The 55,412-nt window shown below is 65.4% G+C and carries 51 protein-coding genes and 3 pseudogenes; 27 read left to right on the top strand and 27 right to left on the bottom strand.

Annotated elements, in window-relative coordinates:
- Positions 1 to 18: 18 nt before the first annotated feature.
- From AC3WL8_RS19510 to AC3WL8_RS19500, 3 genes are read right to left on the bottom strand one after another with little or no spacing between them, the layout of a single operon-like run.
- Positions 19 to 243: a DUF3820 family protein gene (locus tag AC3WL8_RS19510; RefSeq protein WP_013952607.1), complete on the bottom strand. Its 225-nt coding sequence runs from the start codon at positions 241 to 243 to the stop codon at positions 19 to 21.
- Between the two features lie 38 nt (positions 244 to 281).
- Positions 282 to 509, bottom strand: a complete 228-nt coding sequence (locus AC3WL8_RS19505; protein WP_492378679.1) for a hypothetical protein — start codon at positions 507 to 509, stop codon at positions 282 to 284.
- A complete protein-coding gene (locus AC3WL8_RS19500) occupies positions 478 to 966 on the bottom strand; it encodes a porin (RefSeq protein WP_211981115.1) in 489 nt (162 codons plus the stop codon). The genes AC3WL8_RS19505 and AC3WL8_RS19500 overlap by 32 nt, the downstream gene beginning before the upstream one ends.
- Positions 967 to 1,215: 249 nt before the next feature.
- On the opposite strand from AC3WL8_RS19500, the gene AC3WL8_RS19495 reads away from it, so the two are divergent.
- Positions 1,216 to 1,377, top strand: a complete 162-nt coding sequence (locus AC3WL8_RS19495; RefSeq protein WP_492378657.1) for a hypothetical protein — start codon at positions 1,216 to 1,218, stop codon at positions 1,375 to 1,377.
- Positions 1,378 to 1,684: 307 nt separating this feature from the next.
- A pseudogene (locus AC3WL8_RS19490) lies at positions 1,685 to 1,747 on the top strand (hypothetical protein); the annotation flags it as partial.
- Positions 1,748 to 1,880: 133 nt separating this feature from the next.
- On the opposite strand, the gene AC3WL8_RS19485 reads toward AC3WL8_RS19490, so the two are convergent.
- Positions 1,881 to 2,786, bottom strand: coding sequence for a LysR family transcriptional regulator (locus AC3WL8_RS19485; protein ID WP_013952610.1), 906 nt, complete (start codon positions 2,784 to 2,786; stop codon positions 1,881 to 1,883).
- A 116-nt stretch (positions 2,787 to 2,902) separates the two neighbouring features.
- Here AC3WL8_RS19485 and AC3WL8_RS19480 point away from each other — a divergent pair, with 116 nt between their 5' ends.
- Both AC3WL8_RS19480 and AC3WL8_RS19475 read left to right on the top strand, forming a co-directional pair.
- On the top strand, positions 2,903 to 4,099 hold the full coding sequence (locus AC3WL8_RS19480) for a CaiB/BaiF CoA transferase family protein (protein ID WP_211981118.1): 1,197 nt from the start codon (positions 2,903 to 2,905) through the stop codon (positions 4,097 to 4,099).
- Complete coding sequence (locus tag AC3WL8_RS19475) at positions 4,092 to 5,231, top strand: acyl-CoA dehydrogenase family protein (RefSeq protein ID WP_211981120.1); 1,140 nt, start codon at positions 4,092 to 4,094, stop codon at positions 5,229 to 5,231. The genes AC3WL8_RS19480 and AC3WL8_RS19475 overlap by 8 nt, the downstream gene beginning before the upstream one ends.
- Positions 5,232 to 5,258: 27 nt before the next feature.
- On the opposite strand, the gene AC3WL8_RS19470 is transcribed toward AC3WL8_RS19475, so the two are convergent.
- Positions 5,259 to 5,804 carry a ProQ/FinO family protein gene (locus AC3WL8_RS19470; protein WP_041228589.1) on the bottom strand — a complete coding sequence of 182 codons (546 nt, stop codon included), beginning with the start codon at positions 5,802 to 5,804 and terminating at the stop codon, positions 5,259 to 5,261.
- A 217-nt stretch (positions 5,805 to 6,021) separates the two neighbouring features.
- Here AC3WL8_RS19470 and AC3WL8_RS19465 point away from each other — a divergent pair, with 217 nt between their 5' ends.
- Positions 6,022 to 7,923, top strand: coding sequence for a potassium transporter Kup (locus AC3WL8_RS19465; RefSeq protein ID WP_013952614.1), 1,902 nt, complete (start codon positions 6,022 to 6,024; stop codon positions 7,921 to 7,923).
- On the opposite strand, the gene AC3WL8_RS19460 is transcribed toward AC3WL8_RS19465, so the two are convergent.
- Together AC3WL8_RS19460 and AC3WL8_RS19455 are read right to left on the bottom strand one after the other, a co-directional pair.
- Complete coding sequence (locus AC3WL8_RS19460; RefSeq protein WP_492378656.1) at positions 7,920 to 8,960, bottom strand: ribonuclease Z; 1,041 nt, start codon at positions 8,958 to 8,960, stop codon at positions 7,920 to 7,922. The genes AC3WL8_RS19465 and AC3WL8_RS19460 overlap by 4 nt on opposite strands.
- A gap of 63 nt (positions 8,961 to 9,023) precedes the next feature.
- On the bottom strand, positions 9,024 to 9,365 hold the full coding sequence (locus AC3WL8_RS19455) for a hypothetical protein (RefSeq protein WP_492378655.1): 342 nt from the start codon (positions 9,363 to 9,365) through the stop codon (positions 9,024 to 9,026).
- Between the two features lie 249 nt (positions 9,366 to 9,614).
- On the opposite strand from AC3WL8_RS19455, the gene AC3WL8_RS19450 reads away from it, so the two are divergent.
- Positions 9,615 to 9,830 carry a CDGSH iron-sulfur domain-containing protein gene (locus tag AC3WL8_RS19450; RefSeq protein ID WP_041228590.1) on the top strand — a complete coding sequence of 72 codons (216 nt, stop codon included), beginning with the start codon at positions 9,615 to 9,617 and terminating at the stop codon, positions 9,828 to 9,830.
- A gap of 37 nt (positions 9,831 to 9,867) precedes the next feature.
- On the opposite strand, the pseudogene AC3WL8_RS19445 reads toward AC3WL8_RS19450, so the two are convergent.
- Positions 9,868 to 9,996, bottom strand: a pseudogene (locus tag AC3WL8_RS19445) (cytosine deaminase); the annotation flags it as partial.
- Between the two features lie 134 nt (positions 9,997 to 10,130).
- Complete coding sequence (gene pdxR, locus AC3WL8_RS19440) at positions 10,131 to 11,645, bottom strand: MocR-like pyridoxine biosynthesis transcription factor PdxR (protein WP_041228591.1); 1,515 nt, start codon at positions 11,643 to 11,645, stop codon at positions 10,131 to 10,133.
- A 134-nt stretch (positions 11,646 to 11,779) separates the two neighbouring features.
- Here pdxR and AC3WL8_RS19435 point away from each other — a divergent pair, with 134 nt between their 5' ends.
- The 4 genes from AC3WL8_RS19435 to AC3WL8_RS19420 all read left to right on the top strand — a co-directional run bounded on the left by AC3WL8_RS19435 (position 11,780) and on the right by AC3WL8_RS19420 (position 17,414).
- Entirely contained in the window at positions 11,780 to 13,051 is a 1,272-nt protein-coding gene (locus tag AC3WL8_RS19435) for a 4-aminobutyrate--2-oxoglutarate transaminase (RefSeq protein ID WP_211981125.1), read from the top strand.
- Positions 13,052 to 13,060: 9 nt separating this feature from the next.
- Complete coding sequence (locus AC3WL8_RS19430) at positions 13,061 to 14,512, top strand: NAD-dependent succinate-semialdehyde dehydrogenase (protein WP_492378654.1); 1,452 nt, start codon at positions 13,061 to 13,063, stop codon at positions 14,510 to 14,512.
- A gap of 269 nt (positions 14,513 to 14,781) precedes the next feature.
- Entirely contained in the window at positions 14,782 to 15,759 is a 978-nt protein-coding gene (locus tag AC3WL8_RS19425; RefSeq protein WP_211981126.1) for a Bug family tripartite tricarboxylate transporter substrate binding protein, read from the top strand.
- 65 nt (positions 15,760 to 15,824) lie between these two features.
- Positions 15,825 to 17,414: a gamma-glutamyltransferase family protein gene (locus tag AC3WL8_RS19420; RefSeq protein WP_153955871.1), complete on the top strand. Its 1,590-nt coding sequence runs from the start codon at positions 15,825 to 15,827 to the stop codon at positions 17,412 to 17,414.
- Positions 17,415 to 17,431: 17 nt separating this feature from the next.
- Here AC3WL8_RS19420 and AC3WL8_RS19415 read toward each other — a convergent pair whose 3' ends face one another.
- Both AC3WL8_RS19415 and AC3WL8_RS19410 read right to left on the bottom strand, forming a co-directional pair.
- Positions 17,432 to 18,025: a hypothetical protein gene (locus AC3WL8_RS19415; RefSeq protein ID WP_211981129.1), complete on the bottom strand. Its 594-nt coding sequence runs from the start codon at positions 18,023 to 18,025 to the stop codon at positions 17,432 to 17,434.
- Between the two features lie 31 nt (positions 18,026 to 18,056).
- Positions 18,057 to 19,346 (bottom strand): MFS transporter, encoded by a 1,290-nt coding sequence (locus tag AC3WL8_RS19410; RefSeq protein ID WP_153955870.1) that lies wholly within the window; start codon positions 19,344 to 19,346, stop codon positions 18,057 to 18,059.
- A 103-nt stretch (positions 19,347 to 19,449) separates the two neighbouring features.
- On the opposite strand from AC3WL8_RS19410, the gene AC3WL8_RS19405 reads away from it, so the two are divergent.
- Positions 19,450 to 19,896, top strand: coding sequence for a winged helix-turn-helix transcriptional regulator (locus AC3WL8_RS19405; protein ID WP_492378653.1), 447 nt, complete (start codon positions 19,450 to 19,452; stop codon positions 19,894 to 19,896).
- A gap of 64 nt (positions 19,897 to 19,960) precedes the next feature.
- Here the strand turns inward: AC3WL8_RS19405 and uraH (AC3WL8_RS19400) are convergent, their stop codons facing one another.
- From uraH (AC3WL8_RS19400) to AC3WL8_RS19390, 3 genes are read right to left on the bottom strand one after another with little or no spacing between them, the layout of a single operon-like run.
- Positions 19,961 to 20,296 carry a hydroxyisourate hydrolase gene (gene uraH, locus AC3WL8_RS19400; protein ID WP_013952628.1) on the bottom strand — a complete coding sequence of 112 codons (336 nt, stop codon included), beginning with the start codon at positions 20,294 to 20,296 and terminating at the stop codon, positions 19,961 to 19,963.
- Positions 20,297 to 20,327: 31 nt separating this feature from the next.
- On the bottom strand, positions 20,328 to 20,837 hold the full coding sequence (uraH, locus tag AC3WL8_RS19395; RefSeq protein WP_153955868.1) for a hydroxyisourate hydrolase: 510 nt from the start codon (positions 20,835 to 20,837) through the stop codon (positions 20,328 to 20,330).
- 1 nt (position 20,838) lies between these two features.
- On the bottom strand, positions 20,839 to 22,188 hold the full coding sequence (locus tag AC3WL8_RS19390; RefSeq protein ID WP_153955867.1) for an MFS transporter: 1,350 nt from the start codon (positions 22,186 to 22,188) through the stop codon (positions 20,839 to 20,841).
- A 390-nt stretch (positions 22,189 to 22,578) separates the two neighbouring features.
- On the opposite strand from AC3WL8_RS19390, the gene AC3WL8_RS19385 reads away from it, so the two are divergent.
- Positions 22,579 to 23,523 carry a LysR family transcriptional regulator gene (locus AC3WL8_RS19385; protein WP_041228594.1) on the top strand — a complete coding sequence of 315 codons (945 nt, stop codon included), beginning with the start codon at positions 22,579 to 22,581 and terminating at the stop codon, positions 23,521 to 23,523.
- Positions 23,524 to 23,647: 124 nt separating this feature from the next.
- Complete coding sequence (gene uraD / locus AC3WL8_RS19380) at positions 23,648 to 24,166, top strand: 2-oxo-4-hydroxy-4-carboxy-5-ureidoimidazoline decarboxylase (protein WP_492378652.1); 519 nt, start codon at positions 23,648 to 23,650, stop codon at positions 24,164 to 24,166.
- Positions 24,167 to 24,175: 9 nt separating this feature from the next.
- Here the strand turns inward: uraD and AC3WL8_RS19375 are convergent, their stop codons facing one another.
- Together AC3WL8_RS19375 and AC3WL8_RS19370 are read right to left on the bottom strand one after the other, a co-directional pair.
- A complete protein-coding gene (locus AC3WL8_RS19375; RefSeq protein WP_041228595.1) occupies positions 24,176 to 24,841 on the bottom strand; it encodes a hypothetical protein in 666 nt (221 codons plus the stop codon).
- Positions 24,838 to 26,244 (bottom strand): selenium-binding protein SBP56-related protein, encoded by a 1,407-nt coding sequence (locus tag AC3WL8_RS19370; RefSeq protein WP_013952633.1) that lies wholly within the window; start codon positions 26,242 to 26,244, stop codon positions 24,838 to 24,840. The genes AC3WL8_RS19375 and AC3WL8_RS19370 overlap by 4 nt, the downstream gene beginning before the upstream one ends.
- A 306-nt stretch (positions 26,245 to 26,550) precedes the next feature.
- Here AC3WL8_RS19370 and AC3WL8_RS19365 point away from each other — a divergent pair, with 306 nt between their 5' ends.
- Positions 26,551 to 26,970 (top strand): PaaI family thioesterase, encoded by a 420-nt coding sequence (locus AC3WL8_RS19365; RefSeq protein WP_051591818.1) that lies wholly within the window; start codon positions 26,551 to 26,553, stop codon positions 26,968 to 26,970.
- Between the two features lie 10 nt (positions 26,971 to 26,980).
- Here AC3WL8_RS19365 and AC3WL8_RS19360 read toward each other — a convergent pair whose 3' ends face one another.
- Positions 26,981 to 27,979 (bottom strand): AraC family transcriptional regulator, encoded by a 999-nt coding sequence (locus AC3WL8_RS19360; protein WP_492378651.1) that lies wholly within the window; start codon positions 27,977 to 27,979, stop codon positions 26,981 to 26,983.
- Between the two features lie 161 nt (positions 27,980 to 28,140).
- Between AC3WL8_RS19360 and AC3WL8_RS19355 the strand changes: the two genes are divergently transcribed.
- From AC3WL8_RS19355 to AC3WL8_RS19330, 6 genes are all read left to right on the top strand, one after another.
- Positions 28,141 to 29,121, top strand: coding sequence for a quinone oxidoreductase family protein (locus tag AC3WL8_RS19355; RefSeq protein ID WP_211981131.1), 981 nt, complete (start codon positions 28,141 to 28,143; stop codon positions 29,119 to 29,121).
- Positions 29,122 to 29,133: 12 nt separating this feature from the next.
- Entirely contained in the window at positions 29,134 to 29,976 is an 843-nt protein-coding gene (locus AC3WL8_RS19350; protein WP_492378650.1) for a TauD/TfdA dioxygenase family protein, read from the top strand.
- Positions 29,977 to 30,026: 50 nt separating this feature from the next.
- Positions 30,027 to 31,085 carry a beta-keto acid cleavage family enzyme gene (locus tag AC3WL8_RS19345; RefSeq protein ID WP_211981133.1) on the top strand — a complete coding sequence of 353 codons (1,059 nt, stop codon included), beginning with the start codon at positions 30,027 to 30,029 and terminating at the stop codon, positions 31,083 to 31,085.
- A 113-nt stretch (positions 31,086 to 31,198) separates the two neighbouring features.
- Positions 31,199 to 32,209, top strand: a complete 1,011-nt coding sequence (locus tag AC3WL8_RS19340) for a Bug family tripartite tricarboxylate transporter substrate binding protein (protein ID WP_153955863.1) — start codon at positions 31,199 to 31,201, stop codon at positions 32,207 to 32,209.
- A 134-nt stretch (positions 32,210 to 32,343) separates the two neighbouring features.
- On the top strand, positions 32,344 to 32,727 hold the full coding sequence (locus AC3WL8_RS19335; RefSeq protein ID WP_492378649.1) for a hypothetical protein: 384 nt from the start codon (positions 32,344 to 32,346) through the stop codon (positions 32,725 to 32,727).
- 57 nt (positions 32,728 to 32,784) lie between these two features.
- Positions 32,785 to 33,126: a zinc ribbon domain-containing protein YjdM gene (locus tag AC3WL8_RS19330; protein ID WP_492378648.1), complete on the top strand. Its 342-nt coding sequence runs from the start codon at positions 32,785 to 32,787 to the stop codon at positions 33,124 to 33,126.
- A 22-nt stretch (positions 33,127 to 33,148) separates the two neighbouring features.
- On the opposite strand, the gene AC3WL8_RS19325 is transcribed toward AC3WL8_RS19330, so the two are convergent.
- Positions 33,149 to 34,114, bottom strand: a complete 966-nt coding sequence (locus AC3WL8_RS19325; protein ID WP_492378647.1) for a LysR family transcriptional regulator — start codon at positions 34,112 to 34,114, stop codon at positions 33,149 to 33,151.
- Between the two features lie 137 nt (positions 34,115 to 34,251).
- On the opposite strand from AC3WL8_RS19325, the gene AC3WL8_RS19320 reads away from it, so the two are divergent.
- Positions 34,252 to 35,571 (top strand): MFS transporter, encoded by a 1,320-nt coding sequence (locus tag AC3WL8_RS19320; RefSeq protein ID WP_153955861.1) that lies wholly within the window; start codon positions 34,252 to 34,254, stop codon positions 35,569 to 35,571.
- 29 nt (positions 35,572 to 35,600) lie between these two features.
- A complete protein-coding gene (locus AC3WL8_RS19315) occupies positions 35,601 to 37,097 on the top strand; it encodes a M81 family metallopeptidase (protein WP_492378646.1) in 1,497 nt (498 codons plus the stop codon).
- 39 nt (positions 37,098 to 37,136) lie between these two features.
- Here the strand turns inward: AC3WL8_RS19315 and AC3WL8_RS19310 are convergent, their stop codons facing one another.
- Entirely contained in the window at positions 37,137 to 40,424 is a 3,288-nt protein-coding gene (locus tag AC3WL8_RS19310; RefSeq protein ID WP_492378645.1) for a bifunctional cytochrome P450/NADPH--P450 reductase, read from the bottom strand.
- Positions 40,425 to 40,588: 164 nt separating this feature from the next.
- Between AC3WL8_RS19310 and AC3WL8_RS19305 the strand changes: the two genes are divergently transcribed.
- A complete protein-coding gene (locus AC3WL8_RS19305; RefSeq protein ID WP_013952646.1) occupies positions 40,589 to 41,236 on the top strand; it encodes a TetR family transcriptional regulator in 648 nt (215 codons plus the stop codon).
- A gap of 80 nt (positions 41,237 to 41,316) precedes the next feature.
- Here the strand turns inward: AC3WL8_RS19305 and AC3WL8_RS19300 are convergent, their stop codons facing one another.
- A complete protein-coding gene (locus tag AC3WL8_RS19300; RefSeq protein ID WP_013952647.1) occupies positions 41,317 to 41,760 on the bottom strand; it encodes a cupin domain-containing protein in 444 nt (147 codons plus the stop codon).
- A 435-nt stretch (positions 41,761 to 42,195) separates the two neighbouring features.
- On the opposite strand from AC3WL8_RS19300, the gene AC3WL8_RS19295 reads away from it, so the two are divergent.
- On the top strand, positions 42,196 to 43,494 hold the full coding sequence (locus AC3WL8_RS19295) for an MFS transporter (protein ID WP_492378644.1): 1,299 nt from the start codon (positions 42,196 to 42,198) through the stop codon (positions 43,492 to 43,494).
- Here the strand turns inward: AC3WL8_RS19295 and AC3WL8_RS19290 are convergent.
- Both AC3WL8_RS19290 and AC3WL8_RS19285 read right to left on the bottom strand, forming a co-directional pair.
- The gene (locus tag AC3WL8_RS19290; protein ID WP_492378643.1) at positions 43,491 to 44,717 is read right to left on the bottom strand and encodes a cyanophycinase; all 1,227 of its coding nucleotides are present in this window, start codon (positions 44,715 to 44,717) and stop codon (positions 43,491 to 43,493) included. The two genes, AC3WL8_RS19295 and AC3WL8_RS19290, sit on opposite strands and share 4 nt — an antisense overlap.
- 426 nt (positions 44,718 to 45,143) lie before the next feature.
- Complete coding sequence (locus tag AC3WL8_RS19285) at positions 45,144 to 46,367, bottom strand: polyhydroxyalkanoate depolymerase (RefSeq protein ID WP_211982157.1); 1,224 nt, start codon at positions 46,365 to 46,367, stop codon at positions 45,144 to 45,146.
- A gap of 177 nt (positions 46,368 to 46,544) precedes the next feature.
- Here AC3WL8_RS19285 and AC3WL8_RS19280 point away from each other — a divergent pair, with 177 nt between their 5' ends.
- The gene (locus tag AC3WL8_RS19280) at positions 46,545 to 46,898 is read left to right on the top strand and encodes a hypothetical protein (protein ID WP_153955857.1); all 354 of its coding nucleotides are present in this window, start codon (positions 46,545 to 46,547) and stop codon (positions 46,896 to 46,898) included.
- A 131-nt stretch (positions 46,899 to 47,029) separates the two neighbouring features.
- Here the strand turns inward: AC3WL8_RS19280 and AC3WL8_RS19275 are convergent, their stop codons facing one another.
- The 5 genes from AC3WL8_RS19275 to AC3WL8_RS19255 form a co-directional block, all read right to left on the bottom strand.
- Positions 47,030 to 48,352 carry a CitMHS family transporter gene (locus AC3WL8_RS19275; RefSeq protein WP_153955856.1) on the bottom strand — a complete coding sequence of 441 codons (1,323 nt, stop codon included), beginning with the start codon at positions 48,350 to 48,352 and terminating at the stop codon, positions 47,030 to 47,032.
- A 187-nt stretch (positions 48,353 to 48,539) separates the two neighbouring features.
- Positions 48,540 to 49,580 (bottom strand): isocitrate/isopropylmalate dehydrogenase family protein, encoded by a 1,041-nt coding sequence (locus tag AC3WL8_RS19270; protein WP_153955855.1) that lies wholly within the window; start codon positions 49,578 to 49,580, stop codon positions 48,540 to 48,542.
- Positions 49,581 to 49,893: 313 nt separating this feature from the next.
- Entirely contained in the window at positions 49,894 to 51,426 is a 1,533-nt protein-coding gene (locus AC3WL8_RS19265) for a CYTH and CHAD domain-containing protein (RefSeq protein ID WP_492378642.1), read from the bottom strand.
- A complete protein-coding gene (locus tag AC3WL8_RS19260; protein ID WP_013952655.1) occupies positions 51,427 to 51,657 on the bottom strand; it encodes a hypothetical protein in 231 nt (76 codons plus the stop codon). It abuts the gene before it with no gap.
- Between the two features lie 88 nt (positions 51,658 to 51,745).
- On the bottom strand, positions 51,746 to 52,075 hold the full coding sequence (locus tag AC3WL8_RS19255) for a hypothetical protein (protein WP_013952656.1): 330 nt from the start codon (positions 52,073 to 52,075) through the stop codon (positions 51,746 to 51,748).
- A 153-nt stretch (positions 52,076 to 52,228) separates the two neighbouring features.
- On the opposite strand from AC3WL8_RS19255, the gene ppk1 reads away from it, so the two are divergent.
- Together ppk1 and AC3WL8_RS19245 are read left to right on the top strand one after the other, a co-directional pair.
- The gene (gene ppk1 / locus AC3WL8_RS19250) at positions 52,229 to 54,364 is read left to right on the top strand and encodes a polyphosphate kinase 1 (RefSeq protein ID WP_153955853.1); all 2,136 of its coding nucleotides are present in this window, start codon (positions 52,229 to 52,231) and stop codon (positions 54,362 to 54,364) included.
- Positions 54,365 to 54,911: 547 nt separating this feature from the next.
- Positions 54,912 to 55,412: pseudogene (locus tag AC3WL8_RS19245) on the top strand (hypothetical protein); the annotation flags it as partial.

Raw genomic sequence — 55,412 nt, 5'->3', positions numbered from 1 at the left:
GCCTCGGGTCTGACTGCGCTACGTACGCCCGCGCAACGGCTTGAGCAGATGTGACAGGCCGTTGTGATCCAGTTCGTGCATCAGCGCCAGCAGCGCGCCGATCTGCCCCGGAGGGAAGCCCTCGCGCGCGAACCAGTTCAGGTAGTTGCCTGGCAAGTCGGCGATCACCGTGCCTTTGTGCTTGCCAAAAGGCATGGTGACTGTGACCAGCCGCTTCAGGGCGTCGGCATCGAAATCGGTCATTGGTGGGCGGAAAGTCGGAAGGCTCCACGCTATCACAGTCAGAAGGCGCTCGTGATGCCCATTTGACCAAGCACCTGCGTGCGCCCGCTCGAAGCCGCGTTGGGCCCGAAGAGCCCATTGATCCATGCCCCCGTAGCCGGGCCATCACCTGAAGCCCGTTGATAGACACCTTCGGCATAGACGGCGGTCCGTTTTGAGAAGCGATACATCAGCGTGCTCGTCAGCGGGACAGCGTCATTGTTCAGGAGGATGGCATTTCCCTTCATGTACTGGACGTTGCCACCCAGTGTCCATGCGGGAGCGAGCGACCAGTTTGCGCCGATTTGCCCCTGGGCCTGTGTGTTCTCGGTATGCGCATATAAGAAAGACGCTGGTCATGACCGGTCCGAAGCTGTAGCGCATGCCGGCTCCGAAGTTGCGGATGCCGTCTTGCCCGTTGTTCATCTGCAGATACTTGACGTCCGTGTAGGCCGCGCCGGCGGCGAACCAGCCGCTCGAATAGTTGACGCCAAGGCTGACGGTGTTGCCGGAGGAAAACGACCCGGCGACACCTCCAAAGCCGTACAGGGCGCCGAAGGTCAAGCTGGCAAAATTGGCCGATTGGTACTTTACCGATCCTGGTACCCGAGCGGACCACCCGATCGAAGTCCGCCGATCCAGTGGGGTTGTTCGGGATGCCGAGGGCGGAAAATGGTCCCTGCCGGAAATTGTAGAAGCCGCCATAGGTCAGTGCGCCATCGAAGCCGCCGTTCGCCTCGTGAAAGCCGCCAAAGAGCAGCGAGTCGAACATGAAATCATACTGGTTGCCAAAGGTCAGCTTGCCCCAGTGCTGGTTGGACAGCCCGACCCAGGGAGATCGGTTTCCTTGAGCAACTCGGCTGCCATATCGTCGTGCTGTCCGGCGCGGCTTCGATACCCGGGGCAGTGGTGGAACTCGATGGCGCTCAGGCAGCGTTCATGCATGGGCATGGCATGCAAGCTTACATCAGCCGGCCGGACTTTGCTGTTTTCGGCGGCGTTTCCGACCTGGCGCGTCTGCCCGGCCTGGTCGATTCCCTGCGCCAGAAGCTGCACTGGCGCGGTGCGGCGCAGTCCAGCATGCTGGCCGGGACCAGCGCAGCGGCTGTTTCGTGAGCGCGGGAGCCATGATGACGACAACGGTTTCTTCGGCAGCGCTTGCGTTCCAGCGGGCGATGCCGGTCACACGCTTGCTGGATTGCGGCATGGACTATGCCGACGCCGTCCGGCTGTTCGACGCCACAAGGCCGGGGAGATGATTGGGATCGCATGGCCGAGTCGCTCGCCGATGCTCAGCTGGAGCGCGCCGAACACGCTGCCAGGGCCGGCCACCTGGTGACAGCCGCCCAGGCCCAGCCATCCAGGCCAATTTCGAACGCATGCGCTTTCAATCGCACCGCGACAGGATCTCTTGCCCGTTCTCGTGCTGCATGGCGGCGCGGATCCGTTGGTGAAGCTGGAAGACCAGCAGCCTTTCCTGGACGCGGCGCTCACGGACGACGTGACGCTACGAATCTGGCCGGATGGCGAGCATACGATCTACAACCACGCGGCCGAGCGGACGGTGCTGGTGGCGGATTGGTTGCAGACCGGCTCTGCTGAATGGACGCCGCCCGCCGTCAGGCGCGCTGGATCTTCGCTTCCTCCACAGCCGCGCGCACGCACTCGGCCAGCAACTCTGACGCCCGGGTGCGCGTCGCGCGGGCCGTGCGCGCGATCACCAGCGGCTGGCGCACGGTGTCTTCCCGTATCGGCTTTTCCACGACGGCGGTGACCTGGGACGACGCCGGTGCCTGCGTGATCAGCAGCGCCGCGCCCAGTCCGTTCGCCACCATGCCGCGCGCCAGTTCCAGCGAAGTCGCGCGGTAGCGCACCTCGGGCTGCAGCCCGAATTGCCAGAACGGCGCCATCAGGAATTCACGGCTGTGCGGCAGGTCGATCAGGATCAGCGGTTCCTGCGCCAGTTCGTGCAGCGACAGGCTGCCTTTGCGCCTGGCCAGCCGTGAGCCTGCGGGCAGCAGGCCGTAGGGCCGCAGCTCTGCCAGCAGTTCGCGCTCGATGTCATCGGGCATGCCCACATCGTAGGTCAGCGCCAGCTCGATCTGCCCGCCGTGCAGCCAGTCCTCCAGCTGGGCGAGGTCCCCTTCGACAAAGCGTACCGACAGTTTGGGATAGCGCTCGCGTGCCATGCGCAGCACCACCGGCAGGTAGACCGGCGCCAGGGTGCGGAAGACGCCGATCTGCACCTCGCCCGCCGAGGCATCGCCGCTCTTGTCCACTTCAAATGCCGTTGCTGCCCCAAGGATGTGGCGCGCTTCCGCCAGCTTGCGCACGCCGAAGCGGGTCAGGGTCATCCTTGCGCCGACATCGCGGGCGAACAGGGCTTCCTCGAACAGCGTCTCCAGTTCACGGATGGCAACGGAGATGGAGGGCTGCGAGACGTTCAGCAGCCGCGCCGCCGCCGTGGTGCTGCCGGTTTCCGCCGTCGCGGCGAAGTAGCGCAACAGCCGCAAGGAGACACGCATCAGAAAATCCTATAGGTGCTAGTCGAATTTCATATTTTACTTGATAGCCTGCGCTGCGCAGAATCGGTGTCACTGAAACGCAAGCCCGCGGGCTTGCAAGCCCTGGAGGCCAAGACGTGACCCATTCCGACCTGCCGCTTGCCGGCATCCGCGTGATCGATTTCTCGCGCGTGCTGGCGGGCCCTTACTGCACGGCGCTGCTCGGCGACCTTGGCGCCGAGGTGATCAAGATTGAACCGCCGGGCGGCGACGACTACCGCGCGGTCGGTCCCTTCGTCGATGGCAAGAGCGGCCTGTTCTCTGCCATGAACCGCAACAAGCAGAGCATCGTGATCGACCTGAAGACGGCAGCTGGCCTGGCGCTGGCGCGCTCGCTCTGCGCCCGGGCCGACGTGGTGGTCGAGAACTTCCGTCCAGGTGTCGCGGACAAGCTGGGCATCGGCTATGAGGCGCTGCGTGCGCTGAATCCGTCAGTGGTCTACGCCAGCGTGTCGGGCTTCGGCCAGACCGGCCCGGAATCGCATCGCCCGGCCTACGACATCATCCTGCAGGCAATGTGCGGACTGATGGACGCCACCGGCGCCCCGGACGGCACCCCGACCATGCTGGGCGAGGCTGTCTCGGATGCGGTCAGCGGCCTGTTCGCCTCATGGGGCGTGCTGGCCGCGCTGCTGGCGCGCGAGAAGACCGGGCGGGGCACGCATATCGATGTCTCGATGTTCGACGCCACCCTAAGCCTGAGCGCCACTCTGGTTGCGCGCTATGCCGCGACCGGCTTGGCGCCGCGGCGCGTCGGCAACCGCCATCCCTCGTCCGCGCCGTTCGGCGTGTACCGCGCCGCGGACGGCTTCTACGTGGTGGCGGTGCTGAACAACAAGCTGTTCCAGGCACTGGCCAATGCCATCGGCCGGCCGGAGATGGCGCAGGATCCGCGCTTTGCCGACGACGAGACGCGCTGCCGCTTCGAGGGCGATCTGTGCGCCGTTCTCGAAGCCTGGTCGGCCAGCTTTTCCGTGGCCGAGGTGAACCGCCTGCTGAGCGAGGCGGGCATTCCTGTCGCGCCCATCCGCAACGTCAAGGAAGCCCTGGAAAGCGACCATGCCGCCCACCGCGGCCTGCTTACCGAAGTGGCCGAGGCGGAAGGCGGCACCGTGCGGCTGCCCTCGCAGCCGGTGAAGTTCTCCGGCTACGGCGCCAACCGCGTGACGCCCGCGCCGGCGCTGGGGCAGCACACCGAAGCCATCCTGGCCGAGTTGGCCAACGCTGCTACGGCGCATCCGCAAGTGTTCAGCAAGGAGAAACAACATGCATAAACGACTGGGCGTCGAACCGGGCGATCTCGAGATTGCCGACGCCATCGGCCGCTTCGCGCAAAGCGAACTGGCGCCGAAGGCGGCCGAGGTGGACCGGGCCGAAGCCTCCACCACGTGCTATGTGCCGCAACTTGCCGAACTCGGCCTGATGGGGATGAACCTGCCGGAACGCTGGGGCGGGACCGAGACCTCGCCCGTGGCACTGATCCTGTCGTTGGTGGAGGTTGCCAAGGCCTGCGCCTCTACCTCGTCGATGATCGGCGCGCACTACCTGGCTACCGATTCCATCCTGATCGGCGGCGACGACAGCCTGCGCGAGCGCTACCTGCCGGATGCGGCCGCCGGCATCAAGCTGGGCGCCTTTGCGCTGACCGAGCCGCGCGCCGGCTCCAACCCGGCCGACATGGCCACGCGCGCCACCCCGGAGGGCGACGGCTACCGACTGCGCGGGGTCAAGCATTTCATCTCCAACGCGGACGCGGCGGACTTTATCGTCGTCTACGCCAAGACCGATCCCGCCGCGGGCACGCGCGGTATCAGCGCCTTCGTGGTGGACCGGCACAGCGAGGGAGTGGAGATCGCTCCTGCCGAGAAACTGATGGGCATTCGCGGGGCGCCGGCCCATGAGGTGGCGCTGGACTGCTTCGTCCCTGCCGCCAACCGACTGGGGCCGGAAGGCACGGGCTTCCGTACCGCGATGAAGGTGCTGGACAACAGCCGCCTGGACGTGGCCGCCACCAGCCTGGGCATTGCCGAGGCAGCGCTGGCCTGCGCCGCGGACTGGGCCAGGCAGCGCCAGGTCGGCGGCGAGCCGCTGGCGCGCAAGCAAGGCCTGCAATGGATGTTCGCCGACATGCGCACGCGGCTGGAGGCGGCCTGGCTGCTGACCCTGCAGGCGGCGGTACGGCGCCGGGACGGCGAGCCCTTCACCGGGCAGGCATCGATGGCCAAGCTCTATGCCTCGGAGATGGTCGGCTTTGTTACCGACGCCGCGCTGCAGATCCACGGCGGCTACGGCTTCACGCGCGAAATGCCGCTGGAGCGGTTGGTGCGCGATGCGCGGATCCTGCGCATCTATGAAGGCTCGTCGGAAATCCAGCGGACGGTGATCGCACGCGCGGTGCTGGCGTAAGCGCCGCTGCAGATCCGACGGCGGGGATCAGGGCGTGGCAGGCGTGTCAGGGCTGTCAGGCGTGGCGGCGGGCGCGGCAGGTGTGTCAGGCGTGGCCGCGGGCGTGGCAGGCTTGGCTTTCCGCGGCCGGGCGCCCGCACTGCGGCGGGCCTTCAGTTGCTGGGCCCGCTTGGCATCCGCCAGGCTGACGACGCCGGCCTCATTGCCGTCCAGGTCCAGCCGCTTGGCGCCTTCCACCATGCACGACCAATAGCGTGCGCCGCTGCACCAGGTGCGGATCGCTTCACGCAGCTCCGCCTCGGTCAGGGCAAGCTTTCCCGCATGCTGGGCCAGATCCTCAAACGTGCCGACCTTCAGCGGCACCTTGGGTGCCGGGTTCTTCGGAAACGCCTTGGGGAAGTGCTTCTGCAGCCGGGCAATCGAATGCACCACCGGATCGACGGGCGGCTTCGCGGGTGCGGCAGCCGGCGCGGCAGCTGGCGCGGGGCGCCGGCGCTTGCCTTCCGTACGTGATTCGGCCTTCGCCTTGTTTGCCAGTTGATCCCTTAGTGCTGCGAGTTGTTCAAAGCCCATGATATTTGCCGTTCTGTGAACCAGAATTGTAGCAAGGCTGGGCCAATGACAGGTTCGGCGGCATTTTGCATGCGGCGGACATGGGTCGAATACGTCTCTCGCTCCCGAAAGGCGGGGCCCGGACAGAAGGGCTGGCGGCGGGACGTCCTCACATGATTGCCCTGAGCAGGCGGACCATCCGTTCGAAAATCGAGGAGCCGCGGTGGATTCTTATGCCATGAACGGTGAAACGCCAGACGAGTCGCACCTGCAGCAATCCCGCGCAGCGCTCACCCTTGCTGCGTTAGGCGTCGTCTACGGCGATATTGGCACGAGCCCCCTTTATGCGGTCAAGGAAACCTTCAATCCAGCCCACGGGATTCCCCTCGTAACCGAGAACATACTCGGCGGCATCTCCGCGATCCTCTGGGCGCTGATGGTGGTCGTTTCGCTCAAGTACGTGATCCTCATCATGCGGGCAAACAACAGGGGCGAAGGCGGCATCATGGCACTGCTCGCGCTCGCCCTGGCGTCCGTGAAAAAGGTCGGTCGCTCCCCGACGCCGATCCTGCTCGTGGGCCTGTTTGGCGCGGCGCTCTTCTATGGTGATGCCGTGCTGACGCCTGCCATGTCGGTGCTCTCGGCGCTCGAAGGCATCGAGGTGGGCACTACCGCGCTGCAGCCGTATATCTTGCCGGCATCGGTGGGTGTGTTGATCGCGCTGTTCCTGTTCCAACGCCATGGCACCGCGGCCATCGGCGCGCTGTTCGGGCCTGTCACGATCGTGTGGTTTATCGCCCTGGCCGCCGCGGGCATCCACGGCATCGCCCGGTATCCAGCAATCCTGGGCGCGCTCAGCCCGCTGCACGCGCTCGGTTTCGTGACGCAGCACGGGTTCGCCTCGTTTGCGGTGCTTGGGGCGGTGCTGCTCGCGTTCACCGGTGCCGAAGCGCTCTACGCCGATATGGGACACTTCGGCAGTGCCCCGATTCGCCTGGCCTGGTTCGGCCTGGTATTCCCGGCCCTTGCGCTCAACTACCTGGGGCAGGGCGCGCTGATCATTGTGAATGCAAAAGCAATCGAGAACCCCTTCTACCTGCTCTTTCCGTCGTGGGCCCTTTATCCGATGGTTGCACTTGCGACAGCGGCAACAGTGATCGCGTCGCAGGCGACGATTTCGGGTGCCTACTCGCTGACGAAACAAGGAATCCAGCTGGGCTATCTGCCACGCATGAACGTGGTGCACACATCAGAGCGGGCGATCGGTCAGATCTACATACCGACGCTCAACGGGATATTGCTTGTTGCGGTTCTGATTGCCGTGCTCGGCTTCGGGTCTTCGTCCAATCTTGCTTCGGCATATGGTGTCGCGGTCACCGGCACGATGCTGGTGACGACGCTTCTCACCTTCTTTGTGATCCGCTACGGTTGGCGCTACAACTTGCTGCTAAGCCTTTTCGCAACTGGCTTCTTTATCGCGGTGGATATGGCTTTCGTTTCTTCCAGCCTGTTGAAAGTTGCCGAAGGGGGCTGGTTCCCGCTCGTTGTCGGGGCCGTGATGTTTGTCGTGATGCTGACATGGGTTCGCGGCCGGCAAGCCCTGTTGGAGCGGCTCCAAAGTACCGACGTACCCCTCAAGTCGTTCCTGGATTCGCTGTTTCTCGCACCACCACCGCGTGTACCCGGCACGGCGGTGTTCCTTACCCCGACACCGGATGTGGTGCCACATGCGTTGATGCATAACCTCAACCATAACAGGGTGCTACACGAGCGCGTCGTGTTTCTTACCGTGAAGATGAAGGACGTACCATCGGTGCCGGTGACCGAGTGCGCGGCCGTTGAACCGCTCGGACACGCCTGCTACCTGATAACGCTGCGCTTTGGCTTCATGAACCGGCCCGATGTTGCGCAGGCGCTCGGCGCGCTGCCTGCGGCGGCTGGCCTGGAGTTTGACATCATGGACACCTCGTTCTTCCTGAGTCGCGAGGCCATCGTCCCTGCAGCCGGCGTTTCCAGTGGCATGGCCTCATGGCGTGAGCGTCTGTTTGCCACGATGAGCAGGAACGCCGGTAATGCTGCAGATTATTTCAACATACCGGCAAATCGCGTGATCGAGATTGGCACGCAGATCGAGATCTAGACCGCAGGCGGTACCTGTTCTGCAAAGGACTCCGTGGCCCAGGCGTCCCGTACCTCGGCAGCCAGTTCATCGGCGCGCCCTTGATAGCGTGGCGAAAAATGGAACGGCGTCACCGCGCGTGCGCCGATGCTGCGCGCAATCAATCCGGCCTGGGCAGCGGTCAGGTGGTTCTTGCGCAGGCCGTGTGCCCGGTCAACGTCCAGGAACACGCTCTCGATGAAGAGCTGGTCGACGCCTTGCATCAGTTGCGACAGCGCTTGCACGTTCTCGCTCGTATAGCGCAGGTCGGTCACGTAGCCGATGCGCCGGCCGGGCTCGGCATCCAGGATCAGCCGGCTCAGCTCGCCGACCGTTCGCGCCGACGCATGGTCGCCGAGCCGGTCCCGCCACTGCACAAGGATCGGCGCATCGTCGGCTGCGCCGGTCAGGACGGCATGCTTGAGTTCGCGCAGCCAGGCGCCGGTGGTCAGACCGGATGCGGCCAGGCGTTCCTTGTTGACGCCGAGTCGGGCCTTTTCCTCCACCAGGTAGGCCAGGCATGGAGTCCCGTGGTCGACAAAGCAGGCGCGCACCCGGAACGTCGCTTCGTCGTGCGCGATATCGCCGGTCCTCGCGGCGCGCGCTTCGGCTTCTCTGGCAAAGCCGTGCCGGCTGGAAAAGCAGGCGCGCCGCATCTGCCGGTCCAGTCCAAGTTCGGCCACTTCGATGACCAGTTCGGTGGCGTAGCGATGCACCACGTTCCAGGTATAGGCAAGCAGCTTGTGCTCGACCTGCGCCAGGAATCCTGGCCCGCCGACCAGCACAATGCGCGGCTTGCGCCCGAGCAGCACCCGCAGCAGCTTGTCGAAGCCAGAGAAATGATCCATGTGCGCATGCGTGACAAACACATGCGACAGGCGCATCAGTTCGCGCGGCATCAGCCGGGCGATGTCGCCCAGGTCGAACAGCAGCGCGCGCCGTTCGTCCAGGAAGTCGACGAACAGCCCCGGGTCGCCAAAGGCATCGTTGACGAGGCGGGCTTCCAGCAAAGGGCGCATGATCAATCGCGGTGCGACCGGCACCAGGCTCAGGCAAAGGCGCATGCTGGTCCGGGCTGCCAGTCACCGCCCGGTCAGCTGGCGCAGCAGCTTCTGCACGATTCGCTCATGCTCCTCCAGCGCCGCGTCAAGCGTCTGCGCGCCAAAACTTTCATTGTCCTGCTCAGCTAGCCCTGTGACGCGCGTGATGAACAAGGGGGTGTCCGTCGGTGCGGCTTCCGACACGCCCCGGAAGCGGGTCGTCACCATGCCGCCGGACTGCTCCAGCAGGGTGCGGCGGAATACCAGGTCGTTGTCCGCCATCCAGCGCGACCATTCGTCGTGGTCGGTTACCTGCACTGGCCGGTTCTTCTCATCAAGGATATAGAAGCGGCGCCATTGCTGTGCGTCTTGACGAGCCTTCATCGAAGGCCACCTCCGTACGGTTGTGGGCACCCGGGCTCGGCGGACAACCGTGGCCGGAGTGCCGGAAGCTGGCCGTCTGTGGCCGCAAAGTGCTTTGCAAGGGACTGCCACGCAAGGCACGAGCTCAACGTTGCCCTACAGCCAGTCTATTTAACGCCCGCCACAAACTGGAGTAGATTTGAAGAGACAGGCGCGCACAAGGTTGCCACAGGGGTGCCAGCGTGGCTGTCGCCTGGGAGTGTATGCATCATGGACGAAGACACCGTTGTCACCGTTACGGTACAGGACAATGGGCCGTACCGCATAAAGGGTCCCGTCAGGATCGTGACCCCGGCAGGCGCCACCTTCGCTTTTGAAGGCGAGCAGGTCTGGTTGTGCCGGTGCGGCCATTCCGAGAACAAGCCTTTCTGCGATGGCTCGCACAAGCGGCAGGGGTTCAGCAGCACGCCACAGCCGAAGTCTTGAGCCGCCTGAGATTGAACCAGCGCCAGCACAGCCTGGTTCATGCCAGCGCGCCATTGCGCGCGACCACCCGGCCGGCCGACACCACCAGTTGCCGGACCGGCCTTGCCACGACCGCCTCGGCCACCGTTTGCGCGGCGACCAGCACCAGGTCCGCCCGGTCGCCCGGCGCCGATGCGCACGAACTGGCCGTCTGCCATCAGGATATCAACCTGGTTCCCGGCTGCGAGCCGGACATTGCGGACCAACAGTTGATTCATTGCAATTCCGGCTTTTGTCAGGATGAAACTCTCACTGCATGGTTCAACGCAGCGGGGCGCGCATGCCGCCGCGCGGCAGGCAGCCAAGCAGCCTGTCGAAGGCCGGCGCGATGTCCTCTTCCGGTACGCAGGCATACCCCAGCAGCAGGCCTTGCTGAACAGCATCGCCGATGAAATAGCGCGACAGCGGCCGCACCACGATGCCGCGCTCGCGGGCAGCGGCGGTGATGGCCACGTCGTCGGCATCGTCGGGCAGGCGCAGCACCAGGTGCAGGCCGGCATTGCTGCCGTGCTCGTGCAGCGCGCCGGGGCCGAGGTATCGCTCGATCAACGCGGCCAGGATGGCGCGCCGCCGGGCATACAGCGGCCGCATTCGGCGGATGTGGGCGGCATAGTCGCCGGCCTGCATGAATTCGGCGACGGTCGCCTGCGTCATCAGGTGGCCGGCCCGGTATAGCTCGGCGTGCGCGGTCTGGAAGGCGCCGGCCAGGCTGCGCGGTAACACCAGGTAGCCCATGCGCAAGCCCGGATAGAGCGTCTTGCTGAAGGTGCCGATATAGATCACCGGCGCATCCGGTTCCATGCCCTGCAACGACGGAATCGGCTGCCCGGAAAAACGGAACTCGCTGTCGTAGTCGTCTTCCACGATCCAGCTGCCGCGCTGGCGGGCGTATTCCAGCAGCGCGCGCCGGCGCTTCAGGCTCATCACGGCGCCGAGCGGGTACTGGTGCGAGGGCGTGACGAAGATAAAGCGCGGCGCGGGCATCTCCCTGCCGGCTTCGGTGTCGGGCAGCGTCAGGCCTTCGTCGTCCACCAGCTTCGGCACCATGCCGATGTCGCTGACCTGCAGCACGCCGCGGATGCCCCAATAGCTGGGTTCCTCCACCCATGCCTGGTCGCCGGGCGAGCCCAGCATCCTCACCACCAGGTCGATGGCCTGGTGAATGCCCTCGGTGATCAGCACCTGGTCCGGATCGCAGCGCACCGAGCGCGCCACCCGCAGATGCGCCGCCAGGGCTTCGCGCAGCGCCGGCAGCCCGCCGCCATGGCTGTAGCTCAGCCACTCCGGGTGCGGGTTGCGCCACACGCGGGCCGAGATCTGGGCATAGCGGCGATGCGGGAAGCGCGTGACGTCGGGCACGCCCGGCATGAAGGCGCCCCATTGGGTGGGCGAGGCCGAGGCATTGGCCAGCAGCCGCTGTCCGCGCGGCGACAGCCCGGGCATGGCCTGCGGCCCGACCTCGGTCGCCGGGGCTGCGGCGGCGTTCAGGTAGCGCTCTGGCGCGGTGGCGGCAACGAAGGTGCCGCTGCCGGTGCGCGCGTACAGGTATCCCTCGGCCAGCAGCTGGTCGTAGGCAAACATCACCGTATTGCGCGACAGCCCCAGCTCGGCGGCCAGGTCGCGTTGCGGCGGCAGGCGGGTGGCCGGCGCAAGGCTGCCGTCCTGTATCGCGCCGCGGATGCATTCGTAGAGGCCGCGGTTAAGCGGTTTGCCCAGTGCCGCCGTGCCTTCGGGGCCCAGGCGCTGGAGCAGCTGGTCGCCGCAGATCGATTTCAAATTGGCACCATCGGAATTGCGAAAGCGGTACTGGATTATAGGGCCAAGGCCGGTTGAAATGGCTGGCATCGCTGGGCCCCTGCCAGCGGTGCCCGTTTCGCGAGTCGGCCGGTGCCGACAGTCCTTACCGCACAATGACCATGAAAAACCTCGAACTGAACCAACGCCGTACCCTCGCGACGCCGCGCGGCGTGGGCGTGATGTGCGATTTCTACGCCGACCGCGCCGAGAACGCCACGCTGTGGGATGTGGAAGGCCGTGCCTACACGGACTTCGCCGCCGGCATCGCCGTGCTCAACACGGGCCACCGCCACCCGCGCGTGATGCAGGCCATCGCCGCGCAGCTGGAGCGTTTCACGCATACGGCCTACCAGATCGTGCCCTACCAGGGCTATGTCGCGCTGGCCGAGCGCATCAACGCGCTGGTGCCGATCCAGGGCCTGAACAAGACGGCCCTGTTCACCACCGGCGCAGAGGCCGTGGAGAACGCCATCAAGATCGCCCGTGCGCATACCGGCCGCCCCGGCGTGATCGCATTCTCTGGCGCCTTCCATGGCCGCACGCTGCTGGGCATGGCGCTGACCGGCAAGGTGGCGCCGTACAAGATCGGGTTTGGCCCGTTCCCCTCCGACATCTATCACGCCCCGTTCCCCAGCGCGCTGCATGGCGTCAGCACTGAGCGAGCGCTGCAGGCGCTTGAAGGCCTGTTCAAGACCGATATCGATCCGGGCCGCGTGGCCGCGATCATCGTTGAGCCGGTGCAAGGTGAAGGCGGCTTCCAGGCGGCGCCGGCCGATTTCATCCGGGGCCTGCGGGCGGTGTGCGACCAGCACGGCATCGTGCTGATCGCCGATGAAGTGCAGACCGGCTTTGGCCGTACCGGCAAGATGTTCGCGATGTCGCACTATGACGTGGAGCCGGACCTGATCACCATGGCCAAGAGCCTGGCCGGCGGCATGCCACTGTCGGCCGTCAGCGGCCGGGCCGCGATCATGGATGCGCCGCTGCCCGGCGGCCTCGGTGGCACCTATGCCGGCAATCCGCTGGCGGTGGCCGCAGCGCACGCGGTCATCGATGTCATCGAGGAAGAAAAGCTGTGCGAGCGCTCCGCCAGCCTGGGCCAGCAGTTGCGCGAGCACCTGCTGGCGCAGCGCAAGCACTGCCCCGCAGTGGCCGAGGTGCGCGGGCTGGGTTCGATGGTCGCCGCCGAATTCTGTGATCCCGCCACGGGCCAGCCCAGCGCCGAGCATGCCAAACGCGTCCAGGCCCGTGCTCTGGAAGCCGGCCTGGTGCTGCTGACCTGCGGCACCTACGGCAATGTCATCCGCTTCCTCTATCCGCTCACCATCCCGCAGGCTCAGTTCGACGCGGCGCTGGCGGTGCTGACCCAGGCGCTGGCCGAATAAGGGGAACACATGGAACTCCAACATACCGCGCTGTTGCGCAGCCATTGCCTGATCGACGGCGAATGGACCGGGGCGCAAAGCGGCGCAGAACTCGCCGTCTTCAACCCGGCGACTCAAGAACGGATCGGCTCGGTGCCTCTGGCCGGCGCGGCTGAAGCCGAACAGGCGGTGCGCGCCGCCGAGCGCGCGCTGCCGGCGTGGCGCGCGCAGACGGGCAAGGCGCGCGCCGCCGCGCTGCGCCGCTGGGCCGACCTGATGCTGGCACACCAGGAAGACCTGGCTCAGTTGATGACAGCAGAGCAAGGCAAGCCGCTGGCCGAGGCGCGTGGCGAGGTGGCCTACGCCGCGAGCTTCCTCGAGTGGTTTGGCGAGGAAGCCAAGCGGGTCGATGGCGAGGTGCTGGCCAGCCCGCGCAGCAGCCAGAAGATGCTGGTGCTGCGCGAGCCGGTGGGCGTGTGCGCGGCCATTACGCCGTGGAACTTCCCCGCGGCGATGATCACGCGCAAGGTCGGCCCGGCGCTCGCCGCCGGCTGCACCATCATCGTCAAGCCCGCCGAACAGACGCCGCTCACGGCACTGGCGCTGGCCGTGCTGGGCGAACAGGCCGGCGTGCCGCGTGGCGTGCTGCAGGTGGTGACCGGCGACGCCGTGCAGATCGGCGGCGTGCTGTGCGCCAGCGCGGTGGTGCGCAAGCTCAGCTTTACCGGCTCGACAGCGATCGGCAAGCTGCTGATGGCGCAGTGCGCCGGCACCGTGAAGAAGCTCTCGCTGGAACTGGGTGGCAACGCGCCGCTGATCATCTTCGACGATGCCGACCTGGATCGCGCGGTCGAGGGCATCCTTGCCTCCAAGTTCCGCAACAGCGGCCAGACCTGTGTCTGCGCCAACCGCATTTATGTGCACGACCGCGTCTACGACGAGGTCGCGCGCCGGCTGGTCAGCGCGGTCGAAAAGCTGCGGCCGGGCCATGGCGTCGACAGCGGGGTCACGCAAGGCCCGCTCATCGACGCCGATGCGGTAGCCAAGGTCGAAGCGCATATCGCCGACGCGCTCGCGCACGGCGCCACGGTGCTGACGGGCGGCCAGCGCCATGCGCTCGGCGGCACCTTCTTCGCGCCGACGGTGCTGGCCAATGCAACTTCGTCGATGCGGGTCGCGCGCGAGGAGACCTTCGGCCCGCTGGCACCGCTGTTCCGCTTCACCAGCGAAGAAGAAGTGGTGGCGATGGCGAACGATACCGAATCCGGGCTGGCCGCCTACTTCTTCTCGCGCGACATGGCGAAGATCTGGCGCGTGGCGCAGGCGCTCGAGTACGGCATGGTCGGCATCAATACTGGGCTGATCTCCAACGAGGTGGCGCCGTTCGGCGGCGTCAAGCAATCGGGGCTGGGCCGCGAAGGCTCACGCCATGGCATCGACGAGTATCTGGAGACGAAGTACCTCTGCATGGAAGTCGAATAACAGCAATGGGGTAAAGCACACCCCACCACCAGGGCGGGGCATGGCGCACCCACGCAGTGCGCTGGCCCCATGGAGACAAGACAGTCCGGCAAATGCCGGTGCCAGGTGGGCGACTCCGGTGCAAGACCTGCGCAAACTTCCGGGAAAGGGAAGGGGGCGGACAGGACGCGCGCCGGGATCGGCCCAACGCCAATGGCACGCATATTGCGGACTGGGAAGTGCCATCCGTTCCTGTCAGCGGATGCCATTTTATCGATGAGGGTACAAAGATGCGTTCCACTGCTATCCGCAGCCTGCTTGCTGTCACCATGCTGACGGCCTCTTCACTGGCACTTGCGCAAGGCACCCGCGACTGGCCCAGCCAGCCGGTGCGTATTGTCGTGCCGTTCCAGGCCGGCTCGGCCACCGACCTGATCTCGCGGCAGATCGGCATCGGGCTCGGCAAGGAATACAGCCAGACCTTTGTGGTTGAAAACCGCCCGGGCGCCGCCGCGATGATCGGCAGCGAGGTGGCCGCGCGCGCGCCGGCCGATGGCTATACGCTGCTGATGTCCGGGCCGGCGTCGATGGTGACCAACCGGTTCCTGTACAAGAAGCTCAGCTATGACCCGGATGCGTTCGAGAAGGTGGCAGTGGTCGCGGTCACGCCGAATATCCTATTGTCCAACCCCTCGCTGCCGTTCAAGACGCTGCCCGAGATGGTCGCGTATGCCAAGGCTAATCCCGGCAAGCTGACCTATGCCTCCTTCGGTGCCGGCACCACCTCGCATATCGCCGGCGAGATGCTGAAGGCCGCGGCCGGCATCGATATCGTCCATGTGCCGTACAAGGGCGCCGGCGAAGCGATCCCGGCGCTGCTGTCGGGCCAGGTGTCGATGTATTTCGACACCATCATGACCGGCCTGCCCTATGTGAAGGCCGGCAAGCTGCGCGCGCTCGGCATGTCCACCGCTAAGCGCTCGCCCAACGCGCCGGAGATTCCGACGATTGCCGAGCAGGGTTATGCCGGTTTCGATATCGCACCGTGGTATGGCATTGTCGCGCCCAAGGGCACGCCGGCCGACGTGGTCAGCAAGCTCAATGTCTCGATCAACAAGCTGCTCAAGGCCCCGGAGTTCCGTGAACGCCTTGCTGCCACCGGTGCCGAGCCGCGCGGCGGCAGCGTCGGCGATTTCAGCGCGATGGTCAGCGCGGAGATCCCGCGCACCGAAAAGCTCGTCAAGCAATCCGGCGTGACGCTGCAATAAGCCGCGTGCAGCAACCCTGGGGCGCCGCCCGCGCGCCCTTTTACCTGTTCTGAATGGAGTTCCCGATGTTGCCTTTCGACTGGACCTTTCCCTACCCGTCGCAAAAGATGCCGCTGCTGGCCGCCAACGCGGTCAGCACCAGTCAGCCGCTCGCCGCGCAGGCGGGGCTGCGCATGCTGTACGAAGGCGGCAATGCCATCGACAGCGCCATTGCCAGCGCGATTGCGCTGACCGTGGTGGAGCCGGTCATGAACGGCATTGGCGGGGACATGTTCGCGCTGGTCTGGCATGAGGGGCAGCTGTACGGGCTCAACTCCAGCGGCCGGGCGCCGGCGCGCTGGACCCTGGATCATTTCGCCGGGCACGACAGCATGCCCCAGGTTGGCTGGGATACGGTCACCGTGCCGGGCCAGGTCGCGGGCTGGAAGGCGCTGTCGGCCCGCTTCGGCAAGCTGCCGTTCGCGCGGCTGTTCGCACCGGCCATCGAGTACGCTGAACAGGGTTTCCTGGTGTCACCGCAGATCGCACGGCAATGGGCCGCGCAGGTGCCGGTGCTGGCCGGGCAGCCTGGTTTTGCCAAGGCGTTCCTGCGCGACGGCAGGGCACCGCAGGCGGGCGAGCGCTGGCGTTTCCCGGAGCAGGCCGCCACGCTGCAGCGTATTGCCGAGAGCGATGGCGCAAGCTTCTACACGGGTGAACTCGCCGCGCGCATCGTCGCGTTCGCCGAGGAAACCGGAGGCGCCATCCGCGCCGACGACCTGGCCGCGCATCGCGCCGCCTGGGTCCAGCCGATGGCGCAGCAGTTCCGCGGCTATACGCTCCATGAAATTCCCCCGAACGGCCAGGGCATCGCCGCGCTGATCGGCCTCGGCATCCTGGACCGCTTCGACGTGGAAAGCATGGGCTGCGACAGCGCCGGCTTCTACCACGTCAGCATCGAGGCGATGAAGCTGGCCTTCGCCGACCTGCACCGCCACGTGTCGGACCCCGCCACCATGCAGCACGCGCCCGCCGCCTTCCTGGATCCGGCCTATCTTGCCGAGCGCGCGGCGCTGATCGATATGAAACGCGCCGGCACACCCACCGCTGGCGTTCCGAAGAGCGGCGGCACCGTCTACCTGTCCAGCGCGGATGCCGCGGGTTCGATGGTGTCGTATATCCAGTCCAACTACCGCGGCTTTGGCTCCGGCGTGGTGGTGCCCGGCACCGGCATCGCGCTGCATAACCGCGGCGCGGGCTTCAACCTGAAGCCCGGCCACGCCAACTGCGTGGCGCCGGGCAAGCAGCCGATGCACACCATCATCCCGGGCTTCGTCACCCGCAATGGCGAGCCAGTAATGTCATTCGGCGTGATGGGCGGCTCGATGCAGGCGCAGGGCCACGTGCAGATGATGGCGCGGCTTGCTGCCTTCGGCCAGAATCCGCAGGCCATGAGCGATGCCCCGCGCTTCCGCGTGGAGCACGGCCCGGTGGTGAATGTCGAGGCGCATCTGCCGCCGGACGTGGTCTCCACGCTGCGCGGCATGGGCCATCGCGTTGAAGTGGCGCCGCGCGACAGCCTGGAGTTCGGTTCGGCGCAGCTTATCTACAAGGCGCCGGACGGCTATATCGCGGCCTCGGACTCGCGGCGCGACGGGCAGGCAGTGGGGTTTTAGGCGCGAGCCGCCCGCGGTCACAGCGGCGCAGGCTGGGGCTGGCTGGCAGACGTGGCCGCGGCGGGCTTCTTGTTGTCAGTGCCGCTATATGAGAAGTACCTCGCCTTCGCGCCCCTGGCCCAGTACGCCACGGTGAAGTGCTTGCTGTCGCGCCCATAGAGCAGTTCCAGGCTGCCATTCGCGGCGGCCCACTCGGCGTAGCCATTCTCCGCCGCGCCTTCGGTCTTGCGCAGGGACGCATAGCGTTCGTCGAGCTTCTTGCGCACCTCATCCAGCGCCGTGCGCTCGAACGTCATCGTGATCAGCGCCACGGTGTCCTGCGCATCGCAGTTCAGGATCACGCGCGTCAGGCCCGGGAGGTGGAAGCGCTCCAGGTGCCTGAGCTCGACGGCATCGCCACCGGCCCACTCGGACTTGCCGGTCCTGGCGTTATTCTGCGGCGGCGCCAGGCGAGAGCACCTGGCCTTGCCCAGCTCCAGTCCCAGCGGCGCCGCGGTGTTGCCGGCTGCGTCAGGCTGGGCAGGAGATGCAGCATGGATCGAAACGGATGTCAGCAGGGCGGCACAGAGCAGGGCGGCCTGCTTCAGGTTCAGGCGGGAAAGTGCTTTCACGGTCTTGAGGAGAAGTTGTCAGCCGGGGATTCTACGGCTTTCTTGCTTCCTGCCGTCCGATCTTGCTAATGACGGGTGTGCCTGCCTGCGCGGCTTGCGCCGGCATGAAGCGGCGGGTGGCGGCCCAGAACATCAGCGCCAGCAAGCTGACCACGGCGCCCAGCACGCAGACGCCCCGCCACCCGGCAGCCTCATAGACTGCCGTGGTGGCAATGGCGCCCAGCCCGCTGCCCGCCGCGTAGAACAGCATGTACGCGCCGACCAGCCGGCTATGTACCGCGGGGTCGGTGCGGAAGATCATGCTCTGGTTGGTGACGTGGATGGCCTGGCCGCCCAGGTCGAGCAGCACGATGCCAATGGCCAGCGGCCACAGCGATGTCTCCAGCCACGACAGCGGAAGCCAGGCCGCCACCAGCAGCACCAGTGCCGCGAGCGTGGTGCGCTGCCCGAAGCCCTGGTCCGCCCAGCGTCCCGCACGCGCGGCCGCCAGGGCACCCACCGCGCCAACCAGCCCGAAGGCGCCGATGGCCGTATGCGACAGCGCGTAGGGCGGAGCGCTCAGCGGCAATACCAGGGCGCTCCACAGGATGTTGAACGCCGCGAACATCAGCAGCGCGATCGTGCCCCGGATCTGCAAGACCCGGTCGCGGCGCAGCAGCAGGAACATCGATGCGACCAGGCTGGCATAGCGCATCCGCTGGCCGGCGCTGGCCACCACTGGCAGCGCACGCCATAGCAGCCACGCAAGCACCAGCATCGCCGCTGCGGCGCAGACATAGACGTTGCGCCACCCGACCACGTCGCTGACGCCGCCGGCCACGACACGCGCCAGCAGCAGTCCGATAAAGACACCGCTCTGCGCGGTGCCGACCACGCGCCCGCGTTCATGCGGTCCTGCTGCCGCGGCCGCGTAGGCGATCAGTCCCTGGGTCATGGCGGTGCCGAGCAAGCCGGTCAGGAGCATCCCCGCCAGCAGCACGGTAACGGACGGCGCCAGCGCCACGGCGGCCAGCGCGCCGGCCAGGGCAAGCACCTGTGCCAGCATCAGGCGGCGGCGTTCCACAAGGTCGCCCAGCGGCACCAGCAACAGCAGCGCCAGGGCACAGCCAAGCTGGGTGGCGGTGACCACGCCGCCGATGGCCCCGGCGCTGATGGAGAAATCCGCCATCAGCGCATCCAGCAGCGGCTGGGCGTAATAGACATTGGCGACGCTCAGGCCGCTGGCGCAGGCGAACAGCAGCACGGCGCCGCGCGGCAGGTTCGCACACGGTGCCGCAGGGCAAGTCGGAGGCGGTGCCGTCACCGCGGGGGAGGTTTCCATACCAGTTCATATGGTTGCAAATCAAAACCAGTTGAAGCGTAAGCCTACTGGTTTTAAAATGCAACTACATTGACGGGCTGCACAGCCCCAAGGCAACCAAGACATGGCCACCCGCAAAGACCCCAGCGATGAAACCTGCCCCGTTGCGCGCACCCTGGAGCTGGTCGGCGAGCGCTGGTCGCTGATGATCGTGCGCGATGCGTTCGACGGCATACGCCGCTTCAGCGATTTCCAGCGCAGCCTGGCGGTCGCGCGCAACATCCTGGCCGACCGTCTGCGCTGGCTGGTGGAAGCCGGCATCCTGACGACGCAGCCGGCTTCCGATGGCAGTGCGTATCACGAGTATGTGCTGACGAAAAAGGGAGAGAGTTTGTTCCCCGTCGTATTGGCCTTGCGCCAATGGGGCGAACACCATCTGTTTGCGCGCGGCGAGCGGCGCTCGCAGATGGTGGAAAAGCGGACCGGGAAGCCGGTGCCGCTGATGATGCCCCGGACCAGCGACGGTGATGTGCTCTTGCCAGGGGAAACGGAAGTGCGCAAGCCGCGCTAGGGGGGCGGTGACGAGGTCGTCGACAGTCGCCCGCTTTTCGGCACGGGCGACATGCTTCTTGCATTCAGCTGCCCCGATACGTCCCGAAGCTCCACGGCGAACACAGCAACGGCACATGGTAGTGCTGCGCGGCGTCCGCGATAGTAAAGCGCACGGGCACGATGTCGGCGAAGACGTCGGGGGTGCGGAAGTAGTCCGCCACCCAGAAGCGCAGCTCGAACTCGCCGGTGCGCGCCTGGGCCGGCGGCAGCATTGGCGTGTCGGTGCGGCCGTCGTGGTTGGTGCGAGCGCGCGCGATCAGCCGTGGCGGCTGGGTGGCGACGTCGAACAGTTCCACCTGCATGCCGGCCACGGGGCGGCCCAGGGATACGTCGAGCACATGTGTGCTGATGCCTGCCATGATGCGTGTGTCTCCGGGTTGGGCCGCGGCGTCAGCTGCCGCGGTAGTAGTTGTAGCTCCACGGCCCGAACAGCACGGGCAGGTGGATGCGCTGGCTGGCGTCGGTGACGCGCAGGCGCAGCGGGATCTTCGACAGGAAGGAGGGTTGCGGCAGGCTGGCCTTGCGTGCGGCAAAGTATTCGTCCGCGTGCAGGATCAGCTCATAGGTGCCGGTGCGGTAGCTGTCGCCGATCAGCAGCGGCGGTTCGCTGCGGCCGTTGGCGGCCAGCGTGACGGTCTGCAGCGGCGTGCGCTGGCCATTGTCGATGCGGAACATCTCCACGCGCATACCGGCCGCGGGCGTGCCGTGGTAGGTGTCCAGCGCGTGCAGTGTCAGGCGCGGGCTCAGGCCGCCTTGCTGCACCGGCGCAGCGGTCTGGTTCGGGGCCGCCGCCTCCGGCGTGGCGCCCCAGCTGGCGCCGGCCAGCAGCGCGCCTCCGCCCAGCGTCATCGATTGCAGCGCGAAGCGCCGGCGGGTGGGATCAAAAGCATAGTCGTCCATGTCAGGCCCCTTGCTTGCCGTGCTTGCCGCCCAGCTTGCGGATGCCGACCAGCACCAGCGCCGCGGCCAGCACCTCGATCACCGCCACCAGGTACAGGCCGGAGGTGAGCTTGCCGGTAGTGTTCTTGATCAGCCCCATCACATAGGGCGCGCCAAAGCCGGCCAGGTTGGCCACCGAGTTGATCAGGGCCACGCCCACCGCGGCGGCGCTGCCTGCCAGGTATCGGTTGGGCAGCTGCCAGAACACGGGGATGGCGCTCATGGTGCCGACCAGCGCGGCGGTCATGGCCAGCAGTGCGATCACCGGCGACAGCACCTGCGCGCCCAGCAGCACGGCCAGCACGGCCATGGCACCGCCACCGACCAGCGCCGCGCCGCTGAAGTGCCAGCGCACTTCGTTGCGGCGGTCGGAATGCGCGCCGTTGAGGATCATGCCGGCGGCGCCGCACAGGTAGGCCACGGCGGCGATCCAGCCCACCGCCATCGGCGTGGTGAAGCCCACGTCCTTGATGATGGTCGGGATCCAGAAGGTCAGCGTCGAGTTGGCGCACAGCAGGCAGAAGAAGATCGCGATCAGCAGCCACACCTTGGGGTTGGTGAAGAGCGTGCGCCAGTCGTGGCCGCGCTCGCCCAGGGCGGCGTTGTCGCGCTTGAGGGCGTCCTGCAGCACGCGCTTCTCGTCGTCGGAGAGCCAGCGCGCCTGCTCCGGCTTGTCGGTCATGTAGAACCAGGCAAAGATGCCGGCCAGCACCGACGGGATGCCTTCCAGGATGAACAGCCACTGCCAGCCGTGCATGCCGTTCACGCCAGCCATGCTGGTCATGATCCAGCCGGCCAGCGGGCCGCCCAGCACGCCGGCGATGGCCGATGCGGACATGAAGGTGCCGAAGGCGCGCGCGCGGCGCTGCGACGGGTACCAGTAGGTCAGGTACAGGATCACGCCCGGGTAGAAGCCGGCTTCGAATGCGCCCAGCAGGAAGCGCAGGATGTAGAACTGCGTGGGCGTGGTGACAAAGGTCTGCAGCATGCAGATCACGCCCCAGCAGATGGTGATGCGCATGATCGTCTTTTTGGCGCCGATCTTCTGCAGCAGCATGTTCGACGGCACCTCGAAGAAGAAGTAGCCAAGGAAGAAAATGCCCGCGCCCAGCCCGTACACGGCCTCGCTGAAGTGGAGCGCATCCAGCATCTGCAGCTTGGCGAAGCCGATGTTGACGCGGTCCAGCCAGGCCAGTACCCACAGCACCCCAAGGAAGGGCAGCAGGCGCCAGGTTACCTTCCGGTAGACGCTGTCCTCGGCGTCGTCGGCGGTGCCGGCAAATACCGGGATGCCTTGTTTCGTGATCGACATGATGTCTCCTGTCTTGTCGTGTTCTGCCAGGTCTTGCTTGGCGGCGGTGCATGCCGTCCGCCGGGTTGGGAGCAAGTATATGAATGGCCCGCCAATGCGAAACGAGGGGGCTGGTATAGACCCCATAGCAGCACCGATATGGGCTGCAATCCCTTGTGTGGCGCGGGTTTGCGGGTGCTCCGGCGGGGCCCTGGCGGACCTATGGATTACCCTAGGCAGGCCGTTTTCCGGGGTGCGCGCACGCGGACCGGGCAGGCTCGTCCGGGTTGTACCGGTTGTCGTGCGGTGCGCGACACGCTACAAAGTCGCCATTGCCTGGCACGGCGTTGCCGCCCGGAGCGGCGGCAGCCGCACCCGCCAGGCCTCCACTTTTTCTGCCACGGACCCAACATGATTCGCGCCGACGACCCGTTCGATACCTACCTGCTGCGCGTGCTGTGCATCCTGATCGCCGAGCAGAGCGTGTCGCGCACGGCGATCCGCCTGAACCAGTCGCAGCCGGCCATCAGCGCCGCGCTCAAGCGCCTGCGCGCGATCTTCAACGACCCGCTGCTCACGCGCGAGAAGAACGTCATGGTGCCGACCGAGCGCGCGTTGCAGCTGGCGCGCAATGCCCAGGCCGCGCTCAGCGCGCTGGACAACCTGCTGGTCTCGGACGACCGCTTCGACCCCGCCACCACCGAGCAGAGCTTCGTGGTGGCCATGCCTGACTACCTGGCCCCGCCGTTCTTCGCGCACGTGGTGCGCGCGGTGCGGCGTGCGGCGCCGCACGCGCGGCTGTCGGCGCTGCCGCTGGGGGCCACCTTCGATTACGAGCAGGCGCTGTCGGCGGGTACGGTCGATATCGTGATCGGCAACTGGCCCAATCCGCCTGAGCACCTGCACCTGTCCGTGCTGCTGGAAGACGAGGTGGTGTGCGTGGTGGCGCAGGACAGCGTGCATGCGCAGCCCGGCAAGTTCACCGCCCAGGCCTACCTGGGCGCCTCGCATATCGTGCCCACGCCGTATTCGCGCGACCAGCGCGGCCTGGTCGATGCCGGCCTGAGCACCATGCGCGTGCACCGGGACAACCGCATCAGCTGTCCCTACTTCAACCTGGCGCCCAGCCTGATCCCCGGCACCGACCTGATCCTGACCACCGCACGCCACTTCGCCAACTACCATGCGCAGCATGTGCCGCTTGCGGTGCTGGAACCGCCGATCGAGTTCCCGTTCATGCGCTTCTACCAGCTGTGGCATCCGTCGCGCCACCGCTCGGCCGCGCATGTCTGGCTGCGCGGCATGCTGACCGCCGCCTCGCAGGAGCTGCGCGACCTGCGCGATATGCGCCGCTAGCGGTATCGGTTTCTGTTATGGGATCTATAGGGCGCGGGCTCTCGCCGCTGTGGCGGGCCGTTCCTATACTCGGCCCCGTATCCAACGATTCCCCATGCGCGGGATCCCTACGGGAGAAGCATCCATGTCTCAACCACTCGACCTGGCGTCGGTCAACGCCCTGGACGAAGCGGCCTTTGCCGATGCCTTCGGCAGCGTGTTCGAACACTTTCCGCAGGCCGCCGAGGGCGCCTGGGCGCAGCGGCCGTTCGCATCGGCGACGGCGCTGCATGGCGCCATGATGGACGTGGTGCGCAAGCTCGACGAGCCGCGCCAGCGCGATTTCCTGAACCTGCACCCGCAGTTGTCGGCACGCAATATCCGCGCGGGCACGATGACGGCCGATTCCAACGCCGAGCAGAAGAGCGCCGGCCTGGATGCGATGTCGGCGCAGCAAGAGGCCGCGCTGGACCAGCTCACCGCTGACTACCAGGCGCGCCATGGCTTCCCGTTCATCATCTGCGTGCGCCACTACACCCGCGAGGGCATCTTCGCCGCGTTCGAGCGCCGCCTTGGCCGCAGCACGCAGCAGGAGCTTGACGAAGCGCTGGCGCAGATCGCCGCGATCACGCGCGGGCGGCTGGCGGCGCGGCTGGCCGGTTGAGTTCAGCGTTTATCCAAAGGCTTCAAGACCCAGCGCCAGCATCCCGACCAGGATGAGGCTGGCGGCCCAGACCGCCTCCAGGTTGAACCAGCTCCGCGACACGAACTTCAGTCCCAGGTAGCGGTAGACCAGCCATGCCATGCCGCCGCCCACGGCGAACATGGCCAGGGTGTGGATGACGGCGACCACCAGCGCCATGCCCAGGTTGGCGCTGGCGAGCGTGGCGGCGGCCTGGTGCCCCAGGTCCGCCTCGACACGGCAGAGGCCAAGATAGATCGGCACCAGCATCAGGCCGGCGCCATGCGCAATCGCCACCGCGAACGACCATAGCGCTAGCCGCGATGGCGCGATGCGCACCAGTGCCCGCGGGTGGCCTCGCCTGAGCAGCAGCACGATGCCGCAACCAACCAGCAGCACGCTGGCGCCGATGCGGATTTGCGCTTGCCAGGCGACCAGGGCAGCCAGCATGCCGAAAGGCAGCGTTACCGCCAATACCGCAAGCGCGTGCCCGAAAGCCAGGTACCCGAGCGCGGCAAGGAGGGCGCGGCTGCTATGCGCCAGCAGGCCGTTCGATACCGCCAGCGGCCAGCCCATGGCCGGGTTGATGCCGTGATAGAGGCCGCTGGCCAGCACTGCCGACCAGAGGCCGATCTGTTCCCAAGCGTGACCGGTCAAGCCTTGACCGACGGATAGCAAAACGAGTCGGTCGAACAGTCGCCGCCTTCCAGCCGGATCTGGTGCGCGCGGTAGCCTTCCGGAAACTCGACCCAATAGTCATCGGCCAGCGTCAGCCCGCCGTCTGGGCCGGCATGCGCCATGACCTGCGTGCCGGGGATGCCGTCTGGGTAGAACTGGTTGTCCCAGGTGGAGTAGAGCGAGTTGGTCCAGTAGACGCGCTTGCCGTCGCGGCTGATCTCGACCATCTGCGGGCCGCCGGCAAATGGCTTGCCGTTGGGATGCGGCGTGCGGCGGACGATGCCGCCGATATGGACCGAGCCGGCGAGCTTCAGGTTGCGCGGATCGCTCACGTCATACTGCCGCATTTCGCCGGTGCCCCAGCAGGACACGTAGAGGAACTTGTCGTCGAGGGACAGATCGATATCGGTCACCAGCGGCGGCACGGCACCGAAGCCCTGCAGCAGCGGCGGCAGCAGGCTTGCGTCGGCGGCTTCGGGCGGGATGGTTGCCGTCTTCTCGGCGTGGAACTTGCCGCCTTCGCGCCACCAGGTCCAGATCGAGCCTTCCAGGTTGGTGGTATCGACCACCACGCCAACAAAGCCGTATTCCCGGATCGGATCATGCGCAGGCCGGACTTCCAGCGCCATCTGGTGGTTGGCGCCCAGGTCGATGGTCTGCACGTTGCGGCGCGCCCGCAGGTCCCAGAAATGCAGCTTGTGCCCGTAGCGGTTGCCCAGCAGGTCCTCGGGCACCAGCCCGTTCTCGAACTGCGGCGGCAGGGCCCATTCGCTGGACACCATGTAGTCGCGCGGCAGGTTCCACCAGAAGTCGTAGTGCTTCTCCTGTTCGCCGCGGTCGATTTCCCAGCGGCCCAGCACGTCGAAGGTCTCGCAGTCCATGATGAAGATGCCGGGCGCGCCGTCCGTGCCATCCGGGCCACCGCCCCCGAGCGTGCTGACGTAGATGCCCTCCGGCCCGCAGTGCACGGTATGGGGCCTGGAGTAGCCGGTCTTGCGGAAGATCTCGTCCGGTTCAACGATCTTGTGGATCCGTGCCTGGGTCGGGTGGGGCTTGGTGTCGATGATATACAGGCGCGACGAGCGCATGCCCGGAATGATCAGGTAGCGCCGTTCGAGAAACGCATGGCCGGTCAGCGGCGACAACGACGACGAGCACGCATTCCAGCCGAAATGGTGCAACTCGTCGCCCTTGTTGGTCATCGGCACGGTATGCACGACCTGGCTGTAGGTGGGCGAGCCGGGTTTGGCGTCGATCACCGCGAGCGCGTCTGGCTGCGAGGCGTCGGGGCTTAGCAGCACCGTATAAGCAAATGATTCCGCTGGTGCGCTGATCGCAAGTTCCGGCGAGGCGTGAAATGTCGGATCTGGCCGCATGTTCATGGGTGAGCCCTCCTGGTTTTGCAGGACGTCGCAACGTCGCTGGTACATCACTTGCCCGTGGTGTGTGGCCAAGGTGCAGGGGAAGCTTACTTAGCCTAGGTCGTTCTCAATACCGAGTCAAAGGCGGCGCAGGCGCGGCGAATGAATGACCCCCAGTGGCCTATTCATGCTGGCAAAAGATGCGCTTCGTGAAATAGAGATTTACGAAAAGCCGTAAATCGCGCAGAAATGGGGCTTCGGGCCAGCGAGCAAGCCACGCGCTGCACCGGTATCAGAGAAACGATCAGCGAAATGGAAACCCAAGCAATGGATGCGGTAAAACCTCAAGGTGAGGGCGATGGCGAGTTCTGTCTGGACAATCCGGCACTGGAGAGCATCGGTGTCAGGATCACCCAGTGGCGCGACGACTATGTAGAACTTGAGCTGCCGCTCGCGCCCAATATGCTCAACCGCAGCCGGGTGGTGCATGGCGGCACCCTCTGCACCTTGCTCGACGCCGCCACTGGCTATTCGGGCCTTTACTCGGCGCCGGGCGAGGCCGCGCGCCATGCGGTCACGCTGTCGCTGACCTCGAACTTCCTGAGTAACGGGACGGGCAAGTTGCTGACCGCGAAGGGCATGGTCGACCGGCGCGGACGCTCGATCTTCTTTTCGCGCGCAGAGGTGTGGCTGGATGGGGAGTTGCTGGTGGCAACGGGTGTCGCCACGATGAAGTACCTGAAGTAGGCAGTCCGTCTCAGGCGCCGTCCTGGCGCCAGCGCGTCGGCGACTTGCCGAACTGTGCCGCGAACCAGCGCGAGAATGCGCTGGGTTCTGAAAACCCCAGCAGCGTGGCGACCCGGGCGAGCGGGCGCTGCGGATCCTGCAGGTAGCGTTGCGCAAGCTCGCGGCGCACTTCATTGACCAGTGCGGAGAAGGTATCGCCATCCTGCTCCAGCTGGCGCTGCAGCGTGCGCGGACTGATGCCAAGGCTTTGCGCGACCTGTTCCACCGCGCCGCGCCCGCGCGGCAACAGCTGGTGCAGGGTGCGCCGGACGTCGGCCGCGATGGAAGGCTTGCCGACCCCCGGCTGCAGGTCGAGGAAGCCCCTGGCGTACCCGGCCAGGCTGGCATCGGCCAGGGGATTGACGCGATCCAGGTCGCCGCCGGCGAGCACCAGCCCGTCGAACTCTGAACCAAACTCAATGTGTTGTCCGAACAGGCGCCGGTGGATTTGCAGGTCGGCCGGCGCCGCATGGGCGAAATGCACGCTGTGCGGCTTCCAGGACGTGCCCAGGATGGCGCGGATCAGGCTGTACAGGGCGGCGACTGTCAGTTCCATGGCCTGCCTGCCGGGCTGGTGCCGGCCCGTCTGCAACGTCACATGCAGCACCGTGATCTCTGGATATTCCGTGACCAGGATGGAGATGGAGTCGCTGAGCCAGTGGCGGTAGCGCTCGATCTCCGCCAGCGCGTGGCGCAGCGTGGGCTGGTGCTGCAGCAGCAGGCTGACCGGGCCGAAGTCTGACAGGCGCCACGATTCCCCCACCATCAGGCCAAGCGAATGGCAGGCCGTGACTCGCGCCGATGCCTCCAGCACTTCGGCCAGGCGCGCTTCCGGGATGCGCAGGTCCGGGGTGTACAGGCAGGCCTGGTCCAGGCCTGCCTGGGCCACCATGCGCACCGGATCCAGGCCCGCGCCCCGGGCAATCTCCAGGTATTTGGTCAGGGAAGCGCTGCGAACAAGGACGGTCATAAGGCTGCCGCGAGAGTGGGTGGGGGCGTCGGTCGTGTCCGTCATCAAATGTCAAATCCTGGCGCGATCGGTCAAGGGTGCCGCGCCATGGCTGTCTGACAATCGTTACCGTCGCGCCAATGATAGCGGCGCGGGCAGGACACGACAATCAGGAGACAGCCTTGGCAAAAGCCATTCGCATGTACGAGACCGGAGGGCCCGAAGTCCTCCGCTATGAGGACGCCGAGGTCGGCGACCCGGGCCCGGGCGAGGTGCGGATCCGCCACGCCGCCGTCGGGCTGAACTATGCCGACACTTACTTCCGCAACGGCACCTACCCGGTGCCGCTGCCCAGCGGCATGGGCGTGGAGGCAGCCGGCGTGGTGCAGGCGGTCGGGCCGGGCGTGACCCATGTCGCGGAGGGCGATCGCGTCACATATACCGGCTTTATCAACACCCTGGGTGCGTACAGCACCGAGCGCCTGGTGCCTGCCGCACCGCTGATCCGCCTGCCGGAAGCGATCAGCTTCGAAACCGCGGCGGCAATGACCATGCGCGGCCTGACCTCCGCCTACCTGATGCGCCGCATCTACCCGTTCAGCGGTGGCGAAACCATCCTGCTGCACGCGGCTGCCGGCGGCGTGGGGCTGATCGTCTCGCAATGGGCCAGGCTGCTCGGCCTGACCGTGATCGGCACCGTCTCGACCGAGGCCAAGGCAGAGGTGGCGCGTGCCCATGGCTGCAACCACATCATCAACTACAGCCATGAGGACGTCGCAAAGCGGGTGCGGGAGCTGACCGATGGCGCGGGCGTGTCCGTGGTCTTCGACAGCGTGGGCAAGAGCACCTTCATGGCGTCGCTGGATTCGCTGAAGCGGCGCGGGTTGATGGTCTGCGTCGGCACGGCCTCCGGCACCATCCCGCCGTTTGATCCGCAGCTGCTGGCGAGAAAGGGTTCGGTCTACCTGACCCGACCGGCGCTGGCCGACTACATTGCGGACCCCGCCGAAAAGGCCGAACTGGCCGCCGAGGTGTTCGGCCACGTTGCCGCTGGCCGTATCCGCATCGAAATCAACCAGCGCTATGCGCTGCAGGATGCCGTGCAGGCCCACCGCGACCTGGAATCACGCAAGACCACCGGGTCTTCGATCTTTGTGCTGTAAAGGAGCGTCCCCATGCGAGCCCAACCCCTTACCTGCAATATCGGCGCCGAAGTCAGCGGCGTCAGCCTGGCCGATGCCGCGCGCGACGACGCGCTGTTTGCCGAGGTCAAGTCCCTGCTGCTCACGCACAAGGTGCTGTTCCTGCGCGACCAGGAAATCTCCCGCGCGGATCACGTGGCATTCGCGCGCCGCTTCGGCGAACTGGAAGACCATCCCGTCGCCGGCAGCGATCCCGACCATCCGGGACTGGTCCAGATCTATCGCAGCGACAAGCGCGAGAACTACGAGAACAGCTACCACACCGACGGCAGCTGGCGCGAAACCCCGCCCATGGGCTGCGTGCTGCGCTGCATCGAATGCCCGCCGGTCGGCGGCGACACCATCTGGGTGAACATGGCGGCGGCCTACGAGCACCTGCCCGAGGACATCAAGCAGCGTATCGCCGGGCTGCGCGCCAAGCACAGCATCGAGCATTCGTTCGGCGCGGCGATGAGCCCGGAAAAGCGCGCCAGCCTTGCCGCGCAGTACCCCATGGTCGAGCACCCGGTGGTGCGCACGCATCCGGAAACCGGCGAGAAGGCGCTCTACGTCTGCGGCTTCTCCACGCATTTCGCCAACTTCCATACGCCCGAGAACGTGCGCTACGGACAGGACAAGACCCCGGGCGCCAGCCATCTGCTGAACTACCTGATCAGCCAGGCGGCGATTCCCGAATACCAGGTGCGTTTCCGCTGGCAGCCCAACAGCGTGGCCATCTGGGACAACCGCTGCACCCAGCACTACGCGGTGCAGGACTACTGGCCGGCGCCGCGCAAGATGGAGCGCGCCGCCATCATCGGCGACAAGCCGTTCTAAGGCGCGCCAGCCGCCGCCAGGCCACGTGCCTTTATCAATGGAGACATGCCGTGAATTACCTCGATGGATCCCTGTTCCCTGAAAACCAGCAGCCGTTGATCATCACGGCGGCACCCTACGCACCGGGCTGGCTGCCGTCCGATTTCCCGGAAGACATCCCCGTGACGATGGAAGACCAGATCCAGAAGGCCGTGGACTGCTACAACGCCGGTGCGACTGTGCTGCACCTGCATGTGCGCGAGCTTGACGGCAAAGGCTCGAAGCGTCTGTCCAAGTTCAACGAGCTGATCGCCGGGGTGCGCAAGGCGGTGCCGGAGATGATCATCCAGGTGGGCGGATCGATCAGCTTTGCGCCGGAAAACGAGGGGGATGCCGCCAAGTGGCTGTCCGACGACACGCGCCACATGCTTGCCGAACTCGACCCCGTTCCGGACCAGGTGACCGTCACGGTAAACACGTCGCAGATGAACGTGACGGAGCATGCGGAACTCGCGGATTTCAAGGGCACCTCGCGAGAGAACCCCGCGATCTTCAATGCGTACAAGGAAATGACGGTTCCCGCCCAGCCGGGCTGGGTCGAAGAGCACATCCGGCGTCTTTCCGCTGCCGGCATCCAGAGCGCATTCCAGTGCTACAACATCAACAGCTTCGAATCCGTTGAGCGGCTGATCCGGCGCGGCGTGTACAAGGGCCCGCTGGTCATGAACTGGGTGGCGATCAGCGGCGGCATGGATGCGCCCAGCGTCTTCAACCTCGCCAACATCGTTCGCGCCGTCCCGGATGGCGCGGTGCTGACCGTCGAAAGCTCCGTGCGCAACGTGCTGCCTGTGAACATGATGGGGATTGCCCTGGGCCTGCATGTGCGATGCGGAACCGAGGACTGCCTCTGGAACCAGTCGCGCACGGCCAAGATGAGCACGGTGAAGCAGATCGAGCAGCTGGTGCGCATCGCGGGCGAATTTGGCCGCAAGGTGGCAACGGCCCAGGAAGCGCGCGAAATCCAGAAGATCGGCGTGTTCTACGACACCGTCGAAGAGACGCTGGAGGCCAACGGCTTCGCGCCGAACCGCAATGGCGGCAATCAGGGCTTCCTGCGCAAGGCCGCCTGACCCGGGCCGGTTGGCATTGGCGATCCGCCAGCAGAAGGGCAAGGGTGGCAAAGCACCGGCTCACGATGAAGCCGGCTGCTGCCCTGAACAACCCTCGCACATTGGAGACAACCATGAATCAAGCACAACCGTCGGCGCGCCGCAGGGCGTCGCTGTCATGCATGTTGGGCCTGGCGCTGTCGGTGGCGCTGCCGGCTGCGCTTCCATCGACCGCCCAGGCCCAGGCGTGGCCAACCAAGGTGGTCAAGATCGTGGTCGGCGGCCCCGCCGGCGGCACCGCCGATTTCCTCGGGCGCCTGCTGGCCGAGGGGCTGACGCAGTCGCTGGGCAAGCCGGTGATTGTCGAGCAGAAGCCTGGCGGCGCCGGGGCGATCGCCGTCAACACCCTGCTTTCCGCACCGCATGACGGGCATACACTGCTGCTGATCCAGGGCGGCATCGTCTCCGAGACGCCGCTGGCGCTGAAGGTCTCGTTCGATCCTTTCAAGGACCTGAAACCCGTTGCCCAGGTGGCCCGTACCGGGCTGGTGCTGGTGGCCAACCCCAAGCTGCCGGCGAAGAACTTCAGCGAATTGCTTGCCTACATCAAGAGCAAGCCCGGGCAGATCGACTATGCCTCTTATGCCGCCGGCATGCGCGGGCAGACCATCGGCGTCCAGTTCAACCGCCTGGCAGGCGTGAACATGAACCATGTCGGCTACAAGGGATCGCCGCCCGCGCTGCAGGACGTGATGGGCGGCCATGTGCCGCTGATGTTCGACGGCCTGGCCACGTCGCTGCCGCTGATCAAGTCCGGCAAGCTCAAGGCCTATGCCGTGGCGTATCCCAAGCGCATCCCCGCGTTGCCGGATGTGCCGACCTTCGCCGAAGTCGGCTTCGCGGCGATGACGGAGCCCAGCTGGATGGGGGTGTGGCTGCCACCGGACGTGCCGGCGGCGGTGCAGGAAAGGATCCGCAACGCCACGCTGGCCATCGTGCAGCAGCCCGGCTACCGCGAGCGCGTGGAGGCCATGGGCATGGACGCCGGGCAGCCGCTCAGCAGCGAGGCGCTGTCCAGGGAGGCGCGCGCCGCCCATGATCGGCAGGCGGAGTTGCTGCGGTCGATACATTTCGTGCCGGAGTAGGGGGCCGGCAAGGAGGGCAGGCGCCCTGCGGGCGCCTCAGCGCAGCGTTCAGCAAAGTTGTATGCTTTCTGAATGGCCTGCCGGGCGCCTCCAGCGCGTTCCCGTCACGGCGCAAACAGTATGGCGGTGACGACATGAAGCCTGCTCACGCATTGATTGTGACTTGCGTCATGCTGGCCGCCTGCGTATCGACGGGCGTCGAGGTGAAACAGGAGCAAATGTCGAACTTCCTGCTCGGTTTCTCCACCCTCGACGACGTTACCAGCCAGCTGGGGAAGCCCTCGTCGCAGACTACCCTGGTCAACGGGTCAACCATCCTGATCTATTCGTTTGCGGCCTCCAGGCCGCACCCTGAGAGCTTTATCCCGTTCATTGGCCCGCTGTTCGCCGGCGGCGCGATCCGGTCGTCGACGGTTTTCTTCGAGTTCGACGACAACGGCGTCCTCAGGAGCCAACGCCTGACGACATCCGGCAGCGTTTCGGGATGGAGCGTGCTGCCGCCCGATATGTTGCCATAGGCCGGGGCGGTATACTTCTGCTCCTTTACGGCCCTGGCCAGACACCCGAGAGTCCCCATGAGCGCTTTGCCTCCCTGCCCAAAATGTCATTCCGAGTTCACCTATGAAGACGGAGGCCTCTACATCTGCCCGGAATGCGCGCATGAATGGTCGGCGCAGGCCGCGGCGCCGACCGAACCGGAAGCCAGGGTGTATCGCGATGCGGCAGGCAATATCCTGCAGGATGGGGACACCGTCACCGTCATCAAGGACCTGAAGCTGAAGGGGTCGGCCGGTGTGGTCAAGATGGGTACCAAGGTGAAGAACATTCGCCTGGTCGACGGTGACCACGATATCGACTGCAAGATCGACGGCTTTGGTGCCATGAGCCTGAAATCGGAGTTCGTCAGGAAGGTCTGACCGGGCGTTGCACCTTCGCCGCTCAGTCACCTGCGCGGCGGCTTCCTGGACGGGGTCGTCCCCGACTGCGCGAACGGGCTGTCGCGAACATCTGCATGTCGCGCAGGATGCAGTCCAGCAGCGTATTCGCGGCCACGCCCATCGGGCGGCCTGTCTTCACCAGCAGACGTGCCTTGGCGGCCTCGAACAGCGGATGGGCGATAGGCAGCGTAACCAGTTCGGCGGACTGCAATTCACGATAGGCCGCGAACCCGCCGATCAGCGTGATGCCATCATGCCGCTTCACGAAATGGCGCAGCACGGCCAGGGAGTTCGTGGTCAGCGTCGGGCGGATCTGGACATTCTCCGTGTAGGCCAGCATCTGCACGACCTGCCCGAGTCCGAATGCCGGCGGCATCATCGCCAGCGGGTAGTCGCCCAGTTCGCGCACGTCGACCTTGCCGCCCCGGCGTGCCAGGGGATGCCCGGCATGCACCAGCAGCACCACCGGTTGCGATGACGTGGCAACCCAGGTGATATCGGCATGCGTAGGCGGATTGTAGGCCAGCCCGATATGCGCGCGGCTTTCCGCTACCTCTTGCAGGACGTTGTTGACCGGGAGGATGTCGACGGTCACGTCGAGCCTGGGATAGCGCGCACAGAAATCCGTCAGCACTTCGTCCATCAGTCCGTCGACATAGCCCTCGCTGGTGGCGATGCGCACCTGGCCGTGCTGCAGGCCGCGCAAGGCCTGCAGGCGGTCCTCGAAGAGCTCCTGCTGTGCGCGGCAGCCGCGCCAGTACTCAAGCAGGTGTACTGCGGCTTCGGTCGGCTGCACCCCGCGTGCATGGCGGTCGAACAGCGGCGCGCCGACCTCCTCTTCCAGCAGCCGGATCTGGCGCGTGATCACCGATGGCGAGGTGTTGATGCTGTCGGCCGCACCACGGATCGAGCCATGTGTCAGTACCTCGTGGAAATAGCGCAGCCTGCGCTGGTTCAGTTCCCGCATGTCGGATCCCGCTGTTGCCAATAGGGCAACGATAGCGGACTTAAGTTGCTCTTGCTCTGTTTTTTCATATGCCAGAGGATCGACCCTGAACGACATCGCATCCACAAGAGATAGAGCCGACCACGGGAGAGACCGACATGTCCGCAACCCTGCCCCCACGTACCACGCCGGAGTACGCCAGCGCCGCGCAGCAGGCGCTGTACCGCAAGCTGAACTGGCGCCTGTTGCCGTTCCTGCTGCTCTGCTACACCTTTGCCTACCTGGATCGCGTCAATATCGGCTTTGCCAAACTGCAGATGCAAAGCGATCTCGGCTTTTCCGATGCGGTGTACGGGCTGGGCGCCGGCATCTTCTTCTTCGGTTACGTCCTGTTCGAAATCCCGAGCAACCTGCTGCTGCCCCGGATTGGTGCCCGCAAGACCATCAGCCGCATCCTGGTGCTGTGGGGTATCACTTCCGCGGGCATGATGTTCGTGCGTGACGAGACCACGTTCTATGTGCTGCGCTTTCTGCTCGGCGTGTTCGAGGCCGGCTTTGCACCGGGCATGATCTTCTATCTCACCTACTGGTACGGGCAGCGGCGCATGGCGCGCGTGATGGCCGTGGTGATGCTGGCCGGGCCCATCGGCGGGATCTTCGGCTCGCCGCTGTCTACGTGGCTGATGACAGGCCTGTCCGGCGCGCATGGCCTGGCGGGCTGGCAATGGATGTTCCTGGTCGAAGGGCTGCCTTGCGTGCTGCTCGGTGCCCTGGCGCTGCGCGTGCTGGCCGACAGGCCCGCCGAGGCGAAGTGGCTCAGCGACGAAGAGAAGCGCATGCTGGCGGCTGAACTGCAGGTGCCGGCAGGCGGCCACCAGTCATTCGGCCAGGTGGCACGCGATCGGCGCGTCTACCTGCTAGCCTTTGCCTACTTCACGATGATCTGCGGCATCTACGCCGTGAGCTTCTGGCTGCCGTCGATCCTCAAGGCCGACGGCGTCACGGACACCATGCAGATCGGGCTGTATTCGATGATTCCGTACATGGCGGCGGCGATTGCCATGGTCGTGATCGGCCGCAGCTCGGATCGTCGCGGCGAGCGCCGCTGGCACAGCGCGGTCCCCGCATTTGTCGGCGCCGTGGCGCTGGCCCTGGCCACGGTGTCGAGTGGAAACCTGCCGCTGTCATTGCTTTGCATGACCGTCGCCACGGCGATGATGTGGGCCGCCTACACGGTGTTCTGGGCGATTCCGTCGCAATACCTGAAGGGTGATGCCGCCGCGGGTGGCATCGCGCTGATCAATACCATCGGCCTGATTGGCGGCTTCCTGAGCCCGACCATCATTGGGGCGGTGCGCACCGCCACCGGCAGCATGCAGGCCGGCCTGCTGGTGATGGTGGCGCTGCTGATGGCCGGAGCGGCCGTACTGGTAGCCAACCGGATGCCATCGCCCCAGGGCGCGGTCTCGCCCGCCTGAGGCTGGCCATTCAACTTACGGAGACAACATTGGCAACACGGATTCTGATCGCCGGATTTCAGCACGAGACCAATACCTTTGCACCGTCAAAGGCCACCTATGCCAGCTTCGAGCGCGGCGAGGGCTTTCCGGCGATGGTGCGTGGCGATGACGTGCTGTCGCTGCGCGACGTCAACATTCCGGCCGGCGGCTTCATTGCCGCGGCAGAGCGGCGCGGCTGGACGCTGCTGCCGGTGATCTGGGCCGGCGCCAGCCCATCCGCGCACGTGACTGAGGATGCGTTCGAGCGCATTGCCGGCGAAATCGTCGAGGCCACGCGCGCCGGCGGGTTCGATGCGGTCTATCTGGACCTGCATGGCGCGATGGTTGCCGAACATACGGACGATGGCGAAGGCACCCTGCTCACGCGCATCCGTGCCGTGGTGGGGCCGGGCGTGCCCGTGGTCGCGTCGCTCGATCTGCATGCCAACGTCACGCGAGCGATGCTCGAGGCCGCCGACGCACTGGTGGCCTATCGTACGTATCCGCACGTGGACATGGCCGAGACCGGCGAGCGGGCCGCGGCATTACTGCAGCGTTTGCTGGAGGGCAGGGGGCCGCTGCATCGCGCCGTACGCCGGCTGCCGTTCCTGATCCCGATCAACGGCATGTGCACGATGCTGGAGCCTGCCCGCGCCATGTATTCGCTGCTGCAGCAGGGGGAAAGCGGCGCCGTGGTGTCGCTGTCGTTCGCGCCGGGCTTTCCCGCAGCCGATTTCCCGGAATGCGGGCCGGTGATCTGGGGATACGGCGAGGATGCCGCAGCGGTCGAGGCGGCGGTGCAGGCCTTGTACGACCGGATGCTGGCGGAGGAGCCTGCCTGGGAGGTCCCGTTCCTCTCGCCGGACGAAGCCGTGCTCGAGGCCATGCGGCTGGCCGAGGGGGCGACGCGCCCGGTGGTCATTGCCGACACGCAGGACAATCCCGGGGCCGGCGGCGATTCGAACACCACGGGCATGCTGCGCGCCTTGCTGCGTCACGGCGCGCGGCACGCGGCCATCGGGCTGATCTGGGATCCGGCCGTGGCGGCCGAGGCGCACCGCGCCGGCGTGGGAGCCACCATCGACGTCGCTCTCGGCGGTGTTTCCGGGGTCCCCGGTGACGAGCCGCTGCGGGGGCGCTTTAAGGTGCTGAAGCTCTCCGATGGCGTATGCCGCTACGGCGGGCCGATGATGAACGGCATGCTGGCCGATGTCGGGCCCGTCGCGCTGTTGAGTATCGACGATGTGCTGGTGGTCGTCAGTGCCGGCAAGGCCCAGATGCTGGACCGCAACCTGTTCCGCGTAGGCGGGGTAGAGCCCGAGGCCATGAAGATTCTCGTCAACAAGAGCTCGGTGCATTTCCGGGCCGATTTCCAGGGCATCGCGCACGCCGTGCTGGTGGCCAAGGCGCCCGGCCCGATGACGGCGGATCCCGCAGACCTGCCCTGGACCAGGCTTGCCCCCGGCATCCGTCTCAAGCCGATGGGCAAGCCCTTCCAGGGCTAGTACCGCGCCAGCGACGCGACCGAGCGACCCGGCGGGGCGTCAGTTGAAGACATCCTGCCGGTACCTGCCCGTGCTGACCAACTCCGCCAGCCAGTCCGACGCAGCCTCTGGTGTCATCCCCCCTTGCTCTGCGCCGATCTGAATCAGCACCTGCCTGACCGCGGGCGCCATGTGGCGGCCGTCGCCGCACACGTAGACGATCGCACCCTGGTTCAGCCGGGCCCAGACATCGGCACGGCGCTGCCACAACAGGTCCTGCACGTAGCGCGGCTCGCCATCCACGACGGAACAGGCCAGGTGGACCTGCACCACGCCCTGTGCCTGCCAGCGCGCCACGTCGTCGCGGTACAGCCAGTCGTGCGCGGGGTGGCGGCACCCGTAGTACAGCTGCGCCGGGGCCACCGGCTGGCCGGCCGCCTGTTGCGCGGCCCGCTCCTCAAGAAAGCCTCGGAACGGGGCAATGCCCGTGCCGGGGCCGATCAGGATCATGGGCGTGGCCGGGTCCGCCGCAGGAGCGAAGGCGGGATTGGGCGTGCGGATGGCGCCCGCCACCATGGCGCCGGGCGCCAGGCCCTGCAGCCAGGTAGAAGCCACGCCGCGGAAGAGTCTGCGGCCCGACAGCGCCGCAGACCAGACCGTGCCGACGGTGATGGTTGCCACGTCGGGTGAGACCAGCGGCGATGAGGCAATCGAATAGAACCTCGGCCGCATCGGCACGGTGCAAGCCAGCAGGCCGGCCAGGTCCAACTCGATGGCGGGAAAGCGGTCCAGCATGTCGGCCAGCCCGAGCCGGCGCGGTGCCACCTGGGCGGCGTACCCGCTCTCGGCGTCGTCCGAGGCCAGCTGCTGCAGGGCCTGGCGCGTGACCGGGCAGCGCGAAGACTGCGACAGCAGGCGCAAGGTCTGGCGCGACACCACGTCCTGCAGTTCCACAAAATGGGTCAGCAGCTGCCGCACGGACAGGGCCTCGCCCAGCGGCAGGCCGCGCGCGGCCCCGCCGGAGGCGGACAAGGTGACGATGGCGTCCGGGTCGATGCCGATCCGCTCGCACAGGGCCGCGACCATCCCGGGCTGGTTCTGCGGATAGACGGCGAGGTGGTCGCCCGTGGCGTAGCGCACGCCTGCGGGCAGCCTGAGGCGGATATCGCGCGTGGAAGTCCGCGGCGCCTCGCGCGAGAAGTCCCACAGGCCGGATGGATCGTTCACCAGCTCGGTGTTGGCCAGGACCGTGAAGCCCTGGGTGTTTGCCGGCAGCGTGGACGCGCGGATCTCGGCGACGTCTCTCATCTGCACCCGGACCGGCGGCGTTCCGTGGGCCGGCCCGCCCACGCTGTCACCGGCCTGCAAGGCTTGCCACAGCGAGGCCAGCCAGCGTTCCGCGGCCTGGTCGAAGTCGCCGTTGCCGTCGGCTTCGCCACGCGGCAGCAGCGGACTGGCGCCGGCATTGGTGAAGAATTCATAGACCCGGCGCGGGAAGGCCTGGTACGTCGGCCATTGCGAGTTGCCGCAGCCCAACACGGCCACGCTTAGCCCTTCTGCGCGGTAGCCGCTGGCGGCGCCGCTATCGAGCAGCGCTTCGAGGCGCCTTGCCGAGTCCGGCGCGCGGCCATTATAGGTGGCGGCGATGATGACGGCCAGGCCGGTGGTCGGGAGCGCGTCGGCCACATCGTCCAGGTCGCGCAGCGTCGCATCAAAGCCCGCCGCCAGCGCGCCGGTATGCACCTGCTCAGCCAGTTCGCGCGCGGTGCCAAGGCTGGATCCGCACAGCACGGCAAGCGGCCTGCCGCCGCCCTGCACATCAGGGCCCGCCTGCGGCGCTTGCGCGGTCCCGGCGACCGGCGCCGCAGCGATGCGCTCATGCGGCCGGCGCCGGCGCGCACGCACCGTGAATCCGTCGGGTTTGATCGTCAGCGTTTCCTTGATGCGGAACTGGTAATCGTGCGCATCGGTGAACTGGAAATTGCGCAGCATCAGCGCCAGTGCCAGCTTGGCCTCGGTCAGCGCAAACTGGCGGCCGATGCAGGCACGCTCCCCGTTGCCGAAAGGCATGTAGGCGTGGCGCGGCAGCTTTGCCTCCTGCTCAGGCAGGAAACGGTCGATGTCAAAGCGTTCCGGGTCGGCCCACACCTTGGGGTCGCGGTGCAGCGCGGTCAGCACCACCGACAGGCGCCTGTCCTTGCGGATCAGGTAGCGGCCGCCCAGCAGCGTATCTTCAAACGGCGCTACGGCGAAGGCGGGCGCGGTGGGCCACAGGCGCAACGTTTCCTTCAGCACGCGGTCCAGTACCGGCAGCCGCGCCAGGTCGGCGTAGACCGGCGCAGCGTCGCCGGGCAACACGGCGTCCACCTCCGCGTAAGCCTGTGCCATCACGCCCGGGTTGCGCAGCAGTTCGTACAGCGCGAAGGTGAGCAGCCCGCTGGTGGTCTCGTGACCCGCGATCAGGAACGTGATCACCTGGTTGCGGATGTTCTCGTCGTCCAGCCGCTGGTCGGTGTCCGGATCCCGCGCTTCCAGCATCAGGCCGAGCAGGTCGTTGGCCGTGCTGCCCCGGCGTTGCGCCGCGTTGCCCGCGCGCCGCCGCCGGATCACGTCGTCAACCAGGTCGCGCATGAAGCGGGTGTCCTGGTCGAACTTCTGGTGTGCCGCATGCATGAAGCGGTCTTGCAGGGCAAAGCGCGTCAGCTTGGACATCGCCTCTTCCAGCGCGCCGACCATGGCCTCGATGAAGGGGTGCAGGTTTGCGCTGGCGAACGATTCAAAGTCGTAGCCGAAGCCGGACAGCGCGATGGTATCGAGCGTCAGCCGCGTCATGTCGTCCGCGACGGCGATATCGGCATCCGGGCCTTGCCGGTCCCATTTGTCCACCAGCCGGTTGGCCACGCGCAGCATGACGTCGAAGTAGCCCTTCATCGCGCGCTGGCTGAACGCCGGCATCAGGATGCGGTGCGCCTTGCCCCAGTTGGCCTCGTCGGAGCGTGCGGTGAACAGGCCATCGCCGGCCATGCCGCGCAGGTAGGACAGCGGCGGGCCGATGTACTTGCGGAAACGCGCGGCATCGCACAACTCGCTGGCCAGTGCCACCGACGTCACAAACGGCACGCGCCGGCCGGCGAAATTCAGCTCGAAGATGCCGTCATGATGGCGGCTGCGCGCCAGCAGGTGCTGGCCCAGCGCACCGGGTGTGATCTGCAGCAGGTTGCCCACCAGCGGCCAACCCGGGTCGCGCGGGATGGGCTCAGGGTTGGGGGCATGCATGGGGCGGGCAGGGGATGGATGCGGCGCGTCGGAGGCCTGGTCGGGGCTGGATAGCTCAATGGGCGGCGGCATGGCAGGGCGGTGTCTCCTGAACGGGCGCTGACACGCGATTTGCCACGTGCGGCCGTTTCATTTAACGTAGACATCTGTCTACCGGCGCAAGCGTAGACAACTGTAGACATGCTGTCAACGAAGCATGTCGGGCAAAAACCGAGTCCTGCTACTAAACCGCATTCATGGAAGCCATTGCCGACGGCAAACGCCGCCTGATCGACGCCGCGTTGCGGCTGGCCGCAGCCAAGCGCAGCTTTGCGGCACTCAAGCTGCGCGAGATCGCGCGCGAGGCCGGCCTGAATCCCAACACGTTCTACCGGCATTTCAGCGACATGGAAGACCTGGCCATCACCGCCATGGCCGAGGTAAGCGCCGAACTGCGGCCGATGCTGCGTGCGGTCCGATGGGCCGCTGCCCGCGACAACCCGGGTGAAGTGGCCACGCGTGCGTGCGAAGCCCTGTTCTTGTACGCGCAGCATCACCCGGATGCATTCATCGTTGGTGTGTGCGGGATCACGGGCCCGCAGCCCGCGCTTCGCGTTGCCATTCGCACGGTGCTGGATGACATCGCCGCCGAGATGGCGGAAGACATCGAACGGCTGGGGTTGTGTCCCAAGCTCTCACGCCCGGCCATTGACGACGTCTGCGCGTACGTCGTTTCCTACCTATTCCATCAATGCGTCGACTACATCGAAGCCGATGCTGCCGGACGGCGCAGGCTGATGGCGCGCTCGGTGCAGTTGAGCTGCTGGCTGCTGCAGGGCGCGGCAGGGCCGAATGCCCAGCCGGGAACGAAATCAGGCAGGGAGCGCAAGGCCGTGGCTGCGTAGCAGGTTGCGGCGAAACACGCAGAAGGAAGAACCTCAGCCGAGGCAGCGGTCGAAGCGAGGGGGTGTGTCCGGGCCAGCGCTCACCCTGAAATTTTGATGCCACACTCTTGCGCCACCGCCAATAGCTTCTCCATGTCTGGCGCGCCTGGCGGAATTTCCTCATCGAGCCGCGTGAACAAGCGCGATGCGCTTCCGCCGTGGCTGGTGACTGAAATCATTTCGCCGCCGCCGATGCCGAACCGGAAGTAATGCACGGTGCCCGCCGGCACATGAACAAAGGTGCCAGCGACAGCAGTGATCGCTTGATCGCCATAGCCGATCTCGATCGTCCCCCTGGTAACGTAGAACGATTCGTCCCAGTCATGGCTATGGGGCGGTGGGCCACTGCCTTCTTCGCCCTGCTGCAGAAATACCTCATAACCTTGCGTGGCGGCATTGGACGCCAGCACCGTGATCCTTTCTCCTACCACGTTGAGCGCGCGTGCATACGCATCCGGAGTCACTGCAAATGGTTCTGGTTTCATGTTTCTCTGCTCCGTCAGTGAGAACGTCGCCGTGGAGAGGGTAGCCAGGTCTGAGGCATGCGGTCGCTCCAAAGCGAGCCGGCCACGGTGCCAGGCGGTGCCCCTTTTTGATGTCTGGCAATCTTAGGCGCCCCACGATGGGAAGTCATCGCCAGGAAGCGAGGATTGCCGCGGCCAATGTGCGTCAGCAAACATTGCTTCCATGCGCAATGTCACTTGCCCCTGGCTCGTTTTCCCATTTCAATGGAGTTGAGAGAAAGAAGGGATGACATCATCCGGCGTCACATACGATCCGCGAGGTGGCGGCCACGCCGATGGATGGCCCGGTACCTGCGCTTCGTATACGCCAATGAGCCGGTCGAGCGCCTGGCTGGCATTCGCGAGCGGATTCGCCTGGCGTGGGACATCTGATACGTGCAACGCTGAGCGACGAAAATGCTGGCCGCTTCTGGTCATGATGGTTCCGAGGGCAGCGACCGAACCCTGCTGTATTTCGGTTGCCTGACCCTGTTCATCGCTCTGGCAACACCAGCCGGTTCCCTGGTGGATATACAGACGTCGTACCTGCTCAAGAACCAGTTGCATGCGACCGCAACGCAGATCTCGATATTCCGGCTGGTGACGGGAATACCGGTGTATCTTGCATTCGTTTTTGGTCTCGCGCGCGACCAATGGAGCCCGCTGGGATTGCGGGATCGCGGCTTCTTCCTGATTTTCGCTCCGGTGACCGCAGTGGCATTCATCTGGATGGCGTTTTCAGGTTTCTCATACGCGGGACTGGTCATCGGGTTGCTGCTGGCAATGCTGTCGTCCCGGTTTATCGCCGCAGCGTATCAGGGGCTGATCGCTCTGGTGGGCCAGGAGAAGCTCATGTCCGGGCGCCTGAGCGCACTGTTGAACGTGGTCGGCTCGGTCCCGGTTGTTGCGGCAGCGTTCGCCTCCGGGTACATCTCCGATCATCTGGCTGCAAAAGAAGCCTTCCTCCTGGTAGCGATGTTCGCCTTGTCGATTGCCCTGTTGGGGCTCTGGAAGCCCGTTTCCGTCTTCGGCCATCTTTACGAGAAGCCGCAAGCCAGGGGCACGGATCTCGTTGGCAATGTCAGGCGGCTGGTGAGACATAAGGCTGTTTATCCAGCGGTTCTCATCTGCTTTCTGTGGAACTTTGCGCCAGGAGCGGCCACGCCGCTGCAGTTCTATCTGAGCAATGAGCTGCATGCATCGGATTCCGTTTACTCGTACTACAACGGGATCTTTGCCGCCGCCTTCATCCCGACATTCTTGCTGTATGGCTTCTTGTGCAAGAAGGTATCGCTGAACAAGCTGCTGTGGTGGGGAACGATCGTCGCAGTGCCGCAGATGATTCCGCTGGCATTCATTCACTCGGCCAATCTTGCCCTTGTCTTGGCGGCACCGATAGGGCTGATGGGCGGTGTCGCCACGGCAGCATACTTCGATCTCGCGATGCGGTCCTGTCCGCCAGGCCTGCAAGGAACCTTGATGATGCTGGTGGATGGCGTTCTCGCGCTCTCGGCGCGTGCCGGCGATCTCCTGGGCTCATGGATCTATAACAGCAGCCCAACGCACGGTTTCACATATTGTGTGATCGCGACTACCGTGGTGTACGCAATGATCCTGCTTTTGATCCCGCTGACGCCGAAAGCACTGATTGCTACCAGGGATGGCGAACCAGGCCCGGAGGTCCAGGCGCTGGCGGAGGAGGCGAACAGGCCCTAGTAATGTATGGTGGCCGGGCTCTGGATGCCGGCGTTCTCGTCAACGACATACGCTTCGATTCCCGCGCTGCCGCCGTTCCACCAGTTTGTCATATCAAAGACAGTCTCGTCGTCCAGCCGCTGGACATGGACGCCGTAGATGGTTAGCGGCTTGCCGGGCGCGCAGACCGCGGGCGAAGTCAGTGGCCTCAGGAAGTGAACAGCGCTGGGCGATGTCGTGGACAGGTTGGTGACGCGCTGTGCAATGAAACGGCCTGAGATCTTCTGAATCTGCAATGCTGTCTCGACGTCAAGGCCAATCCCGCGGGCGGCCGACGGGTTCTTCAGGACTCCGCCCTCGCAGCCTGAACCGGACCATGGCGCAATGCTTCTTGACAGGAACGTGACCAGCCTGCCCATGCGATCGCGCGAGTCGAAGTGCGGATCGACGAACGTATCGTCCAGTGCCGTAGCGTTCAGGAAACTGGGCCCGGAGAACCCTTTCGGGTCAAATGTCATGTACTTGTTGTACGGATCGCTCAGCGCCTGCGTCGATGTGACCGTCCCTTCGATGGCGGAGAAAACGAACTGCCCCAGCACGTTGGCCCCGGCGCTGGTGCCGCCAACAGGTACGTTCTGCTGCATGAGCGCGGCGATGGTCGCGTTGAGCTTCGTACCTTTCCAGAACTTGATGTAGTTGCTCTGGTCGCCGCCCGCAATCCACAACGCGTTCGCGCTGCCGACAACGGCATTGACAAACGGGTCATTCGCCGCGGCAGTGTCGGTAATAACCAGCGTTTCCGCCGCAGTCAGGCCGAGGTACGCGCCACCGACATACCCGTCCACCGCGGGCATATCGGTCGCGTTCTTCTTGTTGCTGTAATAGAAGTAAGGGTCGTAAGCGTCGGTGCCGGTCGCGCGAATCACGACCAGGCGGCCGCCCGTTGCTTTCGTAATGCCCGCTTGCTGAATCATCCAGCGATACGCGCCGTCTACATCGGGCCCGCCACCCATGATGACCACCGGCTGCACCGCCTGTGGCTGCGGTGTGGGGAGGGTCTGCACCGGCACCGGATTGCCAGTCTCGAAGTACTTTGTGCCGCTTACGAAGTAGCTGTAGGAGGCGGTAGTCTTGTCACCTGCAAGCGCAGGGGGAATCAGCACCCCGAGGGCCACGCTGATGCAGGCGACCGCGTAGTACCCCAACATCCTGCAACGCTGGGTGAACTTCGAAATGGATTCCATGACGTGACACCCCCTGCCGCTATCTTCTTTGTACAACTCGGTGACGACAGAAAAGCAACGCGCCAGATCCATGGAAGGGCTGGCGGATGTCACGTCACCAGGCAAAAGCTCCCGCCGTTACTCCGAGCACGGGTGCGGGACGTGCAGGCGTTCCGTTATAGACGCTGGCGCACAAAAACTCCAGCCGACGCTGACCGCGGCAGCAGATGCGGTGAGGCAGAAACGACCACCAGCAACAAAGCCCCTATCGCGGCCAGCTTTCAAAGGTCACTACTGGCAGCGCTTTCGCATGCCGGATCGCCTTGAGAGCAAGGGTGCCACGGCAATCGGAAAGGTCTGTTCGCTGGCATACGCAGGCGTTGCACTGCTTGCCAGTCCCCCGGCTTGGAAGCTTGCGCAACCGTCCTCGCCAATGCGACGCAGCGCTCAGTCTGCGCACCGCTGAATGAACTGCGTCATGGCAGGCAGGATGGACTCCCGGAAACGCTGGCCGGCGAAGGTGCCGTAGTGACCCACGCCGTCGACGACCAGGTGTTCTTTCCGGTCGGCGGCAAGGCCTGCGCAGAGCGCGTGAGCCGCTTCGGTCTGGCCGCGACCGGTGATGTCATCGTCGCTGCCTTCGATGGTCAGCAATGAAACGTTCCTAATGGCCTCGGGGTAGACACGGCGCTGGCCGACTTCCATGCAGCCGCGGCACAGGTGATGCTCCAGGAAAACCTTCTGGATGGTTTCCAGGTAGTACTCGGCCGGCACGTCGAGTACGGCGTTGTACTCGTCATAGAACTTGCGATGCCTGGCTGCCTCGCTCTGCCTGCCATCGACCAGGTGGCGGTAAAAGTCGAGATGAGCACCGGCGTGCTGTGCGACGTTCATCGATACGAAGCCTGCAAGCTGGAGGAAGCCCGGATACACCCGGCGCCCGTTTCCCGGGTAGCCGGCGGGCACCCGTTCGATGACGTTGGCCTCGAACCACGCCAGCGAATGTTGCCGCGCGAACTGGTCGACCGCCGTCGGGCTGACGCGGGTGTCGATCGGCGCGGCGATCAGGGTCATGGAGCGGGGCTGCACCTGCTCGTTGTCTTCGGCCATCTGGGCGACCGCGCAAAGCACCGGGACCCCGGGCTGGCAAACCGCCACGATATGCGTGCCGGCGCCGAGGTATCGCAAGAACTTTTTCAGGTAATCGACATAGCCGCCAAGATCGAAGTGCCCGGCGTCAAGCGGGACCACGCGCGCATCGGCCCAGTCGGTGATATAGACATCATGACCGGGCAGCAATGCCTCGACCGTCGGGCGCAGCAGGGTGGCGTAGTGGCCGGAGAGCGGCGCCACCAGCAACACCCGGGGGCCAGGACTGGACATGTCCTTCCTGAAATGCAGCAGCCGGCAGAAGGGCTCTTCGATGAGCGCGGTCTCGGTGACGGCCACCCGTTGCCCACGTACCAAGACCTCGTCGATCTCAAAGCGAGGTTTCCCGTAGGACTTGGTCAGCCGGGTGAACAACTCAAGCGCGGCGTCGGCCTCGCGCAGTCCCGGAAGCCAGGCGACCGACTCGCCCCAGAAATTGACTGCGCGATAACCTGCTTCGATCATCGCCCCGAGCGGGCCAAGGGACTGCAGCGTGAGTTCCCGCAGAGCATAGAGCGCCATGGCGATTCCCGCCTTTTTGAATTGGTTGGTGTGTTGTTCTGGCGCAGGGGCCGGCAAACCGGGTGCTGCGCAATGCGGGCTTCAGCGCAGTTGGCGTGCCCGACAGCCGCACGGCCGGCTTCGTGCAAGGTGGGCGGGCGGGCGACAGGCTTCTGCCGCGGGTGCGTAGGTGGGAAGGTGGCGCTGGTGCACCCAGAAGTGCTGCGCGCGGCTCAGGTGCCGTCGATGTCGAATGGACTGGCTGCGGGAAGCACCGGTGTTGCCGTGGCGGCCGTTGCGGCCGGACTGATGCGCGCGGCCCAGGTCGCACGCGAATCGGCTGGAATGCTGCATGATGCCCCCCACTACTCAAGCCACCAGCATTGGCGTCGCAATGCCAGCGGTACAGCTTGTAATCAAGTTACGCCATTTACATTCAGTAACATATTCGATCTAACCCTATTGCAACGCTTTGCATACGTCCCTGGCAACGAAGGAAGGCTGGCGGGATCATTCGATGCGAATGTGGCCTTATGTGCCGGCGATATGTGATCCTCTATTGCCAGAAGGGCGGACCCAGCCGGACCGTCTGCCAGGCTATTTGTAAATTTTTGCAAGTTGCGTTCGGGTAAAACGTCAGGCAGGCGGATGTGGTTGACCCGCCCGGTCCCGCTTCCTCGCTGTCACGCTGCCCGGCCAATGACCGGAATCACGCCGAACGCAACAGTGGCCAGCATCATGACCACGGCCGCCGACAGCGCCCAGAGCAGCGTATAGCGCTGGTGATCGCCAAATTCGACCTCAGCCAGGCCGACCAGCAGGTAGGTCGACGCGACCAGGGGGCTCAGCAGGTGAACCTGCTGCCCGATCAGCGAGGCGCGTCCGATCTCCGCCGCGCCGATGCCATAGACGGCGGCAGCCTTGGCCAGGATCGGCAGGATGCCGAAGTAGAACGCGTCGTTCGAGATAAAGAACGTGAACGGAATGCTCAACACCCCGGTCACCAGGGCCATGTACGGGCCCATCCAGTCCGGCACGGCGCTGATGACGCTGTTGGCGATGGCGTCGACCATCTTGGTGCCCGACAGGATGCCGACGAAGATGCCGGCGGCGAAGATCAGCGACACCACCGGCACGACGTTGGCGGCATGCGCGCCCATGCGCTCCTTCTGTTCGTGCAGGCTCGGGTAGTTGACCATCAGCGCGATGGCGGATGCGATGATGAACAGCGCAGGCAGCGGCAAGGTGCCGAGAATCAGCAGCACCATCAGGGCGATGGTCAGCAGGAGGTTGAACCACAGCAGCTTCGGCCTGGCGATCTGCGGATCGCCGGCGGCAGCCTCCGGCATGGCATGGCCGTCATCACCGGCCCCGGTGCGCATCAGTGCGATGGTGCCAAGCCGGTTGCGTTCGCGGCGGCCGAGCAGGAATGCCACGAACAGGCCCCACATGCCGGTGACAATCATCGGCAGGATCATCGGCACGAACAGCGAGCCCACGTCCACGCCCAGCGCGCTGGCGGCACGCGCGGTCGGGCCGCCCCAGGGCAGGATGTTCATCAGCCCGCCCGCCATCATGATCACGCAGGCCAGCACCAGCCGGCTGATGCCCAGGCGCTTGTAGAGCGGGAGCATCGCGGCGCAGGTGATCATGTAAGTGGTCGAGCCGTCGCCGTCGAGCGACACCAGCGCGGCCAGCACGAAGGTGCCCATGATGATCTTGACCGGATCGCCGCCCACTAATTTCAGGATCACCCGCACCACCGGATCGAACAGCCCGGCATCGATCATCAGGCCGAAATACAGGATGGCGAACATCAGCATCACGCCGGTCGGCGCCAGCTTCTTGACGCCGTCCAGCATCATCGGGCCGAGTTCCGGGCCGAAACCGCCGATCGCGGCGAACGCAATCGGAACGAGGATCAGCGCCACCATGGCGGAGAGCCGCTTGGTCATGATCAGTGCCATGAACACGATCACCATCGAATAGGCGAGCAGGGTCAACATCTTTCTCTGTATCTCTTTGCCGCCCTGCAGCGTGGGGCGCTTGGGGGCGGGTGTGTGTGCGTCCGTCTGGCGCACGAGGTCAAGGGCGAGGCCGATCCCGCCGGCACGGCAGGGCGTGCCGGGTATGGAATGACCGCGGAGGGAGGCAGTCTTGTGCGCTGGCCCAGGCGGGCCGCGCGGGTGTGGCTCAGTTGGCGGATTCGATGCGTTTCACTACCGCGTCCGCAAACTGCAGCGTGGAGGCCGTGCCGTGCAGGTCGCCGGTCTTCACCTGGTCCTGGCTGAGCGTCAGCTCGATGGCTGAGCGCAGGCGCGTGGCCAGGTCCTGTCGGCCCACGTGGTCGAGCATCAGGCCGGCCGCCAGCATCAGCGAGATGGGGTTGGCAATGCCCTTGCCGGCGATGTCGGGCGCGGAGCCGTGCACCGCCTCGAAGATCGCAGCGTCGTCGCCGATGTTGGCGCCCGGCGCCATGCCAAGCCCGCCAACCAGGCCGGCGATCTGGTCCGACAGGATGTCGCCGAACAGGTTGGTACAGAGCAGCATGTCGAAGCGCCACGGGTTGAGCACCAGCTGCATGGCGCAGGCGTCGACAATAATGTCGTCCATGTCCACGCGGCCGGCATAGTCCTGGGCGACTTCACGCGCCGCTTCCAGGAAGATGCCGGTGAGCGCCTTCAGGATATTGGCCTTGTGCACCACGGTAATCTTCTTGCGGCCGTTCCTGACGGCGTACTCGAAGGCGAAGCGGGCAATGCGCCGGCAGGCGTCGCGCGTGTTGGTGCCGGTGGACACCGCTACCGCATGCGGGTCGTCGCCGACCGGGATGTAGTAGTCATGGGCCACATAGAAGCCGCCGACGTTCTCGCGCACCAGCACCAGGTCGATATTCTCGAAGCGGCCCGGCACCAGGGTGCGGGCCGGGCGCACATTGGCATAGAGGTTGAACGCCTCGCGCAGGCGCACATTGACCGAGCGGAAGCCGCCGCCCACCGGCGTGGTCAGCGGCCCCTTCAGGGCCAGGCCGGTGCGGCGGATGCTGTCCAGCGTGTCTTCGGGCAAGGGATCGCCGCTGTATTCGACGCCTGCCATCCCCGCCCGTCGGATATCCCAGGCAAATGGGGCGCCAAGCGCATCCAGCACCCGGACGGTGGCGTCGACGACTTCGGGACCGATCCCGTCGCCGGGGATCAGCGTGGCCGGGATCTGTTCGCGTGCACCGTTTTCCATTTGCGTTCCTGTCGTGAATTGAGCGTTTCGCTGGCCGGCCAGCCGGGGCCAGGGAGGCTGTGTTTCTCGTCCCTGGCGGGGATTCCGGCGTTCGCGGCCGATCCGGCTAACCAGGGGCCCGATTCTAGGCGGGGAAGGCTGTCAGGAAACTGTCAATGTGCCGGCTATGTCATTGGGGTTTACGCTGAGGGCGACAAACTCTGCTGGCGGGGACCGGCTGACGAATCGGGGCCGGCGACGGTGAAATCGTCTTCGCTGCAGTGCGCAGGGACTGGCCGCGACGATGAACGTGCGCCGATGTCCGGAAGCCGCGCTAAGCGGGCAGGCGCGCCGCCTTGAATTGTTTCCAGAAGCGGCGCAGCGGCTGCCTGTCAACGCTGACACCCTTTGCGATATAGCCGCGCGCATAGCCACAGCCAATCGCAAGTTGCTGCCGCTCTGTCCCCAGGCGCAGCAACAGTCCCTTTGCGACCGCCATATCATTGCGCCATCCCAGGTCATCCTGCAGGCGCGACAGTTGCCGGCGATAGCGGCGCAACTTATTCGCGGCAAACAAGGATTCAAAGAACTCGGTCGCGTAGCGCAGCTTCTTTGCGGCGATACGCGCACGATGGCGCCGCTGCTCATCGAGCCTGGCCATGCCTCGGCCCCGCTTGAGCAGCCTGCGTTGCCGCTTGCGCAACGTGGTCAGCGCGAAGTCCCTGGCGGATCCGGCAAGTGCCGCGCGCTGCGCTTCGTCCAGCCCATGGTCCCAGTCCGCGCTGCCCAGCCAATGGCTCAGCGTCAGGACCAGCCGGGTGTAACGATCGGAATTCACGGCCTGGGCCGCGCGTTGCCGGGCATCGGCTGCGACTGCCTTCGCCGCGGCAAGCACCGCGCCCGCGCCCACGTCCTCCGGCGCCCCATCGAACGCCTCACGCAAGGTGGTGTTGGCGAGCACGTCCCAGTCGCGTGCGGGGCCCAGTTCATCCGCAATCCATTTGAGTTCCGCTTGCAATGCCGGCGGGCAGGCAATCAGCGGCTCAAAGATATCAAGCGCCGAGCGCAGGCGACGCAGGCCGACACGCATCTGGTGCACGCTTTCCGGATTGGAGCTGTTGACCACGCCGCGTTCGTTCCCCGAGATTTGCGCCAGGCAGTTCCGGGCAATGCACTGAAACACCGCTTCCGCCGACCCGGCGTCGGCCAGCCTGAGGGGCTGCGCCCGTACCGCTTCATTGGCCTCGTCAGCGACCAGTGCATAGCCACGGTCGCCTTTGCTGGCGCGGCTCAGGCGCATTGGCACTGCGTCGAGCAGCCGCAGGGCAAACGCTGACAGATGGGCCGGCTCCCCGGCCTGGATCTCCATCTCAAGCTCGCGGATTGGTTCCGTGGCATCGTTCGCACGGACCACGCCGCGATCGACAGCCAGTTCGACCTCGTCCCCCTGTGGCAAGCGCAACAGCAGGACCGTGCGCCGGACATCCGTGATGAAGATCGGCTTCAGGCGTTCTGCCAGGTCGCCTTCACGGAGCAGCGTCCCCAACGCAGTGCCCTCGGGCAGCTTGTCTCGTAGTGCACCAAGATCTGGCGTATTTCCGGAAACCACCGACTCAAACTCTTCCCGCTCGTAAAGCGCCCCATGCTGCGTGCCACAGGTCTTCAAGGTCTGCACGTAATGATCACCCGCTTGTCGTACGCGCAGCGATGCGTGCATACGCCGAAAGGCAAGATCCGACGTATCGAAATACGTGCTCACGAGCCTGTCCTCGTGCGGCGGCTCCACGCAGCAGGACGACACCAGGGGCAAGCCGATCAGGCCTTCGGCCTGGTCCTGCAGCAACTCGAGCTTGAGTTCGCGTTCCATTTATCCGAGCTTTGCCGTGTCCTCGAATTTTGCGTATACGCTGGCCTGGACTGCGTTCATCACTGCAAGGATCTCGTCACTGGCTGGGCCGCTGGTTGTTACGCCCGTGGCGTTCTTCGGCTTCGAACCGGGCGGGTCGAAGACAAAGAGCGTATCGAACTTTCCGGCCGACGCTTTCTTCAGGCGCCGGTTAAGTGCTTTCAGGTATCGCTTCTTGTCAGTCTTTGACATAGGTTCCACGGTTATCCGCGGTGGTAATCACAACCAAAATCATTGAACTACCTGCTTAGTGAATTCACTGCGTCACCAGGCGGCACTGCTAGTGCGGCTGGCCTCCATTCGACTCCGCGCCGGTGAAAGGGATTTCGTGCTCCCGCAACTTCTGCAGTGATCGGGTCAGCCTGGCGCCGTACTTGCGGTCCGCGGCCAGCAGCAGGGCCTCTATGCCGTCGTCCAGCCCGGCAAGCTCGCGGTCACCCGGCAGCCTGGTCGCTTTCATCTCCTGCAATTCGTTGGCAATGCGCTTCGCCAGCTTGCGCACAAACTCCGGGTCAAGGTGCCCTTGCGCTGCAGCATCTCCAATATGCTCGATCAAGCGCTTCAGGCCGTCCGGGGTGGTCTCGGTCGCAGAGAGTATTTCGTGTGTCATCGGCAGCTCCAGTGGGCGCGTAAGATCATTCTACGCATCGGATGCTCATAAGATGGTACGTATTTCGCGGGAGCAGTGCGATCCAATTCGCCCCGATATGCGTGATACGCCAGCTAGAATCTGGAAGGATTCCCCCGCACAGGCACTCACACCATGAAACCCGAATCCGATCCCATGCAAAATGCGTCGCCGACGGACGCGGGGGAGGAGCGCCTCGGCACCCCGGTCGATCCGGATGGCCTGCTGAATGGCAATGAGCTCTATATCAACCGTGAACTCAGCCAGCTGGAGTTCTTCGGGCGCGTGCTGCAGCAGGCCGCCGATCCCGCGGTGCCGCTGCTGGAGCGCCTGCGTTCCCTGTGTACCTTCAGCAGCAATCTGGATGAGTTCTACGAGATCCGCGTGGCCGGCCTGAAGGAGCAGTGCCTGCTTCAGTCTCCGGTGGCCGGCCCGGACGGGCTGACGCCGCAGGCGGTCTATGCGAGGGTCAACCAACGGGTCCGGGAGCTGGTTGATCAGCAGTACCGCCTGTTCAATGACATGCTGATTCCGGCCATGGCCGAGCAGCAGATCCGCTTTTTGCGGCGGCCCTCGTGGAACCCTACGCAGGCGGAATGGATCCGGGAGTTCTTCTTCGCCGAACTGATGCCGGTCCTGACACCGATCGGGCTGGACCCGGCGCATCCGTTTCCACGGGTGCTTAACAAGAGCCTGAATTTCGCCGTCGAACTCGAGGGCAAGGATGCGTTCGGGCGCAACTCCGGCTATGCGATCGTGCAGGCGCCGCGAGCGCTGCCGCGGGTTATCGCTTTGCCACCGGATATCGCCGGATGCGAGCATGGCTTTGTTTTCCTTTCTTCCATCCTGCATGCCCACGTCGGCGAGCTGTTCAGTGGCATGACGGTGCGCGGCTGCTACCAGTTCCGCGTGACCCGCAACAGCGAGCTGTTCGTGGACGAGGAAGAGGTCAAGAACCTGCGCGAGGCGCTGCAAGGCGAACTGCCGCACCGTCATTATGGTGATGCGGTCCGGCTGGAGGTGGCTGATAACTGCACGCCGGCAATGACTGCGTTCCTGCAGCAGCAGTTCGGCCTGGCGGCAAGCGAGGTGTTCTCCGTCAACGGACCGGTCAACCTGGTTCGCCTGATGCAGGTGCCAGATCAGATGGACCGGCCGGAACTGAAGTACCTGCCTTTCCGGGCCGGCCTGCCGAAGGTGCTGCACGAGCATTCCGATATCTTCCGCGCCATTCGCGAGGGCGACATCCTGCTGCATCACCCGTTCCAGTCGTTCACACCGGTGGTGGACTTTGTCGTGCAGGCGGCACAGGACCCCGATGTGGTGGCAATCAGCCAGACGGTGTATCGGGCCGGGCACGACTCGGTCCTGCTCTCGGCACTCATCGAAGCCGCGCGCAACGGCAAGGAAGTCACGGTCGTGGTGGAACTGCTGGCCCGCTTCGATGAAGAGGCCAATATCGGTTGGGCAACGCAACTGGAGGAAGTCGGCGCGCATGTCATCTATGGGGTCGTCGGTTTCAAGGCGCACGCCAAGATGGTCATGGTATTGCGACGCGAGGGTGGGAAACTCCGGCGCTATGTGCATCTAGGCACCGGGAACTATCACCACCAGACCACGCGCACCTATACGGATTTTGGATTGCTCACATGCAATGAGTCGCTGACGCAGGATGTGGCGCAAGTGTTCAGCCAGCTGACCGGCCGTGGCCAGACCCATTGCATGACCCATATCTGGCAATCGCCCTTCACGATGAAGCAGGCATTGCTTGAGGCGATCCGGCGCGAAGCCGGGCACGCCAGGGCCGGGCGCAAGGGATGGATCATTGCCAAGATGAATGCATTGCTGGAGCCTGACCTGATCCAGGCGCTGTACGACGCCTCACGCGACGGTGTCCGTATCGACCTGATCATCCGGGGCGCCTGTGCGCTGCGCCCCGGCGTTGCCGGCTTGTCGGAGAACATTGCGGTGAAATCGGTCATGGGCCGGTTTCTCGAACACTCGCGCATCTTATATTTCCACGACGGCGGCGCGGAAAAGGTGATGCTGTCCAGCGGTGAATGGATGGAACGAAGCCTGTCCCGGCGGATCGAGATCTGCTTTCCCATCCTCGATGCCAGGTTGAAGGAACGCGTCATCGCGGAAGGGCTGAAGCCGTACCTGGCAGACCGGTGTGACGCCTGGCAGATGACGCCGGACGGTAGATACGAGCGTCAGGCCTCGCGTGACGGCGAGGCTGCGCAGAATATCCTGCTGTCGGCTTTGACGTGAGCCCTGCATAAGGGCGCCGCATCATCCGCTCGCGAATGGCCGGTTGAATCCGCGGATCGAAGCAGGCCACCGCATAGTTGATGTGGCCCATGACGTTTCATTTTCTATACATACTTTTTCCGATCGCTCTGGCGGCCTGTCTACTACTTCCTCGCTAAGCCGTTCAGCTCGCGCCAGCATTCCCCTCCAGTGGGGATTGACCGCATTTTTCGGCGCCCTGGATACCAGTTCCGCGGTGCCTGCCGGAACCTCCGGAAACGACTTTCCATGACCGGCAATGCCTTGTCCTGCAAGGCTTCACGGGAATTCCACAGCCTCGCGGCGACTGTTCCCCATGACCAGTGCCGTGCGCTCCGACATTATCCTGCGCGCCGGTGGCGCGGCGTATTTTCATCCGCGCCGCGGGATGCCATTCCGTATAACCGCGGCCTCGTCCATAGAGCCGATTTTCCATTCCAATTCCGCCAGCTAGATTGACCTCATCGTTGGCGCCGCCAAAGCCATCGAATTTTACGTGCTCAAAAGGCCAAGGAAAAGGGGTCCATCCATGAAACGCATCCACATGAAGCTGGCGGCTTTGCCGCTCGCCTGTCTCGTCATCACGGTCGCAGGTTGCGGGGGAGGCGGGGGCGACTCGACCTCTACCACTGCCGCCACTACAGCACCAGGCACCGGCACGTCAACGTCAACGCCGACGTCACCCACGTCGCCAACAACGCAGACCGCGGCCAGCAGCAGCGCCTTGCTGTCGGGTACCACCGATCCCGGGCCCGAGATCGGTAAAGACGGGGACTTCTACCTGAATACCGTGACCTGGATGCTGTTCGGGCCCAAGGCAAACGGCGTGTGGCCGGCAGGGGTTTCGGTGGCGGGTACCGGTAATACCGGCACGGCCGGAAACACCATCCTGTCCGGCTCGGTCGATCCGACCGACAGCGTCGGCAACAATGGCGACTACTACATCAATACCTCCACCTCGACCCTGTTCGGGCCCAAGGCAAACGGCACGTGGCCACCGGGCGTCCCGATGGGTGGCGGCACCGGGTCG

It is taken from the genome of Cupriavidus sp. FW305-F7 (assembly GCF_058782875.1).
Note: the sequence above shows the minus strand (reverse complement) of the source record. Positions and strands in the feature narration are given on the sequence as shown.

Excerpts from the sequence above, each read along its gene's own strand:
- AC3WL8_RS19510 (WP_013952607.1), bottom strand. The coding sequence starts at position 243 with ATGACCGATTTCGATGCCGACGCCCTGAAGCGGCTGGTCACAGTCACC.
- AC3WL8_RS19505 (WP_492378679.1), bottom strand. The coding sequence starts at position 509 with ATGAAGGGAAATGCCATCCTCCTGAACAATGACGCTGTCCCGCTGACG.
- AC3WL8_RS19500 (WP_211981115.1), bottom strand. The coding sequence starts at position 966 with ATGGCGGCTTCTACAATTTCCGGCAGGGACCATTTTCCGCCCTCGGCA.
- AC3WL8_RS19495 (WP_492378657.1), top strand. The coding sequence starts at position 1,216 with ATGCAAGCTTACATCAGCCGGCCGGACTTTGCTGTTTTCGGCGGCGTT.
- AC3WL8_RS19485 (WP_013952610.1), bottom strand. The coding sequence starts at position 2,786 with ATGCGTGTCTCCTTGCGGCTGTTGCGCTACTTCGCCGCGACGGCGGAA.
- AC3WL8_RS19475 (WP_211981120.1), top strand. The coding sequence starts at position 4,092 with ATGCATAAACGACTGGGCGTCGAACCGGGCGATCTCGAGATTGCCGAC.
- AC3WL8_RS19470 (WP_041228589.1), bottom strand. The coding sequence starts at position 5,804 with ATGGGCTTTGAACAACTCGCAGCACTAAGGGATCAACTGGCAAACAAG.
- AC3WL8_RS19465 (WP_013952614.1), top strand. The coding sequence starts at position 6,022 with ATGAACGGTGAAACGCCAGACGAGTCGCACCTGCAGCAATCCCGCGCA.
- AC3WL8_RS19460 (WP_492378656.1), bottom strand. The coding sequence starts at position 8,960 with ATGCGCCCTTTGCTGGAAGCCCGCCTCGTCAACGATGCCTTTGGCGAC.
- AC3WL8_RS19455 (WP_492378655.1), bottom strand. The coding sequence starts at position 9,365 with ATGAAGGCTCGTCAAGACGCACAGCAATGGCGCCGCTTCTATATCCTT.
- AC3WL8_RS19450 (WP_041228590.1), top strand. The coding sequence starts at position 9,615 with ATGGACGAAGACACCGTTGTCACCGTTACGGTACAGGACAATGGGCCG.
- AC3WL8_RS19435 (WP_211981125.1), top strand. The coding sequence starts at position 11,780 with ATGACCATGAAAAACCTCGAACTGAACCAACGCCGTACCCTCGCGACG.
- AC3WL8_RS19430 (WP_492378654.1), top strand. The coding sequence starts at position 13,061 with ATGGAACTCCAACATACCGCGCTGTTGCGCAGCCATTGCCTGATCGAC.
- AC3WL8_RS19425 (WP_211981126.1), top strand. The coding sequence starts at position 14,782 with ATGCGTTCCACTGCTATCCGCAGCCTGCTTGCTGTCACCATGCTGACG.
- AC3WL8_RS19420 (WP_153955871.1), top strand. The coding sequence starts at position 15,825 with ATGTTGCCTTTCGACTGGACCTTTCCCTACCCGTCGCAAAAGATGCCG.
- AC3WL8_RS19410 (WP_153955870.1), bottom strand. The coding sequence starts at position 19,346 with ATGGAAACCTCCCCCGCGGTGACGGCACCGCCTCCGACTTGCCCTGCG.
- AC3WL8_RS19405 (WP_492378653.1), top strand. The coding sequence starts at position 19,450 with ATGGCCACCCGCAAAGACCCCAGCGATGAAACCTGCCCCGTTGCGCGC.
- uraH (WP_013952628.1), bottom strand. The coding sequence starts at position 20,296 with ATGGCAGGCATCAGCACACATGTGCTCGACGTATCCCTGGGCCGCCCC.
- uraH (WP_153955868.1), bottom strand. The coding sequence starts at position 20,837 with ATGGACGACTATGCTTTTGATCCCACCCGCCGGCGCTTCGCGCTGCAA.
- AC3WL8_RS19390 (WP_153955867.1), bottom strand. The coding sequence starts at position 22,188 with ATGTCGATCACGAAACAAGGCATCCCGGTATTTGCCGGCACCGCCGAC.
- AC3WL8_RS19385 (WP_041228594.1), top strand. The coding sequence starts at position 22,579 with ATGATTCGCGCCGACGACCCGTTCGATACCTACCTGCTGCGCGTGCTG.
- uraD (WP_492378652.1), top strand. The coding sequence starts at position 23,648 with ATGTCTCAACCACTCGACCTGGCGTCGGTCAACGCCCTGGACGAAGCG.
- AC3WL8_RS19370 (WP_013952633.1), bottom strand. The coding sequence starts at position 26,244 with ATGAACATGCGGCCAGATCCGACATTTCACGCCTCGCCGGAACTTGCG.
- AC3WL8_RS19365 (WP_051591818.1), top strand. The coding sequence starts at position 26,551 with ATGGATGCGGTAAAACCTCAAGGTGAGGGCGATGGCGAGTTCTGTCTG.
- AC3WL8_RS19360 (WP_492378651.1), bottom strand. The coding sequence starts at position 27,979 with ATGACCGTCCTTGTTCGCAGCGCTTCCCTGACCAAATACCTGGAGATT.
- AC3WL8_RS19350 (WP_492378650.1), top strand. The coding sequence starts at position 29,134 with ATGCGAGCCCAACCCCTTACCTGCAATATCGGCGCCGAAGTCAGCGGC.
- AC3WL8_RS19340 (WP_153955863.1), top strand. The coding sequence starts at position 31,199 with ATGAATCAAGCACAACCGTCGGCGCGCCGCAGGGCGTCGCTGTCATGC.
- AC3WL8_RS19335 (WP_492378649.1), top strand. The coding sequence starts at position 32,344 with ATGAAGCCTGCTCACGCATTGATTGTGACTTGCGTCATGCTGGCCGCC.
- AC3WL8_RS19330 (WP_492378648.1), top strand. The coding sequence starts at position 32,785 with ATGAGCGCTTTGCCTCCCTGCCCAAAATGTCATTCCGAGTTCACCTAT.
- AC3WL8_RS19325 (WP_492378647.1), bottom strand. The coding sequence starts at position 34,114 with ATGCGGGAACTGAACCAGCGCAGGCTGCGCTATTTCCACGAGGTACTG.
- AC3WL8_RS19320 (WP_153955861.1), top strand. The coding sequence starts at position 34,252 with ATGTCCGCAACCCTGCCCCCACGTACCACGCCGGAGTACGCCAGCGCC.
- AC3WL8_RS19310 (WP_492378645.1), bottom strand. The coding sequence starts at position 40,424 with ATGCCGCCGCCCATTGAGCTATCCAGCCCCGACCAGGCCTCCGACGCG.
- AC3WL8_RS19305 (WP_013952646.1), top strand. The coding sequence starts at position 40,589 with ATGGAAGCCATTGCCGACGGCAAACGCCGCCTGATCGACGCCGCGTTG.
- AC3WL8_RS19300 (WP_013952647.1), bottom strand. The coding sequence starts at position 41,760 with ATGAAACCAGAACCATTTGCAGTGACTCCGGATGCGTATGCACGCGCG.
- AC3WL8_RS19295 (WP_492378644.1), top strand. The coding sequence starts at position 42,196 with ATGCTGGCCGCTTCTGGTCATGATGGTTCCGAGGGCAGCGACCGAACC.
- AC3WL8_RS19290 (WP_492378643.1), bottom strand. The coding sequence starts at position 44,717 with ATGGAATCCATTTCGAAGTTCACCCAGCGTTGCAGGATGTTGGGGTAC.
- AC3WL8_RS19285 (WP_211982157.1), bottom strand. The coding sequence starts at position 46,367 with ATGGCGCTCTATGCTCTGCGGGAACTCACGCTGCAGTCCCTTGGCCCG.
- AC3WL8_RS19275 (WP_153955856.1), bottom strand. The coding sequence starts at position 48,352 with ATGTTGACCCTGCTCGCCTATTCGATGGTGATCGTGTTCATGGCACTG.
- AC3WL8_RS19270 (WP_153955855.1), bottom strand. The coding sequence starts at position 49,580 with ATGGAAAACGGTGCACGCGAACAGATCCCGGCCACGCTGATCCCCGGC.
- AC3WL8_RS19265 (WP_492378642.1), bottom strand. The coding sequence starts at position 51,426 with ATGGAACGCGAACTCAAGCTCGAGTTGCTGCAGGACCAGGCCGAAGGC.
- AC3WL8_RS19260 (WP_013952655.1), bottom strand. The coding sequence starts at position 51,657 with ATGTCAAAGACTGACAAGAAGCGATACCTGAAAGCACTTAACCGGCGC.
- AC3WL8_RS19255 (WP_013952656.1), bottom strand. The coding sequence starts at position 52,075 with ATGACACACGAAATACTCTCTGCGACCGAGACCACCCCGGACGGCCTG.
- ppk1 (WP_153955853.1), top strand. The coding sequence starts at position 52,229 with ATGAAACCCGAATCCGATCCCATGCAAAATGCGTCGCCGACGGACGCG.